The sequence below is a fragment of the Virgibacillus sp. genome (assembly GCF_013393565.1).
In the GTDB taxonomy this organism is placed as follows: domain Bacteria; phylum Bacillota; class Bacilli; order Bacillales; family Amphibacillaceae; genus Virgibacillus; species Virgibacillus dokdonensis.
The window spans coordinates 1-57,671 of the sequence record NZ_JABXHF010000016.1; the positions used below are offsets into that span (position 1 = coordinate 1).

Below are 57,671 nucleotides of genomic sequence, written 5' to 3' on the forward strand. Positions count from 1 at the left end.
AGAAAATGCGCACGATGTCTTTTACATTGGATGACTTTTTAGAGCAAATGGGTCAAGTGAAAAATATGGGTCCATTAGAAGACCTAATGAATATGATTCCAGGTGCAAATAAAATGAAGGGTTTAAAAAATGCCCAATTTGATGAAAAACAACTCTCACATGTAGAAGCGATTATTCAATCTATGACCAAGAAGGAACGTCAAGACCCAAGCATTATGAATGCAAGTAGAAGAAAACGGGTAGCTAAAGGTTCAGGTACAAATGTTTCACAAGTAAATCGCTTGCTGAAGCAATTTGAAGAAATGAAAAAAATGATGAAGCAAATGACAAATATGCAAAAAGGCAAAAAAGGCAAAAAAGGAATGAAGCTGCCGTTTATGTAGAAGCTTGAAGCAGATGCATTCAATTGATATGTTCTGCCTAATTATTTTACTCTGTAATGGGAAAACACTTTACAGACTTAACTTTTTCTGCTAGAATTTAAAAATGTGTTAAGTTTTTAAAGATGGAGGTGCAAGAAAATGGCAGTAAAGATTCGCTTGAAGCGTATGGGATCAAAAAGAAACCCATTCTACCGTATCGTTGTAGCTGATTCAAGAGCGCCACGCGATGGTCGTTCTATCGAGCAAATTGGAACGTATAACCCTGTAGTTAATCCAGTTGAAGTTAAAATAGATGAAGATAAGGCACTTGACTGGATGTCTAAAGGTGCAAAACCTAGTGATACAGTTCGCAATCTATTCTCTAAAGAAGGCATCATGAAGAAATTTCACGAGCAAAAAAATCAAGTTGCAAAGTAGTGTGATAACATGAAAGCTCTTATTGAAACGATTGTTACATCACTTGTAGATCATCCTGAAGATATCGTTATTACAGAGACAGAAGAAGAAACGAAGATTGTATATCATCTTTCTGTTCATCCTGAAGATGTTGGTAAGGTAATCGGAAAAAATGGTCGAATTGCAAAGGCCATTCGAACGGTTGTTTATGCAGCGAAGACAAATAGTAATAAACGTGTGTATTTAGATATTATGTAAAAGGGAAAGGGATTAAAAACCCTTTCCCTTTTTGCCACGTTAATGCTAACATAATAGTGGAGCGGTATGCAGATTGAAGTGGTAAAAGTAATAGAGAAAATAAAGCATTTAGTTGTATGAAAAAGGGTGTTTTAAACAAGAGCATATAATTATTGCTATGCTCTGCTGAGATGTTCTGAGAGTGAGGCGAGCCATATGCAAATAATAAAAAAGGTGCAGATTAAACAAGTATTAACGGAAAATAGTAAACAGAAAATGCAGGCGAATTTCCATGATCATAAAATGCGACTTGAGCAAGAGTGTCAACAGTTGTTGTTTGAACAGCGTAAACTACTAAATAAATCGACTTATTCCAAGCATGAACTCGAACAACGGTTTCAACAGGAAATTAATAATCGCAAAGAAAAAATAAAACTGGTTGAGTTTAAAATGGAACAACTGGATATGCTTGAAATAGGTAGTGAAATTGTTGAAAAAGAAGTTGAAGCTCTTGTTGAGGTTACAGAAGGATCCCATTGGCATGAAGTAATGAAAGAACAAGCGATCATTATAAAAGATGACGTTGTGATACGGATAGATGAATAGCGGGTGATTAAATGACAGAGAAGATGTTCACAGTAGGAAAAATCATAAATACACATGGCATTAAAGGAGAGCTTAAAGTGTTACGTATAACCGACTTTGATGATCGATTTGAAGTTGGTAAGCGCGTTTACGTGGTAAATGATGGACAAGCCCCTTTACAAGTTACTATATCCAGTCATCGCGTACATAAGGGTTTTGATCTGTTGCAATTTGAAGGTTATGAAAACATGAATGATATCATTCACTTTAAAGGCAGTGAGCTAAAAATCCCTGAATCGGACCAGACGGAATTAAATGAGCATGAATACTATTATCATGAAATAATTGGTTGTACCGTTATAACAGAAACAGGAGAAGAAGTAGGAATGATCAAGGAAATTTTATCACCTGGTGCGAATGACGTATGGGTCACTAGAAGAAAAAGCGGCAAAGATATACTCATCCCGTATATTGAAGATGTTGTTTTGGAAGTTGATGTCAAAGCAAAGAAAGTCATCATTTCTCCAATGGAAGGGTTGTTGGAATAAATGATGCATATAGATATATTGACACTCTTTCCGGAAATGTTTACAGGTGTGATGGAATCATCTATATTAAAAAAAGCGCAGGATAAGCATAAGTTTACGTATCAACTAGTTAATTTTCGTGAATATGCTCAAAATAAGCATCAGAAAGTCGATGATTATCCGTATGGTGGAGGAGCGGGAATGGTGCTAACTCCCCAGCCTATTTTTGATGCGGTAGAAGCAGTAAAAAAAGAACGTTCTTCTAAGCCGCGTGTTATTTTAATGTGCCCACAAGGCGAAACATTTACCCAAAAAAAAGCGGAAGAACTTGTACAAGAAGATCATCTTATTTTTATTTGTGGGCACTATGAAGGATTTGATGAACGTATACGTAAACATTTAGTAAATGATGAAATATCCATAGGGGATTACGTTTTAACAGGTGGAGAGTTAGGTGCTATGGTAGTAATGGATAGTGTTATTCGTCTACTCCCTAATGTACTTGGGAATGAAGCTTCAGCACCTCAAGATTCGTTTTCGTCGGGTTTGTTAGAACATCCTCATTATACGAGACCAGCAGAATTTCGTGGAATGAAAGTTCCAGAAGTTTTGTTGTCTGGTGATCACGGTAAAATTGCGGCATGGAGAAAAGAACAGTCGCTCAAGAGAACGTATGAACGGAGAAAAGATCTGTTAAATAATTCAAAGTTGACAATAGATGAAAAAAGCATTGTAAAAGACTAAATACGATATTGGCAAAAGTAGTTGCAGTTCTTTGAAGTATATGGTATATTAAAAGCTGTGTTTAAAGTAATATATGTTTTAAACACTATCAACGATGTTCCGCTGCCATTTAAAAGGCATGAGCATTGGTTTGGAAGGAGTGAAACAGGATGCAAAAATTAATTGAAGATATTACAAAAGATCAATTACGCACAGATCATCCTGAATTTCGCGCTGGGGATACTGTAAAAGTACACGTTAAAGTTGTCGAAGGTTCCCGAGAACGTATTCAGGTATTTGAAGGTGTTGTAATCAAACGTCAAAACGGCGGGATTAGTGAAACATTTACAGTAAGAAAATTATCTTACGGTATCGGTGTGGAACGTACATTCCCATTACATTCTCCACGGATTGATAAAATCGAAGTAAGTCGTCGTGGTATTGTTCGTCGTGCGAAACTTTACTATTTACGTAATTTACGTGGAAAAGCGGCTCGTATTAAAGAGCGTCGTTAAAGAAATACATGACTAAATAAAGTGTTTAAGAAAAGGGGCTTGGCAATTATGCATAAGCTCCTTTTTTATACTAAAGGAAAGTATAAAGTTTAAGGTTTATAGTATAAGCAAGCAAATCTACAGTTTCCGCTGGTCTTAAGCCAAGTTTTCTAATATTATACATAAGTATTGAATTAAAGCCTCTTCTAACCTGAAAGCCTACATAATTGCCCAAGTTACACTTACATATTAATGGCCGTTGTAATTTACATTCTTGCCTCATTTTAAAAAAGTGTATTTTGAAATGGAGGTTTGTCCTTTGACTGAAAAATCAAATAGAAAAAAGTATCGCGAAGAGTGGTTAGGATGGGGAAAAACAATTTTAATTGCTCTTGGCTTGGCATTTATCATTCGTACATTTTTGTTTGCGCCTATTGTGGTGGAAGGTCCATCTATGCTCCCGACATTACATAATGGCGATCAAATGATGGTAAATAAAATCATTTATGACCTGAAAGACCCAAAACACTTTGATATTGTTGTATTTCATGCTTCTAGTGAAAAAGATTTTATTAAACGTGTTATCGGTTTACCTGGAGACCATGTTGAAGTTAGAAATAATATATTGTACATTAATGAAAAAGAAATAGAACAAAACTTTTTGAAGGGTCAAGCAAATAAGACTCAAGTAAAAGTATATACAAACAATTTTACCTTGGAAGATCTTCCGGGCAGTTATCGTAAAATACCTGAAGATTACGTCCTTGTCTTAGGAGATAATCGAGAGAATTCAATGGATAGCCGCTCACTAGGGCTTATACCAATGGATCAGATTGTTGGCAAGACAAGTTTAATTTATTGGCCGTTCGAACGTATGCAACTAATTGGAAAGTAGGGTTAAGTAATGACAATACAATGGTTTCCTGGCCATATGGCCAAAGCAAAGCGTGAAGTAGAGGAAAAACTGAAGCTCGTCGATTTTGTTATCGAACTAGTAGATGCTAGAGCTCCTCTTTCTTCTCAGAACCCCATGTTGCAGCAAGTAATTCAGCAAAAGCCAAAAATGGTTGTAATGATGAAAAAAGACTTAGCTGATCAACAAATTACGGAACAATGGATAAAATACTTTGAACATCATCAGATCTCAGCCATTGCTATTAACGTAAATGAACGACATGATATACAAGCTGTCATACGGTTGGCAAAAGAACATGCTAAGATAAAAATGGAAAAACTACGTTCCAAAGGTATACAGCCTCGAGCTGCTCGTGCTATCATTGTTGGCATACCAAACGTTGGTAAATCGACATTAATTAACCGGTTGGCAAATAAAAAAATAGCTAAAACGGGAAATAAGCCAGGGGTTACAAAACAGCAACAATGGATAAAAGTTAAATCTGATTTTGAACTTTTAGATACACCTGGGATATTATGGCCAAAGTTTGAAGATCAAGAAGTTGGACTTCGGTTAGCTGCAATTGGCACTATTAAAGATCAATTACTTTCATTGCAAGACATCGTTGCATTTGTTATTCAATATATGCAACAACATTACCCAGAAAACATAAAACAACGTTATAATTTGGATAATACGCTAGAAGATATGTGGGATATATTCAACTATATCGGTAAGCAGCGTGGAGCGCTTGAAAGCGGAGGGAAAGTTAATTTTGCAAAAGTGTCTGATATCGTAATACAAGATTTACGTTCAGGTAAACTTGGTAAAATAACTTTGGAGACACCTGAAATATAACCGAATTAAAACAGCGTAAGTAGCTTAAATTTAAAAGTATGATTCGTTTTTAACTGTCATGAAGGCTTACTGGATTAACGTATAGGTCTTGTCAATTGACAAAGAAATATTCATAGCATAATAAGATACAATATTGTAAGACATGCATCTTCGGATGGGTGTCTTGTTATTTCATTTGGGAAATTTTTCACGTAGAATCTATTGTTAGAAAAACTTGTCTTATCGCCAAGTTGTTATGGCGTAAACCTTCGTTTTTCTTATACTATAAACCCAAACAGCTTATGCTTTTCTATAGTATTAAAAAATTTAATAACTAGTCGATTTTTCTAACAATGAATAGAAGAGAAACATTCATTTCATATTTCTATTATTTAGTCGATAGTAAAAAGGTAGGGGTAATATGAAGAAAATATCTATTAGGGAACTGAATCGTTTGTTTCATGCAGAGAAATTGGACGAGAAACAAATTGCATATTTACGATTGGATGAAAGAAAAGGTGTGCAACAATTAATTCATAAATATGATAAACAACAGCTTAAATTTCAAGCGCTACAAGAACGTTATGTGGAAATGACAATATTTGAACGCTCTCACTATAAACGAGGAATAAAATATATAGCTGGAGTTGACGAAGCTGGAAGAGGACCCTTAGCTGGTCCTGTTGTAGCAGCTGCAGTAATCTTACCATCTAATTTTCGGTTATTAGGACTAGATGATTCAAAGCGGCTAACGGAGTCAAAACGAAATGAATTTTTTTATTACATAAAAGAACATGCGATTAGTTATGGAATTTCTATAGTTGATAGTAAAATAATAGATCAAATTAATATATTAGAGGCAACAAAACTTGCTATGGCTGAAGCTATTGAAAAGTTAGACCCTATGCCTGAACGTATATTAATTGATGCAGTAGAATTGCCAAAATTAACAATTTCAAGTGAAGCAATTACAAAAGGTGACGCCAAAAGCATCTCAATTGCAGCAGCTAGTGTACTGGCAAAAGTGACAAGGGATAATTATATGAAGGAATTACATCTTCAATTCCCTATGTATGAATTTGCTTTTAATAAGGGATATGGAACAGAGGAGCATGTGAAAAAAATACATCAATATGGTGTTTGTCCACAGCACCGCTGCTCATTTGCACCGGTTAAAAAAATGATCAATTAGGAAAGAGGGAAGTATTGTGCGTATCCATCAGTTGAAAGAAATATTACAACTAAATAAGTTAAAAATTCCCTCACAACAACAACTTAAAAAAGGTCAAATTATTCAAGGACAGGTTATAAAAATATATCCAGAAAATAAGGTGCAAATACAATTAGGTGGCTTGCGACTGATAGCTCAGTTACAAGCTTCTTTAACAACTGGAAAGGATTATTATTTTCAAGTTATGCAAGCTGATGAATTGTTAAAATTAAAGGTATTAGGTAATGGGGCATTGAATGCGAATCAATTGTTACAGCAACTTTCCTTAAAAATGGCAACGAACCAAGCGGAGCTTGTGCAGCAATTAACGAAGGAACAAATATCTTTTCATAGAGAGCAGTTGCAACAAGCTTTTGAATATATGTCACAATATAAAGATAAGCAAGTTCAAGTTTTTATGCCTATAATGAAAGAGTTAATAGCAAATGAATGGCCAATAACTGAACAAACTACGAAAGCTCTTCACATGCAAAAAAAATATCCTTTCGCTACTCAATTGCAAAAACTTTTGCATATGCTACCGAAGGATTCGAATTTTTCAATGCTGCGAGGACATTTAAGCGATCTTTTACAACCAACTGCTGAAAATATTGCAAATAGTCAAGAACAAATGAGTAAGATACTTTCTTTTCGAAATAAACAAGTGTTTTCCCTCATCCAATCGTTATTAGATGGTCAAGATATTTATTCTTCAAACACAATAAATAATTTAAAGCATTATATAGCTAATAATCAATGGTTTATGCAACATGCTGACCAAATATTAAAAAAATGGGAAAGCAAGCTTCTATTAACTGCGGCTAATCAATATATGTTTTCAGATGCTGAAGTCTCACAGTTAAAACAAGATGTAACAAAAGTCTTTCCGACATTATTCGCTAAAAACGTAGGTAACGGAGGTGATTTTGGCGGTTTACTCGTTCAGTTACGTGCATTGCAAAAGTCACATACATATGAACAATTAGAACAAATTATCACGTTTTCACAAAAATATTTATTGGCAGAGCCAAAAGAGCAATTTCTACAATTGACAAAACGGTTTTTGCAACTTTCAGGTATATCACATGAAAATTTGTTGGTTAAAGGAGAATCACCGCCAACTACCATTAAAAGTCAATTGATTTCCATGTTACAGCAAACAAAAGGCGGCTTGGGGGAACAACTACAGCAAGTGCTTCACCATTTACATGCTGTACAATTATCCTCTGTACAAGATTTCGATAATGGTTTTTTGCAAGCATATCTACAAATACCAGCCTTAAAGTTAGGATTAACAAATGATATGGAAATAAAGTTCGAAGGAAAGAAAACAGAAACAAATAAGTTAGATCCAAATCATTGTCGAATTGTGTTCTATTTGGAATTAACAAATATAAAAGAAACTGTGGTAGATATGCATGTACAAAATCGAAATATTAGCATTCATGTTTTCAATGATCATATCCAATCGCGAACACTTCCGATGCAATTTCAGCCTTTATTAAAGAAAGGGTTAAAGGAAATGAATTATCATCTATCATCTATTTCATTCTTTGCTTTACATCAAGGAAAGAAAGCAAAAACAGCTGTGTTTAATGCTCAGAGTTATCAAGGGGTGGATTATCGAATATGAACTTAAAACAAAGGAAAGTAGCAGCACTACGCTATCATGAAGCACATCACACTGCTCCTGTCGTTACTGCTTCGGGTAGAGGTAAACTGGCAGATGAAATCATTGAAGCAGCAAAGGAAAATAACATTCCAATTTTAGAAGATGCTTCTTTAGTAGAGTTGTTAGGTCAATTAAACATAAATGAAACGATTCCAGAAGAGCTTTATGAAGCGGTGGCTGAAGTATTTGCATTTATCTATCGTACAGATCAGCAAATGTAACATAAAGCATGTTTAAAGGCTACTATACGTGACTATTGTATGAAGTCAATGGTCATTTCATAGTAAAATATATATATATATGTAGAAAAAGTGTGGGGTAGCGAAATATGTTGAGATGTGCGGTATTTCTTGTTAATTGAAGCGTTTTTTTATACAATGGATATGCAGTGAAATTTGATGGGAGGATATAGGATGAACATTCATGAATATCAAGGCAAAGAGATTTTGCGACAATACGGCGTTAAAGTCCCTAATGGAAAAGTTGCCTATGCAGTTGAAGAAGCTGTAGAAGCTGCAAAACAATTAGGAAGCGATGTCACAGTAGTGAAAGCACAAATTCACGCTGGTGGACGTGGTAAAGCCGGCGGGGTAAAAATAGCTAAAAATGTCGATGAAGTGCGTACATATGCCGATGAAATTCTTGGCAAAACGTTAGTAACGCATCAAACAGGGCCACAGGGGCAAGAAGTGAAACGTTTATTGATTGAAGAGGGCTGTGATATTCAAAAAGAATATTACATCGGCTTAGTACTGGATCGCGCTACTTCTCGTGTCGTTATGATGGCATCTGAAGAAGGTGGTACAGAAATTGAGGAAGTAGCTGCTGCTACACCTGAGAAGATATTTAAAGAAGTTATTGATCCTGTTGTTGGTTTAACAGGTTTTCAAGCACGTAGATTAGCTTTCAATATTAATATTCCACATGATTTGTTAGGTAAAGCTGTCAAATTCATGATTGGTTTATATACAGCATTTGTCGAAAAAGACTGTTCCATTGCTGAAATTAATCCGTTAGTAACAACTGGTGATGGGGAAGTCTTAGCCTTAGATGCAAAATTAAATTTTGATGACAACGCTTTATTCCGTCAAAAGGACATTATGGATTTACGTGATTTTGATGAAGAGGATGAGAAAGAAGTTGAAGCGTCCAAGTACGATTTAAGCTATATTTCACTGGACGGGAATATAGGTTGCATGGTAAATGGTGCTGGACTTGCTATGTCTACCATGGATATTATTAAACACTATGGCGGAGAGCCCGCTAATTTCCTTGACGTTGGAGGCGGTGCTACGGCTGAAAAAGTAACGGAAGCTTTCAAAATCATTCTATCTGATAAGAATGTAAAAGGTATTTTCGTTAATATATTTGGTGGCATTATGAAGTGTGATGTAATTGCTGAAGGAGTTGTAGAAGCAACCAAGCAAGTAGGGCTAGAAATTCCGTTGGTTGTTCGCCTAGAAGGAACAAACGTTGCTAGAGGGAAGAAAATTCTGGAAGCTTCAGAATTAAATATTACCTCTGCTAATTCGATGGCTGACGGTGCTCAAAAAATAGTCTCCATGGTAAAGTAAACTTCGTAAAATGACGTTAAAATGTTTGAAAGGACGGACGAAAATGAGTGTATACGTTAATAAAGATACAAAAGTAATTGTCCAAGGGATAACCGGTGGCACAGCTAAATTTCATACGAAACAAATGCTTGAATACGGCACAAAAATTGTTGGTGGAGTCACTCCGAAAAAAGGTGGTACAGAGGTAGAAGGTGTACCTGTTTTTAATACAGTATTAGAGGCTGTAGAAGCAACAGGTGCTACAGCTTCCGTCATCTATGTACCGGCCCCGTTTGCTGCAGATGCTATTCTAGAAGCTGTTGACGCTGAATTAGATTTGGTTATTTGTATAACGGAGCATATTCCGGTAATGGATATGGTGAAAGTAAAACGTTATATGGAAGGAAAGAATACACGGCTCGTAGGACCAAACTGTCCAGGGGTTATTACTGCTGATGAAAGTAAAATTGGAATTATGCCTGGCTATATTCATAAAAAAGGTCATATTGGCGTTGTCTCTCGTTCAGGAACATTAACATATGAAGCGGTTCATCAATTATCAGAAGCTGGATATGGTCAAACTACCGCTGTTGGTATCGGTGGTGATCCTGTTAATGGAACCAATTTCATTGACGTGCTAGAAGCATTTAATAATGATCCAGAAACGTATGCTGTTATGATGATTGGAGAGATAGGCGGTACAGCAGAAGAAGAAGCAGCTGAATGGGTGAAAGCAAACATGAAGAAGCCCGTAGTTGGTTTTATTGGAGGTGCTACAGCTCCTCCAGGAAAAAGAATGGGGCATGCTGGCGCTATTATTTCAGGTGGAAAAGGAACAGCCGAGGAAAAAATTCGCATTATGAATGAGTGTGGAATTAAAGTTGCTGAAACGCCGGCAGTTATGGGTAAAACAATGATAGGTGTGCTTGAAGAAAAAGGCTTAAAAGAGAAGTGTAAAACACAATAAGGTTTCCTAAAAAAATTTGAAGTTCATTTGTATTTTTAGTTTAATAATAAATCTAAAAACGTAGGTTATAAGTTACGATAGAAATATCTGTACGCAATGGAGGAGCCTAGTTAAAAAATCATAGGCTCCTCTTTACTTATCCTCTAATGAAATACTATTTAATTGTTTTATCACTAACGCAGGAAAATAAGCCAACTACAAATATCGATGTGTCATTGTAAGTTCATTTTTTAAACAATCCCTTTGAAAGGAAGTGGAATATGACGAATGAAGTTCGTTTTCGTTTTATTCATTTAAGTCGTTGTAGGGGAGTGACTAGAAGGAGTATTCAAAGAATTATTAAGCTAGATCGTTCTCTTCTACAACTCTACCAAATGACCCCGAGTCAAATCAGCCACACTTTTTCTCTTCCATTAAAAAACGCTACAACCTTATATCAAGATCTTCATAGTCAAGCACGTCTAAAACAGTTGCAATCGGAAATGAAAAATCAGCATATAATTACTATCCTTGACAAACGGTTTCCACCTATGTTAAAAGCTATTCATGACCCACCTCTTGTCTTATATGGGAAAGGTAACGTAGACTTATTAAATGATGCCCCATCTTTAAGTGTAATTGGTTCGAGGGATCCTTCAAGGGAGGCAAAGAGAAAAACAGCTTTTATAATCGAGCCTTTACTCCATAAAAATTGGTTAATTGTAAGTGGACTAGCAAGAGGGGTAGATCAATATGCGCATGAAAAGACACTTATATTAAATGGAAAAACGATAGCTGTATTAGGAAGTGGCTTTGAACATCTCTATCCTAAAGAAAATCAATCATTATATCAAGAAATTGTTCATAAAGGTCTTGTGCTATCTGAATATACGCCAACAACCCCACCTGCTAAACACCATTTTCCTGAACGAAACCGGATTATTAGTGGATTGAGCTTTGGCACATTGGTTATTGAAGCGAAAAAAAGAAGTGGGACTATGATAACGGTAGATCAAGCATTAGAACAAGGGAGAGAAGTGTTTGCGGTTCCTGGTTCTATATTTACAGAGCAAACAGAGGGCTGTCATCAATTGATTCGAGATGGTGCCCAAATGGTTACAAATGCCAAAGACATTCTTGAAGAATGGCAAGTCCACGCGATGGGCGGGAAAGGACTACTAACCAGTATGTATATTTATGAAAAAAATAATTAATGTCAATGAGAATGATAGATTTTAGTACGGTTATTTCAGAACATGTTTGACAAATGCAATGTATATATTTACTATTAGTGAAGATTTGTAAATAGTATTAAAGAATAATTTGTAGGTTTATTTTAGTGAACAAACAATAATGAAAATAAAGAAAGACATGGTTACCAGAAAGGAGTTCTGGTCGGGTGTGAATCTTGTTCTTGAGCACCCTTAATTTGGGAGGAAATCATATGTCGGATTATCTAGTGATCGTTGAGTCGCCTGCGAAGGCGAAGACGATTGAACGTTATTTAGGAAAAAAATATAAAGTAAAGGCCTCGATGGGGCATGTAAGAGATTTACCAAAAAGTCAGATGGGTGTAGATGCAGAAAATAATTTTACTCCAAAGTACATTACTATACGAGGAAAGGGCGATGTGGTTAAGGATTTAAAATCTGCAGCTAAAAAGGCCAAAAAAATATACCTCGCAGCGGACCCTGACAGGGAAGGGGAAGCAATAGCGTGGCATTTAGCTCATATTTTAAACATTGATGAGCAATCAGAATGCAGGGTTGTATTTAATGAAATTACCAAAGACGCCATTAAAGAGTCGTTTAAGCATCCTAGATCTATAAATATGAATTTAGTTGACGCGCAACAAGCAAGAAGGATACTTGACCGATTGGTAGGGTACAATATCAGTCCACTGCTATGGAAAAAAGTCAAAAAAGGTTTAAGTGCTGGGCGCGTGCAATCTGTTGCAGTGAAATTAATCATTGATCGAGAAAAAGAAATTGAAAACTTTATCCCTGAAGAATATTGGTCCATTGATGCGCAGTTTTTAAAAGAAAGTGAATTATTTGAAGGGGCCTTTTACGGGATAAATGGAAAAAAAGTAGCATTAAAAACAGAGGTAGATGTAAAAGAAATTAAACAGATGCTTCAAGGTGATCAGTTTACTGTAGATAAAGTAAACAAAAAAGAACGTAGAAGGAATCCAGCTCAACCATTTACTACTTCTTCCTTACAGCAGGAAGCTGCTAGAAAGCTGAACTTTAAAGCAAAGAAAACAATGATGGTTGCTCAGCAACTTTATGAAGGAATTGACCTCGGTCGTCAAGCAGGTGGTATAACTGGACTAATTACGTATATGCGTACAGATTCAACAAGAATCTCTGAAACGGCAAAAAATGAAGCGAACTCGTATATTCATGAACAATATGGAGAAGAGTACTTAGGGACAAATAAACAAAAGAAACAATCAGAGTCTGCGCAAGATGCCCATGAAGCTATTCGCCCGACTTCTGTGTTAAGAGAGCCTAATTCACTTAAAGCTATCCTATCAAGAGATCAACTTCGATTATATAAATTAATTTGGGAACGATTTTTGGCTAGTCAGATGGCTGCTGCGGTTATGGACACGATGACTGTTCATGTATTAAATAATAATGTTGAGTTCCGAGCTACAGGTTCAAAGATAAAAGTTAAAGGTTTTATGAAAGTGTATGTGGAAGGAAGAGATGATAAGAAAAAAGATGAAAACAAACTCCTTCCTGCATTATCTGAAGGTATGAAAGTTAAGGCACAGGAAATAAAACCGAATCAACATTTTACACAGCCACCACCAAGGTATACGGAGGCGAGATTAGTAAAAACGATGGAGGAACTAGGAATTGGCCGTCCTTCTACTTATGCACCTACTTTGGATACTATTCAAAGACGAGGTTATGTAAGTATTGATAATAAGCGATTTGTACCTACTGAATTAGGTACGATTGTATTAGAATTGGTTGAAGAATTCTTCCCTAAAATTATTGATGTAGATTTTACTGCAAAAATGGAAAACGATTTAGATGCTATTGAAGAAGGAAGCATAGAATGGGTAAAGATCATTGATCAATTCTACCAAGAATTTGAGAAGCGCTTGAAGAAGGCTGAACAGGAAATGGAAAAAGTAGAAATAAAAGATGAACCAGCGGGAATTGATTGTGAAAAATGTGGTCATGAGATGGTTTATAAAATGGGGAGATATGGGAAATTCTTGGCTTGTTCGAACTTTCCAGAATGCCGAAATACGAAACCGATTTTAAAGAAAATTGGTGTTGATTGTCCAAAATGTAAAACAGGGGAAATAGTTGAAAGAAAATCAAAGAAACGCCGTACTTTTTATGGGTGTGACCAATATCCGGAATGTGACTTCGTTTCGTGGGATAAACCTATTTCTAGACCATGTCCTAAATGCGAGGCATTACTAGTGGAGAAAAAAGCGAAAAAGGGAACGCAAATTCAATGTACGAACTGTGAATATAAAGAAGAGCCTCAAACGTAACTGTTCAACTTAGTTGAACAGTTTTCTTTTCGTATTATAGGATAGTATAAAGTTTTAAGGGTTTATCCCGAATATAAGGTGCTAAGCTCCCTACCTCATGAATTGGAAGATGTGAGTTTAATCAATCTAATTCTTAAAATGAAGACCTGCTATTTTTGTCACAATTATTTAACAATGATACTGTTTGAACCTTCTAAAAAAAGGATATATACTATATGAGAGTGATATTGTCAGCTATTTGCATGTTCCTAAATGCTTAGTTATAAAAGATTTGCTGAATTTGTTAAAATATAAACATAATTAATTGACTAATCTCCACAAAACAGATATAATTACGCCTTGGTAAGGCAATGTACTTGACGGCATTGCTCTTACTTTTATGCATTCATTCTGGATCACACAAATGGCTTAGTGGCAATTAGCTAGCGTAATAAACACCTAATGATGGAAGATTGATTTCATGCAAAAATGGCCAGATGAAAAGGCAATTCTAACTATGAGAGTGGTTGTTTCTGAATTTTGTTACAATTTAGTTAAATTTATTGCTTAACATGATTTTCTGTGTTATGCTATATTCGCTGCTTAATGGGGTGAAAATTTGAATAATTTCAGACAATATTGGCAATCCTTTAAAGAGTACTTACAAATAGAGAAAAATGCCTCCCCGTATACGATTAAATATTACATGCAGGATCTGGAAGTGTTTTTTTCTTTTTTGCACACGGAAGGGTTAACGAGATTTTGTGATGTGGACGAACGGATTGTTCGTGTGTTTTTAAATACCCTATATGATCAGCGATTAAGCAGGAAATCTGTTTCCCGGAAGATATCAGCGTTGCGAACGTTTTATAAATATTTAGAACGAGAAGATGTGGTAGATGTAAATCCATTTTCAGCTATTCGTTTACCTAAAACGGAAAGCAAGATTCCGGGGTTTTTGTATGAGAAAGAGTTAGAAAAGCTATTTGAAGTAAGTGATTTAACCCAACCTTTAGGTCAGCGAAACCAAGCCTTAATAGAATTGCTTTATGCTACGGGGATAAGGGTAAGTGAGTGTAGACAGTTGATTTTAGATAACATTGATTTCTATATTGGAACAGTGTTTGTGCAAGGAAAAGGCAGAAAAGAACGTTACATTCCGTATGGAAAATTTGCTGAAATTGCTTTGGAAACATACATACAGGATGGAAGAAAAGCGTTGCTTGCAAAATCCAATCAACAAACAAACGCATTATTTCTCAATAATCGTGGAGTACCCTTAACGGATAGAGGGATTCGTGACATATTGAACAAAATGGTGAAAGATGCAGCTTTAACTGTGCATGTGCATCCACACAAACTGCGACACACATTTGCTACTCATCTCTTGAATGAAGGTGCTGATTTACGCAGCGTACAAGAATTATTAGGTCATGAAAATCTGTCAACAACTCAAATTTATACGCATGTGACGAAAGATCATTTGCGACGTGTTTATATGAGAAGTCACCCGAGAGCAAATGATTAACTTTAAATAAAGAGGTGAGCTTACATGACCAATGAAATGCATGCTACCACTATTTTTGCCATCCACCATAACGGACAATGTGCGATGAGTGGGGACGGTCAAGTAACGATGGGAAATGCAGTAGTTATGAAACATAAAGCAAAGAAAGTTCGTACACTATTTAAAGGACAGGTATTAGCTGGATTTGCCGGTTCCGTAGCTGACGCGTTTACGCTCTTTGAAAAGTTTGAAGCGAAATTAGAAACATATAATGGCAACTTGCCTAGAGCGGCAGTTGAGCTTGCAAAGGAATGGCGAAGCGACAGAGTGCTAAGAAAACTGGAAGCTTTGTTAATTGTCATGGATAAGGAGCATATGTTTTTAGTTTCTGGTACTGGAGAAGTCATAGAGCCTGATGACGGAATTTTAGCTATCGGATCTGGTGGAAATTATGCTCTTAGCGCTGGTAGAGCTCTAGCGAGATATTCTAAAGAACTATCTGCCAAAGAGATTGCGAAAGCATCCTTAGAAATTGCTGGAGAATTATGTGTGTATACGAATAACCATATCACACTTGAGGTATTGGAGTAAAAGGAGGCCTTTAGGAAATGGGTATGAGCTACACTCCTAAACAGATTGTTGGACAATTAGATAAATATATTATTGGCCAGAAAAGTGCAAAGCGATCTGTAGCTGTTGCATTGCGTAACAGATATAGGCGCATGCAGCTAGATGAAGGTTTAAAAGAAGAAGTGGTTCCGAAAAATATTTTAATGATTGGACCAACCGGAGTAGGGAAAACAGAAATAGCTAGAAGGCTAGCTAAGCTGGAAGGTGCACCATTTGTAAAAGTGGAGGCGACGAAGTTTACGGAAGTAGGCTATGTAGGTCGTGATGTTGAATCCATGATTCGCGATTTAGTTGAAATGGCATTGCGGACTGTGAAAGAGGAAAAAATGAAACAAGTTAAAGAGAAAGCGGAAGAAGAAGCAAATAAATTACTTGTCAAACTTTTAGTTCCTCAGTCTAAAGCAACCAACGAAACAAAAAACCCTTTTGAAATGTTATTTTCTTCACAGGCTAATAGTGAAGAAGGTGCTGAAGAATCTGCGAAAAATGATGAGATTCGAAATAAACGAAAGCGTGTAGAACAACAGTTAGCATCTGGTGAGTTAGAAGATAAAGTAGTAACTGTTGAAATAGAAGAGCAAACGCCATCTATGTTTGACATGTTACAAGGTTCTGGAATGGAACATATGGGCATGAATATGCAAGATGCGCTTGGACAATTTATGCCAAAGAAAAAGAAAAAGCGAAAATTGTCAGTGTCTGAAGCAAGGAAAGTGTTAACGCAGCAAGAAGCGAGTAAACTTGTAGATATGGAAGAGGCGGCACAAGAAGCCATTTTACGAGCAGAGCAATCGGGGATTGTGTTTATTGATGAAATAGATAAAGTAGCTGGTAAAGATGAACAAAGTGCTAACGTATCTCGCGAAGGTGTTCAACGCGATATATTGCCAATTATTGAAGGGTCTACAGTTGTTACAAAGCATGGACCAGTAAAAACAGACCATATGTTATTTATTGCCGCTGGCGCATTTCATATGTCAAAACCATCTGATCTAATTCCTGAATTACAAGGAAGATTTCCAATTAGGGTAGAATTAGAGAAACTATCAACAGATGATTTTAAACGAATATTAAAAGAGCCATCTAATGCCTTATTAAAGCAATATGAAGCTTTATTAAAAACAGAAGGTATAAATATAGTATTTACAGACGAAGCTGTAAATAGAATTGCTGAAATTGCTTATGAAGTGAATCAGGAAATGGATAACATTGGAGCTAGAAGACTTCATACGATTTTAGAAAAGTTGCTGGAGGATCTGTCCTTTGAAGCACCAGAGATTAATATGGATACTGTTGAAATCACTCCAGCTTATGTAGATGAAAAACTTTCTGCTATCGCTAAAAATAAGGATTTAAGTCAATATATCTTATAACATATAGAGATCGAATGGAGGATCATAATGGAACTATTAAATCGTGCAAGAAAAATTAATGCAATGCTACAAAAATTCGGCGGGAAATCTGTGGACTTTAATGATATGTCTGCTTCGTTACGTGATGTAATTAAAGGAAATGTATATATTCTAAGCCGTCGTGGGAAATTACTTGGATTTGCTATTAATCAAGAGATTGAAAACGAAAGAATGAAAGCTATGCTGGAAGAACGTCAGTTTCCGCAAGAATATACAGAAGGATTACACAATATTCATGAAACAACAGCGAATATTGGTATAGATAGTCCACATACTGTATTCCCAGTAGAAAACCGCGACTTATTCCAAACAGCTTTAACCACCATTGTTCCAATCATTGGCGGTGGAGATCGTATAGGAACCCTTATTATTGGTCGTTTATCAGAAGAATTTAATGAAGACGATCTTTTATTAGCTGAGTATGGGGCTACAGTTGTAGGTATGGAAATTCTTCATGAAAAGTCTCAAGAAATTGAGCTAGAAGCAAGAAGTAAAGCTGTTGTTCAAATGGCAATTAGTTCACTTTCTTATAGTGAATTAGAAGCAATTGACCATATTTTTGAAGAACTGGACGGTAGTGAAGGGCTTCTTGTAGCAAGCAAAATCGCTGATCGTGTTGGCATTACCCGTTCTGTCATTGTAAATGCTCTAAGAAAACTAGAAAGTGCTGGGGTAATCGAATCTCGTTCACTGGGTATGAAGGGGACATATATTAAAGTCTTAAATCACAATTTCCTTGTTGAATTAGAAAATTTACGCTCTAGATAAAAAATATAAAATAATTGCTCGTAGAAAGAAAACTAAACATCCGCAACGCGTTTAACCGTGTTGCGGATGTTTTATATTATGACTTTAGTCCGTTGATCTCGCGAAAGCGTGCGAAACAGAAAACCACCTGCTATGCGGGTGAGGAACCAATGGTTATACCAAACAAAAAACTCACTTTCTTCTATAATAGAGATTGTTATAGAAAGGAAAGTGATTAAATTGGCAAAAAAAGGAAATAGTTTGGTGCATACAAAATGGTTATGTAAATACAAAGCAGAGGTCATCTTATGCCTATTCATGTGCACATGTTAGTAAGTATCCCACCAAAAGTAGCGGTATCCTTTATGGGTTATTAAAAAAGGAAGAAGCGCTCTTATAATTTTAGATAAGCATGCAAACTTGAAATATAAATTCGGTAATAGGCACTTTTGAGCGCGAGGTTATTATGTAAGTACAGTGGGGCTGAATGAAGCAAAGGTAAAAAATATATACAAGGGCAAGAGAAGCATGATATAGCATTAGATAAGTTAAGCGTAAGAGAGTACGAAGACCCTTTTAAGGGTGGCAAGAAACACTAACACTCCTTTAGGGGAAAGCAAAAGAGGCAAAGACAATGAGGTTTGAATGCTAAATGAGAGCCATTGCTTATAGACGCTGGTAGGTAGTTTTGGCTTATAGCCATTGTGTAAAACACCCGTTGGACAGGTTGGTCATGATTTTATCCCCAATATAAGGTGCTGCAAGACTCCTGCTTGAAGATGTGAGCTGAACAAGTCTAAGCGGAGATAACAGTACCTACACCTCCTATTTCGTAAGCGTCTTTAGGTAATACCCTTTAGCTACTAACAATCAGTGGGTGGTGAAGGAAAACCTCGGCTAAAGGAAGATTCACTTTATGACAAAGTATAAAATTTATTGCTTAAGCAAAAAAAACGGTTTTTGCCATAAAGAATTGGCAATGAGTCAAGTTTTTCTAGTATACACTACTATGACATGTAGTTACTTATCGAGTTGAATACATCGATCCTGTATGATTTTTAATCTATCATTATTATTTCACCCCAAGCATTCCTGTTGAAGTTATTCATATTTTGTCGATTTTTGAAAGTCCTTAATTGAAAGAAAAGTCAATCATACAAAACATAAATATAGTATAATTGACCTAGTAAAAAATAACCAACTTGTAATGTATTATATAAAAATGTCTAAAAACCATAGACTTTAGTTTGATTATGACTTAAACTATTCGTAGATAAACATTACTTTTCGACTGCTTTTTGAAATATAACTAGTACTTTTTTAGGGGTGAAACAATGAGTTTGTTTAATGGAACAATTCAAGCTTTAGAACATTCATTAGGCTATTCTTCCGCCAAAAATCGAGCAATTTCATCAAATTTAGCAAATCTAGATACACCTAATTATAAAGCGAAAGATGTTACATTTAAGAATTATTTGGCACATGAACTTTCGCGACCTATACAGGCCAAAACAACAAACAGCCGTCATATAGGATTTCAAGGAGATACGCAACCAGCTGGCTATAAAACTATTATAAATCAAGCATCATCATATCAGCATAATGGTAACAATGTAGATGTAGATAAGGAAATGGCAGACTTGGCTGAAAATCAAATTTACTACCAAGCGCTAGTGGATCGCATTAGTGGGAAATTTGGAAGTTTGCAAACAGCTTTAAAAGGAGGCAGGTAAATAATGTCCATGTTTCATTCGTTACACTCTAGTGCTAGTGCTTTGACAGCACAAAGATTAAGAATGGATGTGATATCATCTAATATTGCTAATGCACAATCAACGAGGGCTACCGTCAATCAGAACGGAGAGGTAGAACCATACCGTAGAAAAATGGTTGCATTGCAGCCAGAGGGAGCTTCTTTTCAATCTTTTTTACATAAAGCAGCTAATGCTCCAGCTTCTAGTGGTGTGCGTGTCAGATCGATAGAAGAAGATGAAACTCCGTTCAAGCAAGTATATAATCCTAGTCATCCGGATGCTAATGGAGATGGATATGTTCAATTACCGAACGTTGACCCCTTGAAGGAAATGGTTGATCTAATGAGCGCCACTCGCTCTTATGAGGCGAATATAACGTCTGTAAATGCTACGAAATCTATGTTGATGAAAGCTTTAGAAATTGGTAAATAAGTATATTTTTACGATATAGGTGCCAATATTTTAAGGGTAATTGCACATGGGAAAAGGTAAGTGAGAATTTACAAAGACCTAAATTTCAGAAAGGAATCGGCTTATACTTTAAAAGACGAATAATCAGTAAGTTCATTGACAAAGCAATTTATTAGAGAGTAGCTACAAAAGCATTAAATAGGAGGGTTTTTATGATTCAAAGAATTAGCAATTCAATAACAGAACTATCTCCAAATGCAACTGTTCAAAGTAAACCAAAAATATCTCCTGGTGAAGCACAAGCAAAATTTGCTTCCGCATTAAAAAATGCCATTAATAATGTAAATGAAGTACAAGCCATTTCTGATGAAAAAACGGAAGCAATGGCGAAAGGTGATATTACAAATTTGCATGATGTTATGATTGCCTCTCAAAAATCTAGTATCGCTTTAGAAGCAACTGTACAAGTTCAGAGTAAAGCAGTTGAAGCCTATAAAGAAATGATGAGTATGCAAGTGTAGATGAAAAGGATCTAGCAGTTATAAAACATTTCTACAAGTGTTATTGCAATTGTAATTTTAAATAGCATTTCGTTATCTACTGTCTGATTGGTTAAAGATTTTCAGGCTCATTTATTACATAACTAGGAATAATTTTATAGCATCTCTGCACGAGGTGATGCTTTATCCTCTTTACGTACAGTACATATAGAAAGATATTTTACTAGAGCATGTTGGTGGGGGAACTTATGAAAGAGAAGATGATAAATTGGAAAGATCGAACAACGAATTTTTGGAGGAATCGTACAAAAGTTCAAAAAATAACATTTTTCGGTTCCATTTTTGTTGGTCTCCTTTTAATAGTAAGCATTGTCCTTTTTACAACGCATTCAAACTATGTTCCATTATATAATAATTTATCTATGGAAGAAGTGGGACAAATTAAAGGAGAGTTGGACGCTAAAGGTGTTCCCTATGAATTAACAGATGGTGGTAAGGTAATTGAAGTACCAGAAGAGCAAGTGGATAGTCTTTTGGTTGACCTTGCTGCTCAAGGATTACCAAACAGCGGCAATATTGATTACTCCTTTTTTAGTGAAAATGCTTCATGGGGAGTTACTGAAAACGAATTTAATGTTATGAAGCTTGACGCGATGCAAACAGAATTGGCAAATTTAATCAAAGGAATTGATGGCATTCAAGACGCTAAAGTGATGATTAATATGCCAGAAGAGCCTGTATTCGTAAATGATGCCAAACAAGAAGCAAGCGCTTCGATTGTTATTCATACAGAAGCAGGCTATAACTTTGAACCAAGTGAGATAAACGGACTGTATCACATTGTTTCCAAGGCTGTGCCGAATTTACCTACAGAGAATATTGCTATTACAAATCAATATTTTGAGAGTTTTGACCTAGAGAGCTCTGGAAACAACACATCAAAAGACTCGTACACGTATCAACAAACTGTTAAACAAGATATTGAAAAAGACGTACAAAAACGATTGCAGCAAATGCTAGGAGCCATGGTAGGACCTGGAAATGTTATCGTGTCCGTAACATCAGATATTGATTTCACACAAGAAAATCGAACAGAAGAGCTTGTCGAACCAGTTGACTTAGAAAGTATGGAAGGATTACCTGTTAGTATAGAAACGATACAGGAAACGTATGAAGGGAATGGCGCGGCTGCAGGTGGAATCAGCGGTACTGGCGAGGAAGACGTGGCCAATTATCAGGCTACAGATGATGATGGTGATGGCGAATATGAAATGACAAAAGAAACCATCAACAATGAATTTAATCGAATAAGAAAAAATATTGTAGAAAGCCCATATAAGATTCGTGATTTAGGCATTCAAATTGCGGTTAACCGTGCGAAAACTACAGAAGAAAATGAAGTAGAATATTTATCACAGCAAGAAGAGACTGCTGTCGAAGAAGGAATTAGTTCTATTGTCAATTCCATTGTTACGACATCCATTGATGCAGCATACGAAGAAGATGTTACGCCAGAAGAAAATGTATCCATTGTTTTTCAAGAGTTTACGGGTGCAGATACTCAACCTGATACAACGGCGTCAACTATACCAACTTGGGTTTATGCAGTTGGGGGCGGGTTGCTTCTAGCTATTATTGTCTTACTAATTATTTTCTTGCGTCGTAGAAAAGCAGAAAGTGAAGAAGAAGAGCTGTTACAAGAATCAACAGCACCAATGGAAGTACCTGACCTTCCAGAACAGGAAGATTCAGAAGCTACGATTCGTAAAAAACAGTTAGAAAAGATTGCTAAAGAAAAACCAGAAGATTTCGCGAAATTACTACGCAGTTGGATTGGAGAGGAATAGGGGGTATGAATATTGGCACGTCATAAAGGATTAACTGGTAAGCAAAAAGCTGCAATTCTATTAATCTCCTTAGGCCCTGATGTATCTGCAGAAGTATATAAACATTTAACGGAAGAAGAAATTGAACGGTTAAGTTTAGAAATTTCTTCAGTTAAAAAAGTAGATAACCAAAAGAAAGAGGAGATTATAGAGCAATTTCATCAAATAGCTCAAGCTCAAGACTTTATTGCTCAAGGTGGAATTGGCTATGCAAAGACAGTGTTAGAAAAAGCTTTCGGCAAACAAGAGGCAACGAACATTATTAACCGCCTAACCTCTTCATTACAGGTGCGACCATTTGATTTTGCTAGAAGAGCGGATCCACAACAGGTTTTTAATTTTATACAAGGAGAGCATCCGCAAACGATCGCTTTAGTCCTGTCCTATTTGGATTCGGAACAGGCTGGGCAAATATTATCAGCATTACCACAAGAAATGCAAGCAGATGTCGCAAAGCGAATCGCGACAATGGACTCTACATCACCGGAAATTATTTCTCAAGTGGAGCAAGTGCTGGAAAAAAACATCTCTGCTTCATTTACAGAGGACTATACGCAAACTGGTGGAATACAAGCAGTAGTAGAAGTATTAAATGGAGTTGATAGAAGTACAGAAAGGACAATTTTAGATGCATTAGAAATTCAAGATCCAGAGCTTGCAGATGAAATCAAAAAACGGATGTTTGTGTTTGAAGATATTGTTATTTTAGATAATCGTGCTATTCAACGTATAATTCGTGAAGTAGATAACGAAGATCTTCGTCTATCATTGAAAGTGAGTAGCGATGAAGTGAAGGACATCATATTTAAAAACATGTCTCAGCGAATGGCAGAGACATTTAAAGAAGAAATGGAATATATGGGACCCGTACGTCTGCGTGATGTTGAAGAGGCTCAAACACGTATTGTTTCAACCATACGGAGACTTGAGGATGTAGGTGAGATCGTTATTGCTAGAGGTGGGGGAGATGATATCATTGTCTAATCCTTCACGGATAACTGAAAGAAAACAAATTCGTATAAAGCCAGTTAGCGTCTTTCAGCCAAGTAATACGCATGTAAAAGAAGCTCATGATAAATCGGAACTTGATCAGGAACTGTTGCAAGCTGAACAAGCATTAGAGCAACTTCGAGAACAGCGCCAACAATTGATAAAACAAACAAAACGAGAGATTGAAGCTGAAAAGGGTGCTTGGCAAGAAGAAAGACAAAAATACGTCGAAGCTGCAAAGGAAGAAGGGTTCCAAGCTGGTTTTTCGGAAGGGAAATCAGAAGCGCTAACTACGTATAAGGCTTATGTAGATCATGCAAATCATTTGGTTGAAAGTGCCAAGCACGAATATTATTCACTGATTGAAGAACATGAAGAAACAATTATGGAAATCGCTATTCATACAGCAGAAAAAATTATCAAACAAGAAATAGTAGCAGACCATAAATCATTTTTACCTATTATTCAAGCAGCTATTAAAGAATTAAAAGATCAATCTGAAATTGCTTTATATTTACATCCAAACCAATATGCATTTGTCGTGCAACATAAAGAAGAGTTATCTTCTTTAATTGAACCAAATGCAAAGCTTATGTGTTATGTATCAGATGAAATAGAAGAAAACGGCTGTATGATTAAATACCCATACGGACAAGTTGACGTGGGGGTTGATACGCAGCTTGAAGAGATTGGCAAGGCTCTAATTGAATTAGCAGGAGAGGGAAAATGATGAATGCAACTGCTTATTTAAATGCTATTTCTAAATTAGATACGTACAAACGTTACGGGAAAGTATTGCGTGTTGTAGGTATTATGATCGAGTCTAAAGGTCCTGCTGCAAACATCGGTGAAGTGTGCTACATTCATCCAGCTTCTCAAAGAGAAACTCCAATCATTGCAGAAGTAGTAGGATTTCATGAGGAACGAATTATTTTAATGCCTTATGAGGAAGTAATAGAAATTGGTTCTGGTTGTTTAGTAGAAGCTACTGGAAAACCACTTAGTATTAAAATTGGTAGAGGGTTAATTGGTAATGTTATTAATGCTTTAGGAAAGCCTTTGAATGGTAAAGCGTTGCAAAAAGGCCTTATGAGCTATCTTACCGATCAATCTCCGCCAAATCCAATGCAAAGACCGCCAATCACAAATGCTTTACAGGTTGGTATTAAAATTATTGATGGGTTACTAACTGTTGGCGAAGGGCAAAGAATTGGTATTTTTGCTGGCAGTGGTGTAGGAAAAAGTACTTTACTTGGAATGATTGCAAGGAACAGTGAAGCAGATATCAATGTTATTGCATTGATTGGTGAGCGTGGACGCGAAGTTAGAGAGTTTATCGAAAAAGATTTGGGCGAAGAAGGGCTAAAAAAGTCCATTGTCGTCGTAGCAACATCTGATCAACCAGCTTTAATGAGAATTAAGGGTGCGGATACAGCTACCGCTATTAGCGAATATTTTCGTGATCAAGGTTACCGCGTTAATTTATTGATGGATTCCGTAACACGAGTTGCTATGGCAAGAAGAGAAGTTGGATTGGCCACTGGGGAACCACCGACGACTAAAGGTTATACACCGTCTGTATTTGCGACACTACCTAAGCTTTTAGAGAGAACTGGAACCAATTCTAATGGGACCATTACGGCTTTTTATACGGTGCTCGTTGATGGGGATGATATGAATGAGCCAATTGCTGATACTGTTCGAGGTATTTTGGATGGCCATTTCATTATGGATCGTAAATTAGCAGAAAGAGGTCAATATCCTGCGATTAACATATTGCAATCTATCAGTCGGGTAATGCAGCAAGTTACAGGCGAAAATCACCAGCAGGCAGCTAAACAAATTCGGAATTTACTCGCAACGTTTGAAGAGAATAGAGAATTGATTCAAATAGGGGCTTATAAACGTGGGACAGACCAAGAAATTGATCGAGCAATGGATTATTATCCTAAAATTGTATCTTTTCTTAAACAAGGGATTAGTGATTATTACTCGTTAGAAGAATCTATTCATTTAATGAAAAATCTGCTTCACGGAGGTGCTCGGAAATGAGTGGAACGGTAGTCTTAACTAAACTACTGCATGTTCGAGAAACGGAAAAAGTACAAGCTCAAAAAGCTTATCAGCAGGCTATCGATTGCTTTGAAAATTCTGCCACCCAATTATACCAATTGTTAAAAAAGAAAGAAGTAGCAGAAGAAACCTATGAAGAATGTATGCAACAAACTACAACGTTAGAAAAATTAAGGGAACAGGTTGACTATTTAGAAAAATTAAATGCTATGATTGTCCATTTACAAGAGGAAGTACAAAGAGCGAGAGCAGATATGGAAGCAAAACAATCTGACTTAACAGAGGCACATGTAGAAACAAAAAAATTTGAGAAAATGATTGCACATCGTAAGCAAAGAGAAATGGAAGCACAGGAAAAATTAGAAAAATCGATGATGGATGAAATATCCATGCAGCAATTTTTAAAATATAAAAATAGGTGAAGCGAATGGTTAAGAAAAAACAAGCAGATACAAAAAAAATGAATCCTTTTCTTTGGTTCTTGTTCGCAATTGTTGTCCCTATAGGCTTCACTATTACGCTTGTCACCATTATTTTGTTAGCTACAGGTGTGGATGTAGGAGGTTGGGTGAAAGGGAAAGCAGCAGAGATTCCTGGTGTTTCATCATTTGTAGATGAAGAAGATGGTAAGAAGGCAAAAGATGCAGCGGATACGCAGTTGAAATCACAAATTGAAAATAAGGATTCAGAGATTAAACAATTACAAGAAGAACTAAAAGAGAAAGAGACAACGATCCAAATGCTCGAACAAGACGTTATTAAACTTCAAGATCGAGAGCAAAATCAGACGGAAGAACAACAGAAGAAGGATAAAAATCAAACAAAAAAGAATTCCTTTAAATCAATGTCTACTTCGTTTAAAGAAATGGATGAAGAAAAAGCAGCTCAAATTTTACAAGATTTAAAGAGAAAAACAGCATTAGCCATTTTAGAAGAGTTGGATGACAAGGAACGCGGCAAGATATTAGAAGTAATGGATGCAACTACTGCTGCGCAATTAACAGAGCAATTTTTAGATAAGGCAGAGGAAGAGTAGTCCTTTATTAAGCAGCTAGATAATATGTCAAAAATCTCATCATTTCCAATACGGAGTAGGTTGTTAAGTAGTAGTTCTGACGAAAAAATGCTAATTATATGTGGATAGCATTTAAAGATGCAAGTCATAGCCTACGCTCACTTAAAAAGTGGATTTTCTTTGACATCAATTCTATAATTTTTAGTTTTAAAGTGTTGACGTCCTGTTTCCCGTGAAGATAAGCTGCTGTACGATTCCCCACTACAAAATCGGAGGATATGTAAAGGGGAAGTGAAAAGATTCATTATATATGGAATTACGCGCAATAAAATGCTCAAGGAAGGTGGTGTTAAAATGATTAACGTTGCGATGTTATTGCAGCAGTTACCATCAACAGTTGATAAAAAAGGTTCTATGCCATTGACAGTAAAAGAGCAACAAACGGAACATGCTTTTCATGAATTGCTAGCCTCTAAGCAAGAACTAGGAAAGATGATGGATCAAATTTGTGAAAAATTACCTGATGATAAAACTAACTGGTTGTCTGAGGAGATGTCTCCTTTCATGCAACAGTGGGTAAGTAAATGGTTTGAAACACAAGGAAATGAAAGAGTACAACCGGAAGAATCCTTAAATAAAGAGATAGCCATACAAATAGAAAAACAACTTCCAAGTGAGCAACTATTGTTAGGTAACGAAAGTATATCAATTACAGATGAGCAGTCAGCAAATTTATTGATACAGAAAGAATTAACTGCGATTTTCTCTAAGGTAAGCACTTTACTATCCCAGCTAAACAATCAACAAAATAATCAACCAAATATACAACAAGCAGCGTCAAAGTTAGTTCATTTATTACAGCAATGGTCTGAGTTAAGTAAACAAGTAAGTACCGCAGGGAATACGGAAAAGGCAATAATCCGTTTAAACGAAGGAGGGAATACAAAAGAAGCAACCATTTGGAAACAGTTAGTGGCTACATTTGAAAAAAGAAGTGCGTTTGTTCAGAAACAGCATTACAATAATGAAGCTAAAATATCAAGTGGTGATGTCGCTAAGTGGCTTACAAAAGTAATGGAGGAAATGTCGAAAACTAAGCAGACAACAACCTATGCTAAAGAGCCAATAACAACTATGAATAATATAAACCCAACTTCGGTACCTATGGCAAAACTTGAACAGCATGTCATATATCTTCAACCAGAGCAGCAAACGCAACGAAATACTGGTCAAGAGCTAGTTCAACAACTACAGCGAATTATGCAATCAAGTAAATTTATGAAAATGCCAAATGGTGTCAACCAGCTTCATTTAACGTTGCGTCCAGAACACTTGGGTGATATGACAGTCCGATTTACGCAAACAGATGGAGTGATGGCAGTTCGTATTCTAGTACAGTCGCAAGCTGCAAAGGAAATGTTAGAGTCTAATATACATAAGCTCCGTAATATGTTTTCTCCGCAGCAAGTAACCATTGAAAAACAAGAAGGCATATTGCAGCAAAGCCAACAAATGCAAAAGGGAACTGGATCTGAATCGCAGCAGTATTCTGATTCACAAGAGCAGAAACAACAAGAATTTCACGATGACTCTGCTGCAGATAATAACGAAGAATTTATGACTACTTTCCATGAACTATTAATGAATGAGCAAGTATAAAAGGGGTGTATGATAATGGCAAAAATTGATCCTTCGCTTTATTTACATAATCAAAAAGAGCGAACACCCAGCCCAAATCTAGGAAAAGATGAATTTTTGAAAATTTTAATGACCCAATTAAAAAATCAAGATCCTACTAATCCGATGGATGATCGTCAATTTGTATCACAGATGGCAGAATTTAGTTCTTTAGAGCAGATGATGAACATGTCAAATTCTATTAATACATTAGTAGAAAGTCAACTTGTTTCTCCTGTGATCAAATATAGTCACATGTTAGGAAAAGAGGTAACTTACCAAAGTTATGATGAAGAAACGGGTAAGGAAACGGAAATAAAAACAAGTAGGGTCGTCGCTGTTAGTCAGAATGAGGGTTGGGCAATTCTAGAATTAGAAAATGGAGAGAAGATTTACGCGGATGCAGCTTTGCAAGTAAATGATCCGGCGTTTGAAGAAACAGAGGACAAGTAAAAGTAGCCACTGGTGAAAATAAGCATTTAGCTTTTATCGGTTACGTACGCAGTTGGAATCTAATATACCTCAAACGCTCAAAATATATTTAATTTTAATATAAAGGGGAAATGACAATGTTACGTTCTATGTATGCAGGAATTTCTGGTATGAAAGGATTTCAAACAAAGTTAGATGTTATTGGGAACAATATTGCAAACGTAAGTACAGTAGGTTTTAAAAAAGGAAGAGTCACATTTCAAGATATGATGAGCCAAACAACTTCTGGAGCTCAAGGACCTACGGCTACGCGTGGTGGAATAAACCCTTCTCAAGTAGGTTTAGGTTCGCAGCTTGGATCAATCGATAATATTCACACTCAAGGGTTTAGGCAAACAACTGGAAATCCGTTAGATTTGATGCTAGAAGGCGATGGCATGTTTATTGTGGAAGGAAATGGCACTACCTATTACACACGGGCCGGAAACTTTTATTTAGATGATGATGATCGCATTGTCGATGCAAATGGATTCTATTTGCAAAGTGTTGGCGGAGAGGACTTGACCATTCCTGAAGACGCTGAAAGTTTTAGTATTGGAACCGATGGTACAGTTACGTATATTAATGCTGATGGAGACCCAGTTGATGGTGGGCAAATTGCCCTCGCTAGTTTTTCTAACCCAGCAGGTTTAGAAAAAGCCGGTAACAATTTATTTCTTAATAGTGAAAATGCGGGTTATAACGGAATTGTTGCTCCAGAAACAGAAGGCGCTGCTAAAATTGTACCAAGTGCACTTGAAATGTCTAACGTTGATTTATCGGAAGAATTTACAGAAATGATTACCGCGCAACGCGGGTTCCAAGCAAACACAAGAATTATTACGACTTCCGATGAAATTCTTCAAGAACTTGTAAATTTAAAACGATAAATTAAGGAGGAAAGGGAGCGTTTCTTCGCTCCCACCTACACATGATTTCATTAACAAGATTAAACGGTGACGAATTTACATTAAACGCAGTTATGATTGAACAGGTTCAAAATTTTCCAGATACAACGATTACGTTAATGAATGGAAAGAAATTTGTTGTAAAGGAAACTCGTTCAGAAGTTCTCCAGCGAACTTTAGCGTATTATCAGCAAATTGGTGTTCAAGTTGTCACCAAGAAGGAGGTATGCAACGGCGATGAATAAACTAGTAAAAACGATGCTAACGTCATTAACTGTCATACTGATTATAGGGATTTCCGCTTTCGTCGTTGTCCAATATGTTAACTCAGATGAGCAAAGTGGAAAAACATCATCCATTGATAAAATGGAGGAATATTCATACGAAACACCTGAAATTACAACAGATCTCAAAGATGGTAGTTTTGTAAGAATACAATTTCAAATTATTACCGATGGAAAAGATGCAAAAGAGGAAATCGAGAAACGAGACTTTCAAATAAAAAATATTCTTATCAAAGAATTAGCTACTTTAGAAGAAAAAGATTTCCAATCGGGGCTTAATGATTTAGAAAAACACGTAAAAACAAAACTAAATGAAGTCATGACTACAGGGAAGATAACGGATGTTTATACAATTAGTAAGATTTTACAATAAGAAAGTTTTCGACTCCGATTTGGAGGTGATGGTCGTTGGTAGAAGAAGTTCTTTCACAGAATGAAATTGATGCATTATTATCCGCTATATCTTCAGGTGAAATGGATGCGGACGAATTAAAAAAAGAAGATCAAGAAAAAAAAGTGCGTGTCTATGATTTTAAACGTGCATTGCGATTTTCTAAGGATCAAATTCGTAGTATTTCACGGATACATGAAAATTATGCCCGGTTATTGACCACTTTTTTCTCAGCTAAACTACGAACATATGTAAACATCTCGGTTGCATCTGTGGATCAAATACCTTATGAAGAGTTTATTCGTTCTGTACCTAAGATGACGATTTTAAATACATATAGTCTTAAGCCGCTGGAAGGTAGAATTGTAATGGAAATTAATCCAAACATTGCTTATGCGATGCTTGATAGAACCTTAGGTGGGCAAGGCGTTAGTTTTAATAAAGTCGAAAATTTAACCGAAATTGAAACACTTCTAATGTCACAGTTGTTTGAAAAGGCGAGTACGAAGCTCCAAGAAGCTTGGGCTTCCATTGTAGACATTGATCCTGTTATGGAAGACTTTGAAGTAAATCCACAATTTTTACAAATGGTTTCACCCAATGAAACTGTCGTGGTTGTATCGCTTAATACTGCGATAGGAGAAGCAAGCGGCATGATTAATATTTGTATTCCGCATATTGTATTAGAACCAATTATATCTAAGTTGTCTGTTCATTACTGGATGCAAACGGCTGGAAAAAAACGTAATGATGAAGCATATGAAAAAATAACTAGAAATATCCAGCAAGCAACTGTTGAGGTGAAACCAATCTTAGGTGAATCAACGATCACCATTGAACAGTTTTTGAAATTAGGCAAAAAAGATATTATTAGACTCGATCAATCCATTGAAAGTCCACTAATATTAGAGGTAAACGATGAGCCGAAATTTCTTGTACAACCAGGTACATATAAAAATAGAATGTCCGTCCAAATATTAGATACTTTTAAAGGGGGGAATGAAGATGGGGAATGACGGTAAGCTATCTCAAGATGAAATTGATGCACTATTAGATGTAAGTTCTACAGAAGATGATGATAACTCTAGCTCCATTACGAATGATTTCTTATCTACAATGGAAATTGACACATTAGGAGAGATCGGTAACATATCCTTTGGTAGCTCTGCTACAACTTTATCTACATTATTAAAAGAAAAAGTTGAAATTACGACACCTGAAGTTTCTGTTATAGCTCAGGAGGAGTTGAAAAATTTCACCTTTGAACCAGTAAGTGTCCAAGTAAACTATTTAGAAGGTTTTTCTGGGAAGAATGTATTTGTTATAAAAGCCGAAGATGCAGCTATTATATCTGATATTATGCTAGGAGGAGATGGCAGAAACCCATCAGAAGAATTAAATGAAATTCATTTAAGTGCTGTGCAGGAAGCAATGAATCAGATGATGGGCGCTGCTGCTACAAGCATGTCTACGGTATTCAATAAACGTGTAGACATTTCTCCGCCGACGATCCATTTAGAAGATCCGGAAAAAGAATCTGAAAAGACTTTAGGAGACGATCCTTTTGTTAAAGTAACTTTCCAATTAAAAGTTGGTGATCTTATTGATTCTACACTCTTTCAATTAATGCCAATTCATTTTGCAAAAGAATTAGTAGACCAATTAGTTTCTAGCGAACCAAGCGAAGAAGAGGTAGCATCGACAGTTATGGAAGAACCAGCGAGTCATAAAGAATATAATGATAATTACTTGGAACCCGAAAAGAATCACTCTCATGCTAAGGATACAAAACAATTTATAGGGAATCATCACCCAGCAACGGAGCAATCTAATGTGCAACAAGCAGAATTTTCTTCATTTGAGCCCGTGACTTTAAACCGAACAGAACAACGTAATTTAGATATGCTTTTGGATGTTCCTTTAAAAGTAACGGTGGAGCTTGGTAGAACGAAGCGTACGATTAAAGATATCTTAGATTTATCACAAGGTTCTATTGTAGAGTTAGATAAATTAGCAGGTGAACCGGTAGATATTTTAGTAAATGAAAAACGGATTGCAACTGGAGAAGTAGTTGTCATTGATGAAAATTTTGGTGTTCGTGTAACGGACATTTTGAGTCAATCCGATCGATTAAACAAACTGAAGTAAGTGAACAAAATATAGTGGGAGGTTTTGCTTTATGGGCAATCGTATTTTAATAGTAGATGACGCAGCGTTTATGCGAATGATGATTAAGGATATTCTAACGAAAAATGGATATGAAGTTGTTGGTGAAGCACAAGATGGCGTACAAGCTGTTGAAAAATATAATGAATTAAACCCTGATTTAATAACAATGGATATTACAATGCCAGAAAAAGATGGGATTACGGCATTAAACGAAATATTAGCCGTTGATCCACAAGCAAAAATCATTATGTGTTCCGCGATGGGACAGCAAGCAATGGTTATTGACGCCATTCAAGCAGGAGCAAAGGATTTTATTGTAAAACCGTTCCAAGCGGATCGCGTTATTGAAGCAATTCAGAAAGCTTTAAGCTAAAAGTGAGTGAATGTGTGTGAAGAAATTAACGGTTATATTTAGTTTGTTAAGCTTGTTCCTATTTCTGTTTGTAACGGAATTAGATGTAGCGGCTGCTCCTAAATCTGTTAATGATTGTATCAATGACGAAGCAGACTGCGAATCTACAGAAACAAATGCAGCAGAGAAGGAAAATAATGAAGATAAGACGGCATTATTGAATAAAGACACAGATGCAGATCCACTATGGCTAAGCTTTGTGAAGTTAATCATTGCTTTATTGCTTATTCTCGGTTTGATCTATCTCTTGCTTTTGTTTTTGAAACGAAAAAATGCGTTATTTAACCAAGCGAAAGCATTAGAGAACATTGCAGGTATATCTGTAGGACAGAATAAATCATTGCAAATTGTTCGCCTAGGGAAAAAGTATTATTTAATCGGTGTAGGAGATAATGTTGAGCTGCTTCAGGAAATAACGGATGAGTCTGTTATTGATGACTTACGAAAGGAGGGTGTAGCTTATGAAACAGCTACTCTTCCAAAGTTTTTGCAAAAATTTAATCATGGATCAAAAAATATGAAAACAAATGATCAAACGAATTTCAAACGGCAATTTACAAGGGAATTGGACAAGTTAAAGCAAAATCGCAACCAATTAATACAGCAGTTTGCACAGAAGGAAGATCGTAATGAATGAATTTATTGATATGTTCTCGAGTTCTGATCCTGAAAATGTGTCCACTTCCATAAAGTTAGTTTTATTATTAACAGTTCTAACATTGGCGCCAAGTATTTTAATTTTAATGACGAGTTTTACAAGAATTGTTATTGTACTGTCGTTTGTTCGAACATCATTAGCGACACAGCAAATGCCACCAAATCAAGTACTCATTGGTCTTGCACTGTTTCTTACTTTTTTCATTATGGCACCTGTATTTAATGACGTGTATGATAATGCATTGCAGCCATTGTTCGATGAGGAAATGACATTAGATGAAGCATACGATGAAGCAAGTACACCAATTAAGCAATTTATGGCTGAACATACGCGGCAAAAAGATTTAGCCTTATTTATGAATTACGCTGAACTAGAGCGCCCAAATGCTGTCGAGGAAATACCGTTAACAACCTTAGTTCCCGCATTTGCTATAAGCGAATTAAAAACAGCATTTCAAATGGGGTTTATGATTTTTGTTCCCTTTCTTATTATAGATATGGCTGTTGCCAGTGTATTGATGTCTATGGGGATGATGATGCTTCCTCCCGTTATGATTTCATTGCCATTTAAAATATTACTATTTGTGCTGGTAGACGGTTGGTATTTAATTACTCATTCATTACTGGACAGCTTTTAAATAGGAGGTGCAGGGCGTTAGCCGTCCTGTATTCCTTAAACCAGATAGGGGGCACAAAAATGAGCAGTGAATTCGTTTTAACGCTAGCAGAAAAAGGCGTGTTTACCATCTTACTAGTAACTGGCCCACTGCTTTTACTTGCGCTAGTTGTAGGACTGCTTGTCAGTATTTTTCAAGCAACAACACAAATACAGGAGCAAACGTTAGCATTTATTCCTAAGATTGTTGCTGTATTGGTAGGATTAGTTTTCTTTGGGCCTTGGATGTTAACACAAATGATTGAGTTCACTTCTAATCTATTTCAAAATATGAATCAGTTTGTAGGATAAAAAATGTTAGATGTTATTGATATAAATCGTTTACCTGTATTTTTACTAATTTTAGTACGTGTAGTAGCGTTTTTTGCTACGATGCCATTATTTTCTTATCGAACAATTCCAAGGCCGTTTAAATTAGGATTAAGCTTTTTTCTTGCTTTCTTAATGTTTTATGCGGTTGATGCTCCTGCGATAGCGATAGATGGACATTATTTTTTACTTCTCTTAAAGGAAACTATAGTTGGTTTGCTTATAGGTTTGATCGCATATATCATTTTGTCAGCAGTGCAAATCGCTGGTGGTTTTATTGATTTTCAAATGGGTTTTGCCATTGCCAATGTTATTGATCCACAAACGGGAGCACAAAGCCCGCTAACTGGTCAATATTTTTATATTTTTGCTTTACTATTTCTACTATCGGTAAATGGACACCATATCTTAATAGATGGAATGGTAAATAGCTATCAATTTATCCCATTAGAGCAATATGTCCCATTTCAAAATGAATCGATCGTTCACTATGTTATCGAAAGTTTTAACGCGATGTTTCTTATTGCTTTTCAAATTGCCATTCCAATTGTAGGCTGCCTTTTCCTAGTTGATGTAGCGTTAGGAATTATTGCTCGAACCGTTCCACAATTAAATGTGTTTGTTGTTGGCTTACCATTAAAAATACTAGTTAGTTTTATCGTATTATTGGTTTTTATGAGTTTATATGTAGTGTTAGCAAAAGATCTTTTTGAAATTTTATTTGCTACGATACGCAGTTTGCTATATTTATTCGGGGGTGGATAAGTTGTCATTAAAGCTGGACTTACAATATTTTGCTGGTGAAAAGACGGAAAAAGCTACCCCGAAAAAACGTCAAGATGAAAGAAAAAAAGGAAAAGTTGCTAAGAGTCAAGATGTTAATACAGCCATATTGTTGTTATTTGCGCTCATCGTTCTTTATGTTTTCGGAAGTTCCATGAAGAATCAAATGACATCTTTATATGAACATACATTTACGGAGTTTATTCATTGGCAAGTAACGGAAACTACTGTGGCACAAGTTTTCAATGGAGCTACACTGGAAGTAGCAAAAATGTTAGCGCCAATTATGATCATTGTGATTATCGGCGCACTGGCTGCAAGTTTTTTGCAAATTGGCTTTTTATTTACAACGGAGCCACTGAAGTTTGATTTAAAAAAGATTGACCCTATTCAAGGGGCAAAGCGAATTTTTTCTTTGCGAGCGATTGTGGAATTACTTAAATCACTATTAAAAATCGTTAGTATTGGTACAGTAACTTTTACTGTGATTTGGATTTATAAAGATGAAATGATGATGATGGCGTTTAAAAATGCTGATACAGCACTTGGTTTCTTTGGGAAAGTCACGATCGTTATGGGAATTATCGCTGTTATTATTCTAGTGTTTTTAGCTGTATTCGATTATGCATATCAACGCTACGACTATGAAAAAAATATGAAAATGTCAAAACAAGATGTAAAAGATGAATTTAAAAACGTGGAAGGCGACCCACTTATTAAATCAAAGATAAAAGAGCGTCAAAGGCAAATGGCTACAAGAAGAATGATGAGTGAAGTTCCAAACGCAGATGTCATTATTACAAATCCAACGCATGTAGCCATTGCCATTAAATACGATGAAGAAAAAGCTGCTGCCCCGTACATTTTGGCTAAAGGTGTGGATGAGGTAGCGCTAAGAATTAAACAGGTAGCTAAGGAAAATAGCGTGATGACTGTTGAAAATAAGCCGCTTGCTCGTTCATTATATCGTGTTGTAGATATCGGCGACGTTATACCAGAATCGTTTTTTCAGGCGGTTGCAGAAATATTGGCGTACGTATATAAATTAGAGAGAAAAGTTTAAGCAATAAGGAGAGTCCCCCATGAAAGCAAGAGATCTATCTGTTCTTTTAGGCGTTATTTTAATTATTATTATGCTCATTGTACCACTACCAGGATGGTTGTTAAGTATTTTGATACTTTGCAATATCTCCCTTGCGTTAATTGTTATTTTAGTATCTATGAATACGCAGGAAGCGTTGCAATTTTCCGTATTTCCAACTCTGTTATTACTATTGACGCTGTTTCGTCTTGGATTAAACGTTTCAACAACTAGATCCATATTATCCGAAGCGGATGCAGGTGGTGTTGTAGCCACATTCGGATCATTTGTTATTGGGGGGAATCCGTTAGTTGGATTTGTCGTCTTTGTCATTTTAGTTATCATTCAATTCCTCGTTATTACGAAAGGGTCTGAACGTGTATCGGAAGTAGCTGCGCGCTTTACATTAGATGCGATGCCTGGAAAACAGATGAGTATAGATGCTGATTTAAATGCTGGCTTAATTTCAGAACAACAAGCAAAAGAGCGGCGAGAAAAAATTGAAAAAGAAGCCGATTTTCACGGCTCCATGGATGGTGCAAGTAAATTTGTTAAAGGTGATGCCATTGCAGGTATTATTATCGTTTTAATTAATATTATTTTTGGTTTAATTATTGGCATGGTGCAAATGGATTTGTCTTTTCAAGAAGCGATTAATACGTTTATGCGCTTAACAGTAGGAGATGGGTTAGTCAGTCAAATTCCAGCTTTGCTTATTTCTACAGCTACTGGAATCGTTGTAACCAGAACAGCAGGGAATGGAAATTTGGGTACAGATGTATCCGGTCAATTATTGCAATATCCAAAGCTATTATTTATTGCTAGTGGTACTGTGTTTTTACTTGGTTTCACACCGATAAACTTTTTCTTGACGACGATTTTGGCGGCATTATTAGCGTTAAGTGGTTATCTATTACTTAAACAAACCGAAGATATCACAGAACCAAGCGATGAAGAGGTTGATGAAACAGAGAGTGACGTAATGAAAGCTCCTGAAAATGTTGTGCAATTAATTAATATGGATCCAATAGAATTTGAGTTTGGTTATTCGCTTATTCCTATAGCTGATACGAATCAGGGGGGAGATTTACTAGATCGGATTGTTATGATTCGTAGGCAACTGGCAGTTGAACTCGGTATTGTTATTCCAGTTGTTCGCATTCGTGACAACATACAGCTACAGCCTAATGAGTACCGTTTAAAAATAAAAGGTGAAGAGGTTGCCTCTGGAGAGTTATTACTCGACCATTACTTGGCGATGGCACCAGATATGGATGAAGATGATATTGAAGGTGTGGAAACGACAGAACCAGCTTTCGGATTACCAGCAAAATGGGTTAGTGAGGAATGGAAAGATGAAGCTGAGCTCTCTGGATATACAGTAGTGGACCCCCCTTCTGTTGTATCCACTCATTTAACAGAAGTAATTAAACGTCATGCACATATGCTGCTAGGCAGAGAAGAAACAAAACAATTAGTTGATCATCTCAAAGAAAGCTACCCTACATTAGTTGAAGAAGTCACTCCTGAGCCATTAGCTGTGGGAGATATACAAAAAGTGCTAGCTAAATTATTGAGGGAAAAGGTATCTATTCGTAATTTACCAATCATATTTGAAACGTTAGCAGATTTTGGAAAATTAACTAACGATACGGATTTGCTAACGGAGTACGTTCGTCAAGCGCTATCCAACCAAATTACAAAGCAATATACGGATAAAGATCGTTCATTGAAAGTTGTGACACTTTCAGCTAGAGCAGAACATGCAATTGCCGAAAGCATTCAACAAACAGAGCATGGAAGCTTCTTATCAATGGAGCCTGAGCTGCAGCAACAATTACTAGAGCATATGAAAGAAGAAGTGGAAAAGTTAACACTCCAAGAAGAAACAGCGATATTACTATGCTCACCGGCTGTAAGGATGTATGTAAAACAATTATTGGATCGTTTTTTACCACAAGTTGTTGTCTTATCTTATAACGAGTTAGAGCCAGACGTACAAGTACAAAGTGTTGGGGTGGTGAATATTGCTTGAAAGTAAAAAAATATACGGCAGGATCAATGCCTGAGGCCATGAAACAAATACGAAAAGAACTGGGAGCAGAAGCTGTTATCCTTCAATCGAGACAAGTGAATAAGCGCAAATTTTTAGGTTTGTTTAAAAAACCACAGATAGAAGTGGTAGCTGTTAAAGACCCACAGCCAATAGCTCCTAAAAAACAGGTATCACCGAAGCAAGAAATGAGGATAAAAGAAAGAAAGGATAATACAAATACAGATGTTGTTTCTCCTGAACTACAGGAACTAAGGCAAGTTAAAAAGTTATTGCACCAATCCGCTATTCATACATTGACTTATCCTTTTGATTATCAATCTGCTTATCATTATTTATTAGAGCAAGAAGTAAACCAACCACTTGCTAAAAGTTTAATAGAATCAGTGATGGGAAAATATAGCGCTAAGTCACAGCCAACCTATCAAGAAATAGTAAAAAAGGTGGAAGAGGAAATAACGCAACGACTGCAAGCAGTTCCATTTCAAGGCTTAACCTATAATCAAAAGCTTGTCTATTTTGTTGGACCAACAGGAGTGGGAAAAACCACTACAATTGCTAAACTGGCAGCTGAAAGCAAATTAAAAGATGGAAAAAATGTTGCCTTTATAACAGCAGATACGTATCGAATTGCAGCTGTTGAACAATTAAAAACATATGCTGATATCTTATCTGTTCCTATTGAAGTTGTCTATTCCAACGATGATATGGTAAAAGCCATTCACAAATTGTCAACATATGATACTATATTCATCGATACAGCAGGAAGAAATTTTCGAGAAGATGCTTATATTAAACAACTTCAAGAAGATGTATTGATAAATAAAGAAGCTACTATGTTTTTAGTTTTATCGTTAACAGCTAAATCTCAAGACTTATTGAACATTTATGATCAATTTGAGCCCTTACCTATTTCTCGAGTGATTTTTACAAAAATAGATGAGACAAGACAAGTTGGCGGCATGTTAAATATAATCTTTAAAAAATCAATCGGCGTCGGTTACATAACAAATGGGCAAGATGTTCCGGATGACTTAGTACACCCAACACCTGAGTTTTTGTCATCTAGCATAATGGAGCATGCTTATGAAAACTGATCAAGCAACAGGACTTAGAAACAAATTAGAAACGATGCGAGAGAGCAAACAAGCGAAAACAATTGCGGTTATTAGTGGCAAGGGAGGAGTAGGAAAGTCTAATATCACTTTAAATTTTGCTTTAGGTTTACTGCGGCATGGAAAAAAGATTCTAATCATGGATATGGATATAGGTATGGGAAACATTGATATATTGCTTGGTAGACAGATTGAAAGAACAATTGTTGACATGTTTCAGCGTAGACTTCCTATTCAGTCAATTATTGAACAAGGTCCAGAAAACTTAGATTATATTGCTGCAGGGTCAGGGTTTTCAGATATTTATGCGATAGATACGCAGACGAAGGAGTTTTTCTTTCAGCAATATCAATCTTTGCTTATTCATTATGATTATATATTTTTTGATATGGGGGCAGGAATCACCAATGACAGCTTATCATTTATTTTAGCTGCAGAAGAGTGCATTCTTGTGACTACTCCTGAGCCCACGGCTATAACAGATGGGTATAGCATGATAAAGCATATCGCAAGTCACAATAATATGTTACCTATTCGAGTCATTATGAATCGTGCGCAATCCAATATGCAAGGCCATAACATGCTTGTGCGTTTTCAAAAGGTTATACAACAATTCTTACAAATAAATATACATGTATTAGGTTCTTTACCTGAAGATCAAACTGTCAGAGCCGCTGTTATTCACCAAACACCGTTTATTATTTTTCAAGAAAAGTCAGCAATTAGTAAAGCAACCAAGAGATTAGTACGAACTTACTTGACAGAAGTAGATGAATATAAAGCGGAAAAAGGAAATAGTTCTAGTTTTCTACAAAAATTAAAACGATTATGGACGGAGAGGTAATCGATTATGAATATAATTCGAGTCCTTGTCATTGATGATTCAGCTTTTATGCGTAAAATTCTTACAGATATGCTATCGAGTGACCCACAGATAGAGGTTGTTGCTACAGCTCGAAATGGTGAAGATGGACTACATAAAATAAACAAATTTTCACCTGATGTTATCACACTAGACGTACAAATGCCAGTAATGGATGGAATAACGACTTTGAAAAACATCATGCAAACAAATCCAATACCTGTTGTTATGTTGTCCAGTGTAACAGAAGATGCAACGATTAAAACCATTCAAGCTATTTCTAGTGGAGCGGTAGATTTTATTGCTAAGCCTTCTGGTGCTATTTCAATTGATATTGAGACTATGAAACAAGAAATCATTCGTAAAGTGATTACTGCTGCCTCGGTTAAATTGCCAAGTCAGCAAGAAGAGGGGGTTAGGCAAAATATAGTAGAGAATCCTGTAAATGAGTTAGGAACGTATAAGCAGACAATCGTAGTCATTGGGGCTTCAACAGGTGGTCCTAGAGCACTTCAGCATATTATTGAACAATTACCAAAGGATTTGGCAGCTGCTGTGTTGATTGTTCAGCATATGCCAGCCGGATTTACAAAATCGCTAGCTGAGCGACTGAACTATAAATCTGACATAGTGGTGAAGGAAGCGGCACATGGTGAGAGATTACGACGGGGTGTTGTATATATTGCGCCAGGTGGATGGCATATGAAAGTAAAACAGATGGGTTCTTCCGTTTTTATCGATCTAACAGATGAAGAACCATTACGTGGCCATAGACCATCTGTAGATATGCTTTTTACATCCCTCGCGCCACTTAAAGAAGTTAACAAGATGGCGGTGATTTTAACAGGGATGGGAAATGACGGGGCAAATGGGATTAAAAGCTTAAAAAAATATGATAAACACACATACATTATTGCAGAATCGGAGGAAACTGCAATTGTATATGGAATGCCAAAAGCGGCAATGGCTACCAATTTGGTTAATAAGCAAGTCCCATTGCATGCAGTAAGTAGGTTAATAACTCAATTAATTTAGTTGGAGGGATAGAGTTGGATACTTCTGGATATTTAACTGTCTTTATAGATGAGAGCAACGAACATTTGGAAGTTTTGTACAACCAGTTACTAGCGCTAGAGAAAAACCCGCAGGAAAGGGCAATCATTGAAGAAATTTTCCGAGCAGCCCATACGCTAAAAGGAATGTCAGCGACGATGGGGTACCAAGATTTAGCTAATCTCACGCATAAGTTAGAAAATGTTTTTGATGCCATTAAAGAAGGACGGCTAAACGTTCAATCAGAAATGATTGATATTTTGTTTTCTGCAGTTGATTATTTACATGAAATGGTAGAGGATATTGCTTCTGGTGGTAGTGGGAGCAAAGACGTAACGGATATTGTCGAACAATTGAAATGTTTAGAGCAAGGAGACTCATTGGCTCAAGATAGTGCACCACTAAATACCTTAAAGCAAGCCAAATCAAATGGCATGCAAATGAAAAATGTAGACGAATTTGCGCTTACTATTTTACAAGAGTCAAAAGAGCGTGGATATACAAACTATGAAATTACTATTGCTCTAAGCCAAAATTGTTTATTAAAAGGCGCTCGTGTATTTATGGTGTTTGAAGTTTTGGAAAAGCTTGGTGAAATTGTTAAATCTGAGCCGTCTGTAACGGAATTGGAAGAAGAACAATTTGATCAGACGTTTACAGTATTATTTATCTCTGAGTATAAAAAAGAAACGATACAAACGAATATTGAAAAGGTTTCTGAAATTGAAACAGTTCACATTGTTCCTTTTAACGTTGATCAGATTCAGGAAACAGAGAAAAGTGTAGAAAAATCTGAAGAGCAGCCGCAACCTAAGGGGCAACAAAGCAAACAACGACATGCGAATGGGGTAGCAAATAAAACCATTCGCGTAAATATTGATCGTTTAGACGTACTAATGAATTTATTTGAAGAATTAGTTGTTGACCGTGGGAGATTAGAGCAATTAGCTGCAGACTTAGATAATAAAGATTTGCAAGATACAGTTGAACATATGTCGCGTGTTTCTAATGATCTTCAGTCCATCATTTTGACGATGCGCATGGTGCCAATTGAACAAGTGTTTAATCGGTTTCCGCGGATGATACGACAAGTTGCTCGGGAGTTAAATAAACAAGTTGAAGTGGAAGTTATTGGCGCTGATACAGAATTAGATCGAACGGTAATTGATGAAATTGGTGACCCATTAGTTCATCTCATTCGTAATGCAATTGATCACGGTATTGAATCAAAAGAAGAAAGAATAAATAAAGGGAAACCTGAATATGGCACATTAAAGCTTGAAGCTTACCATAGTGGTAACCATGTGTTTATCGAAATTGTGGACGATGGTGCAGGCATTCACAAGGATAAAGTGATAAAGAAAGCAATTTCAAAAGGAGTTTTATCTGAATCACAAGCGGAACTTTTATCCGATCAGCAAGTATTTGAATTAATTATGTCCAGTGGTTTTTCAACTGCTGATCAAGTATCAGATATTTCTGGCCGAGGTGTTGGTTTAGATGTTGTTAAAAATACAATTGAATCTTTAGGTGGAAAAATAGCAATTGATTCTAAAGAGGGGCAAGGAACAGTCTTTTCTATTCAATTGCCGCTTACATTATCCATTATTTCTGTCCTTCTAATTGAGCTACAGAAAGAAAAATATGCCATCCCACTATCATCGATTATAGAAACAGCAATTGTCCATAAAGATGATGTCATGCATGCACATCATACAAAAGTAATTGATTTTCGTGGCAAAGTGGTGCCATTAGCATTTTTAAATGACATATTTAACGTGAAGCAAACGATAGAAGCAAATAAAGATTCATACTTATCCATTGTCATTGTCAAGAAAGGTAATAAAATGGTAGGACTTGTCGTAGATTCATTTATTGGTCAACAGGAAGTCGTCTTAAAATCGCTAGGCAATTATTTAACGAACACTTTCGCTATTTCTGGGGCTACCATCCTCGGTGATGGAGAAGTAGCCTTGATTATTGATAGTAATGCGCTAGTAAAATAAAAATGGAGGGATAGTAGATGGAAAACAATATGTCTGGAAATAGAAAGGTCATTGTATTTCAACTTGGTGAGGAAGAATATGCAGTTTCTGTACAGCAGGTAAGCTCAATTGAAAGGCTAATGCCAATTACAAGAGTTCCTCAAACAGCTGATTTTGTAAAAGGGGTCATTAATTTAAGAGGAGTTGTAACTCCGGTTATTGATCTACGATTACGTTTTGGTATGGAAGAAACACCTTACAGCGATTCAAATCGTATTATTATTGTTATTTTGGAAAATATGGAAGTTGGCTTAGTGGTAGACGCTGCTAATGATGTTATTGATATCCCAGAATCTGAAATAGAGCCTACTCCTGAAGTGATAGGAACTGTTGATACGAAATATATTGAAGGGGTAGCAAAGCTCGAAAACCGCTTACTTATTCTATTAAATATGCAAAAAGTATTAACAGAAGAAGAGATAGAAGAATTAAAGTCAGTGGAAGGGTAAGGCCAAGCTCATGGATCTAACAAAGTTAACGCAAATGCAAAAAGATGCGCTACGGGAAATAGGAAATATTGGTGCTGGAAATGCTGCAACATCCATGTCTAAATTAGTAAATCGAAAAATAGACATGGATGTGCCTACTGTGAACATTGTTAGTTTTGACGAGATGATGGAACGCATTGGTGGCCCAGAGTCTGTTGTTGTCGCCTTGTTATTTCGCATTCAAGGAGATGCCCCTGGTACTGTATATTTCATCTTTTCTATAGAAGAGGCAGAAGCTTTAATTAAGGAAATTACGAATAACGATGCATTACGTTTAGATGTTAATGATGAGCTAGCCATTTCCGTCATTCAAGAAGCAGGTAATATCGTAACAGGTGCTTATTTATCAGCCTTAGGTGACTTTACCAATATTACTATGCAGCCTTCTGTACCTTATTTAAGTATTGATATGGCTGGTGCAATATTGACCGTGGGACTGCTTGAAGTATCGCAAGTAGCAGACTATGCCTTAATTATTGATGCAAAAATCAGTTCATCTTATCAAGTAAGCCAAATTAAAGGAAATTTTTTATTTATTCCTGACCCTGATTCATTTTCAAAACTGTTTAAAGCATTAGGAGTTACGAACGATGTCTAAACTAATTTCTTCCTCTCATGTTGTAAAAGTCGGGATAGCAGATTTGAAGGTAACCAAAGCTCCTAATAAGATTCGAACATCTGGTCTAGGATCCTGTGTAGGTGTTGTTATCTATGATGAAAGAAAAAAAGTAGCTGGGCTAGCACATGTTCTATTACCAGATTCGAAATTAGCTAGACAAAACAAATTTAATCACTATAAATATGCCGATACAGCAATACCACTTTTGGTGGAGCAATTATCTAGTCTTGGAGCAAGAAGTAATCTATTAAAAGCTAAAGTAGCTGGAGGGGCACAAATGTTTCAATTTTCATCGGGATCGGATATGATGCGAATTGGTCCAAGAAATGTAGAATCTGTTTTGGAGAAACTGAAGCATCTTTCCATCCCTGTTCTTGCATCTGACACAGGTGGTAACGCTGGACGGACAATAGAATTTGATATACAGACAAGTCTCTTGAAAGTGCGAACGGTAAATAAAGGTGAAACATTTATTTAAATTTAGAACCATTGAAAAATAATGGACTGAATAAATTATAGAAATGATACTAGCTAACCAAAGTAGAAACGCTGTGTCGCAAAAACGAACTTCTTATTTTAAGAAACTTGAGCTTATATTTAAGGAGAGTGTAGCTTGTTCAATAAAAGTTACTAAAAAGCAAAAAGCCATCTTGATGGATGGACTTTTAACTTAAGGCAATAGGAGTGTCCGTTTATTATCGCATAGTAACAGGACGGATGAAGCTATGGTAAGAAGGAGTGATAAAGATGAAAGCAACTTCATCTCCGCATGAGCAGAAGCTTTGGGATGATTGGCTTAATAACCATTGCATGGAGGCAGCAAATGAACTAATCGAAAATTATATGTATTTGGTTAACTTTCATGTGGAGAGAATCGCCAGCCATTTGCCAAATAATGTAATGAAAGATGATGTGAAAAGTTTTGGACTAATGGGTCTTTACGATGCATTAAAAAAGTTTGACCGCACTCGTCAACTAAAATTCGATACGTACGCTTCGTTTCGTATTAAAGGAGCGATTATTGATGGGCTTCGAAAAGAAGATTGGCTTCCCCGTTCTTTACGAGAAAAAACAAAAAAGATTGAGCACGTAACAAATCAATTAGAACAACAATATCAAAGAATACCAAGTACGGAAGAAATTGCAAAGCATACTGGTATGACGGTTAAAGAAGTGGAAACTGCGATGTACGATTCTTTATTCGCTAATATTCTTTCCATTGAAGAAAAGCCTACTGATCCGAAACTAAAGCTTAAAGAAGGAATAGGTTATTCCATTCCGGATACTAAATCGGTCTCTCCAGAAAATCAAGTTGTAAAAAACGAACTAAAACAAGAATTAAAAGCTAGTATGAAAAATTTAAATGAGAATGAGCAATTAGTAATCAGTTTATTTTATCAAGAGGAATTAACATTAACTGAAATAGGAGAAGTGTTAGGGTTGACGACGTCTCGAATATCACAAATTCATAAGAAATCGATTACTAAGTTGCACACGATCTTAAAGAAACTGCAAGCTATATCTTAGTTTGTTTGCATGAAGTATAACTTTTTAACTACTTTTCTTTATAAAATAAAATGGAGTCTGACATGCGCATACACTAACAAGGCGAGATACAAAAAGAAAGTGACGGATGTGCATAACCTTTTTCTATAATTTAAAAATTATTTACTAGGGAGGGTGCGGGAATGAAATTATTAGAAAATATATTTAAAGTTAACGTCTCCCAAAATAAAATGTTAGCAGAAATAGACGTAAGCGAACAGGAAGAAGATTTTACAACACTACAAATGACGAAATCAGATGTGATTGCATTTCTACAAAAAAATAACGTTACGAATGGAATTTTGGAAGAAGCGATTTTTTCGATCGTCAACGATACATCAAATGTTACTTATCCAATTACAATTGCTAAAGGAAAAAAACCAGTCCATGGCAAAGATGGTCAAATACAATATATCTCTGACTTTAATCCTGATAATGCTTGGGAAAAAAAGCAGGATTTTCGAGACATTATGCAAATACCATCGGTGAAAAAAGGGGAAAAAATCGCAACCCTTATTGCACCGACCGATGGTGAAGCGGGTTTTGACGTATGCGGAGCGATTATTCCATCATACCCTGGCAAAAAAGTTCTTGTAAAAGCAGGCAAGAACGTTGTTTATCGGGAAGCTGACCAAAGTTTTTATGCTACTACAGATGGGCAGTTGAGCTGGCGCGGAAAGTATATTCAAGTCCAACCGGTATATGAAGTAAATCAAACATTATCTATGAAAACGGGCAATATAGATTTTATCGGCACTATTATTATTCGTGGTGATGTTCCTGCTGGTTATACAGTTACAGCAAAAGGAGATGTCAAAATATTTGGGATGGTGGAAGCTGCTACAGTACTTGCTGGTGGTTCGATCTATGTAGCAGAAGGAGTCGCAGGGCAAGGGGCAGGAACGATTCAAGCAGACGAAAATATACATGTTGGTTATGTGAACCAAGGCAATATTATTGCTGGGAAGGACTTATTTGTAGAAAATTCTATTTTTCATAGCCAGTGTAAAGTACGTGAGCGTGTTATCTGTCATAGAGGAAATATTATTGGTGGTACATTATCAGTTGGAAAGAGGATAGAAGCAAAAGATGTAGGAAATCGTGTAGGTGTGAAAACAGAAGTTATGTTTGGGCTAGATCAAAAAACGGAGAAGGAAAAGAGAGATTTATTAGACGAAAAGAAAAAACTGGAGGCCACGCTTTCTAAGCTAGCTCTACTAGAAAAAAAATTAAATGGACAGCAAATAGAAAGTGATTCTAAACTAAAAATTACGCTGCTTCGATATAAGCACTCGTTACAAAAAACAAAAGAACGTTTAGCAGAGGTAAACCGCTTATTAAATCAATTGACAACAAATCTTGGAAACGTGGAAGATGCGACATTGGTAGTCCGCAATTATCTACATGCAAATGTCGTTGTGGCATTTGGAAAATATTACCGCATTAGTAATGGGAATTATCAAGGTGTTAAAGTGCAGCTAGTAGACAATGAAATTGTTACTTCTCCTTTAACCTGACTCTCAGCGCTTCACCTAGAAATGCACCATATTCAAATGGATACATGGTTGGTTATTAAAAGTTGAGGCACAAATGGGGCTTCTATGGATATATGTATATATGACGTGGAGTGATATAACATGGGATGGAAATCCATTGAATTGCAAGTAGCTATTCCTCGTTCTCTAGATGCAAGTAAAATGCAACAACAACTTCTTCACCAAAGCCAACTTTATCAAGCTTCTCTTTCGCGGCAGCAATTAATGGAAGAACAGCGAAAAAGGAAACAGGTACGTCGCACGGATCAATCAGACTCAGTAAAGAGCGATCAACAAACGACAACTATGAAGGAACGGAAGGTAAATAAAAAGGAACAACAGGTCAGCATAAATGAACATCCTTTTTTGGGAACAGAAATTGATGTGAACGGATAGAATGGAGGTAAACAATTGGTGACATCTATATTAATTTTGGTCAGTTTTCTATTACATATGGTTGCCTTCACAGTTATTTTTCAATTGTATAAACGAATGAATACAAATCAACAATTGGAGACTTCTGAAATTGACGCTTTGCTAGCAGCATATATTGATGAAATAAAACAGGAGAACATACGTTTACAACAGCAGTTGATTACATTAAACAAACGAGAAAATGTGGAAACGGATCAAATACAACTAGTGAAAAAAGAGGAAAAAGACGTTCCATACAATAATGAACAGCAAGACGAGATGACAACTTCGCTACAAGCGAAAATATTACAATTACATAGTCAAGGGCACACAGCTTCAGAAATCGCTCAACAATTAAATTGTGGAAAAACAGAAGTAGCATTAACGATTAAGTTTCAGCAGAATTCAAAGATTAATTCATCGAAATAGCTTTCAACTCGATTGTTTTATTTATCCAATATAGCATCATGTTGAGGTTTAATGTAGAGGAGTGCATCGAATAAGCATTCCTCTGTTGGTAATAATCCCGCAATACTCATGAAATCTTCCATATTTGGTAGCATGGTTTGCACATACATTTTTTCGTTTTCCTACTCTGTAAAAAGAAGAATAAACTCATTGAATCATTTATTCAGTATAAGCATTCCTACTTTGTGGATTAAGCTCATACCTGTACCGCACTAGTCTGTAAAGAGTGTAATAATACTGCTTATTTTAATATCATAAATATAGAACTGTTAAAACCATTTTCTTATGCACGATAAAAATACTTGAATCCTCTTCCTTCTTATGATATATTATCTTGTGGTGTGAAGATAATGTTGTGCACTAAAAAGTGCTAGTATGTCGATTACACACGTGTAGGGATTTGTAAATAAGGTGCCAAAATAATTGGTCTATTTACAAAAAGGATCTATTACGGAGGAAAAAACCAATTAGGAGGAATTTTTAATGTCAGCTATTTCAATGAAACAGCTACTCGAAGCTGGTGTACATTTTGGTCACCAAACTCGTCGCTGGAACCCAAAGATGAAAAAATACATCTTTACAGAACGTAACGGTATTTACATCATCGATCTACAAAAAACGGTGAAAAAGGTTGATGAAGCGTATAATTATGTCAAGCAACTTGTTGCCGACGGAGGAACCGTTTTATTCGTTGGTACGAAAAAACAAGCTCAGGAATCTGTACGTGACGAAGCCATTCGTTCAGGTATGTACTATGTTAACCAACGTTGGTTAGGTGGAACACTTACTAATTTTCAAACCATTCGTAAACGCATTAACCGTTTGAAAGACATTGAACGCATGGAAGAAGATGGAACTTTTGAAGTGCTACCAAAGAAAGAAGTTGTTGATCTTCTAAAAGAAAAAGATCGCTTAGTGAAGTTCCTTGGTGGAATTAAAGAAATGGATAAACTTCCAGATGCGTTGTTTGTAATTGACCCACGTAAAGAGCGAATTGCTATTGCTGAAGCTCATAAATTAAATATTCCGATTATCGGAATTGTGGACACAAACTGTGATCCAGATGAAATTGATTATGTAATCCCTGCTAATGATGATGCGATTCGTGCCGTGAAACTTTTGACTTCCAAAATGGCAGATGCTATTTTAGAAGTGAAACAAGGCGAAGAAATGAATGAAGCTCCAGAATCAGAGCAAGCGTCTGAAGAAGCAAAGGAAACAGAACAAGAGTAAAGAAGGAAAAGGTGAGGGTGATAAGAGGATGTGAGCCTTTTATCACCTTTTTTAAAAGAAAATATGAATTAGTCGATGATTTTAAGGAGGATTTCAAATGGCAATCACTGCAAAAATGGTTAAAGAATTACGTGAAAAAACTGGTGCAGGAATGATGGATTGTAAAAAAGCACTTCAGGAAACAGATGGCAATTTAGAGGCTGCTGTTGATTTCTTACGTGAGAAAGGTCTGTCTAAAGCTGCAAAGAAAGCTGACCGTATTGCTGCTGAAGGGTCTGCGTACATTCAAGTAGATGGTAATACAGCTGTTTTACTAGAAGTAAACTGTGAAACAGATTTCGTAACAAAAAATGACCAGTTTAAAGACCTATTATCTACATTAGCAACTCATTTGTTAAAACACCAGCCAGAGACAGTAGAGGAAGCACTACAGCAAACGATGGAAGCGACTGGAGAAACAGTTGAAAACCATATTAAAGCTGCTGTTGCAAAAATTGGTGAAAAATTATCCCTTCGTCGTTTTACAATTGTAACGAAAACGGATAACGATGCGTTTGGTGAGTATTTGCACATGGGTGGACGTATCGGTGTGCTTACCTTGTTAGAAGGAACTACAGATAAAGATGTTGCTAAAGATGTAGCGATGCATATTGCAGCTGTAAATCCACGTTATATTTCTCGTGATGATGTTGCAGAAGAAGAAGTAAACCATGAGCGTGAAGTATTAAAAGCCCAAGCTTTAAATGAAGGTAAACCAGAACATATTGTTGAAAAAATGGTAGAAGGTCGTCTTGGCAAGTTTTTTGAAGAAATTTGTTTGTTAGAGCAAAGTTTTGTAAAAGACCCAGACCAAAAAGTGAAAAAGTTCGTTGCGGATAAAGGAGCAACTGTGAAAACTTTTGCACGTTATGAAGTAGGCGAAGGAATGGAAAAACGTGAAGAGAACTTTGCAGACGAAGTGATGAGTCAAATCAAAAAATAACTTGGTTGATAGGGAGCAAGCAATTGTTCCCTATTTCTCCATATAACTTAAGAATGCTTATTACAACAAACTATTTTATTTTCTATGGAGGTTATTATGACAACAGCTCGTTACCGTAGAATCGTGCTTAAACTAAGTGGAGAAGCATTAAGTGGCGAACTTGGATATGGCATTGAGCCTAAAATTATTCAGTCTATCGCTGATCAAGTAAAAGAAGTTGCTGAATTAGATGTAGAAATTGCTATTGTCGTTGGCGGAGGAAATATATGGCGCGGCAAAGTAGGCAGTGAAATGGGTATGGATCGTGCCAATGCTGACTATATGGGGATGCTAGCAACCATTATGAATGCTTTAGCACTTCAAGATGGACTGGAAAACATCGGTATACCTACAAGAGTACAAACATCAATAGAAATGAGACAAGTGGCTGAGCCGTACATAAGAAGGAAAGCAATTCGCCATTTGGAGAAAAAGCGTGTTGTCATTTTTGCTGCTGGTACAGGAAATCCTTTCTTCTCAACGGATACAACTGCAGCATTACGCGCAGCTGAAATTGAAGCAGAAGTCATTTTGATGGCAAAAAATAATGTGGATGGCGTTTATACAGCGGATCCTAAATTGAATGAAAATGCAGAGAAGTATGAGAACCTTTCTTATATGGAAATGCTCAATGCAGGACTTGGAGTTATGGACTCAACAGCTTCAACTTTATGTATGGATAACGATATTCCTTTAGTTGTGTTTTCTATAATGGAAGAAGGCAATATTAAACGGGTCGTTCAAGGTGAAGTAATTGGAACTACAATAAGGGGGAAATAACATGTCTGATGGTATATTGAAACAAACGAATGAAAAAATGGAACAAGCTGTACAAGCTTTCTCTAAAAATCTGGCTACTGTTAGAGCTGGAAGGGCAAATCCAAGTTTATTAGACAGTGTTTTTGTGGAATACTATGGAATGAGTACGCCATTAAACCAAATTGCTTCGGTCTCCGCACCAGAAGCAAGACTACTTGTTGTTACACCATATGATAAATCAGCTATTTCTGACGTGGAAAAAGGGATTCAAAAAGCAGATCTAGGTCTTTCACCTTCTAGTGATGGTAATGTAATTCGGATTAATATCCCAGCATTAACAGAAGAACGTCGTAAAGATTTAGTTAAAGTAGTAGGTAAATATGCCGAAGAATCACGTGTTCAAGTAAGAAACATACGACGTGAAGCAAATGATCAATTGAAAAAAGAAGACAGTATTTCAGAAGACGATGTACGGGCTTTACAAGACGATGTACAAAAAGTAACAGATAAATATATAGCGAAAATTGACCAACTAGCGAAAGAAAAAGAAAAAGAAATTATGGAAGTTTAATGCTATTCCAAGTAAAATAAGCAGAAAATCGCCCTCTTTTTTAAAGGGGGCTTTTGTATTTTAGAAAAAATCGGTATAATAAAACTTGGTTTACATGATATAATGATGATTCATATATCATATAATCTATTTGCACGTCATAAAATAGGTGCAGATAGAGAACTAGAAACGTTGACACATATTCGGAGGACAAACTATGTCAATTAGACTTCCCTTTACAAAAAAGAAAACAAAAGAAATAGAACCATTAAAGAATACAGAGAATATCCCAAACCATGTTGCAATTATTATGGACGGAAATGGAAGATGGGCTAAAAAAAGGTCATTACCACGTATTGCGGGTCATAAAGAAGGGGTGGACTCCGTAGTAAAGACCGTTCGTGCAGCGCATAAGAGTAATGTTAACATTTTAACTTTATATGCATTTTCAACAGAAAATTGGAAACGACCGCAAAAAGAAATTGACTTTTTAATGAAGCTTCCTAAGGAATTTTTACATATTCACTTACCTGAATTAATGGAAAGAAATGTTCGAATTCAAACCATTGGGGAATTTGAAGCTTTACCAGAGCATACAAAAGAAGCGGTTCAGTATGCGATGGATAAAACAAAGAATAATGATGGATTATTATTAAATTTTGCTTTAAACTATGGTAGTAGGTATGAAATTATACAAGCAATGAAACACGTAGTGACAGATGTGCAAAATGAAAAGCTTCATCTGGAAGCTATAAGCGAAGAAGTCTTCGATAAATATTTATATACAAAAGAACTTAGCGATCCAGATTTACTAATACGAACAAGTGGCGAGCAACGGTTAAGTAATTTTTTATTATGGCAACTTGCTTACACTGAATTTTGGTTTACAGAAGTTCTTTGGCCTGATTTTGATGAAGCAGTATTTAAACAAGCAATTGAAGAATATCAGCAACGCCAGCGTCGTTATGGCGGTATTTAAGGTGAGGTAGTATATGAAGCAACGGATTATTACAGCCATCATTGCATTAATCATATTTGTTCCCTTTGTTATCATTGGTGGCCTTCCATTTGAGATTTTAGTGTATGCAATGGCAACAATTGGTTTTTTAGAATTATTAAGGATGGGGAATATAGCTAAATACTCCATCCCCTCCATTTTAGGTATTGGGCTGTTATGGGTACTTTTGCAGGCAGAACATATGGATGCTATCCCGTTTATGTGGCTGACGAAATCAGAAATTTTAATGCTTATTGTCCTGTTACTATTGTCCTATACTGTATTAGTTAAAAATAAATTTACCTTTGACCATGCGGGCGTTGTTCTTATTTCAGCGATTTATGTCGGGATGGGGTTCTATTATTTGCTTTTAGCTAGGGGGGGAGAAGGTGGAGGCGGATTAGCAACGATCCTCTACATATTTCTTCTTATTTGGTCCACAGATACAGGAGCCTATTTTGTAGGGCGAGCTTTTGGGAAGCATAAACTATGGCCTAAAATCAGCCCAAATAAGACAATAGAAGGTGCTTTAGGCGGTATTTTGTTAGCGATTATTGTAAGTATTATCTTTCAAATTGTTCATCCTATTGGAGATAGCTTAGTTGGCATGATTGGGGTAGCAATTATTGCATCTGTATTTGGACAAATTGGCGATTTGGTTGAATCTGCGTTCAAACGTCACTTTGGGGTGAAAGATTCAGGAAATGTACTTCCAGGTCATGGCGGTATTCTAGATCGCTTTGACAGCTTATTATTTGTTTTACCAATATTACATCTTGTTGGTTTTTTTAATTAATAGACTTCATAGGGAAGATAAGGATTACATCCATTCATTGAAACCAATTTTACTTATCAATGATGCATTGAATGATTAACCGATACTTTTAAAGGAAGGTGCTTTTATTTGAATACAGTCATTGCGTTTATTCTAATGTTTGGTCTCCTTGTATTCATTCATGAATGGGGGCATTTAATTTTTGCTAAACGAGCTGGCATGTTAGCGCGTGAGTTTGCCATTGGTTTTGGCCCAAAAGTGTTTGCATTTACAAGGAACGAAACTGTTTATACCATCCGGCTCCTTCCAATTGGTGGCTACGTGCGAGTTGCCGGAGAAGACCCAGAGATCATTGATTTAAAACCTGGTCATCATGTAGGGTTAGAATTTAATGAGTTTGGAAAAGTAAATAAAATTATTGTAAATCACAAAACCAAACATCCAAATGCCCGTATTATTGAAATTGAAGAAGCGGATTTAGATCATGCATTGCAAATAAAAGGATATGAAGTCGGTGAAGAGGAAAAACTTGTTTTTGATGTTGACCCGAAAGCTTTCTTCGTTATGGACGAAAGAGAAACACAAATTGCTCCTTATGATAGGCAGTTCGCTTCCAAAACAGTAACACAGCGAGCCATGCAATTATTTGCAGGGCCAATGATGAACTTTGTGTTGGCTATTTTTATCTTCTTAATCCTTGGGATTATCCAAGGTGTGCCTGTAGAAGAAGCACAAATGGGAGAAGTTATAGCTGATAGCCCGGCAGCTGAAGCAGGTATAAAAGAGGGGGATGAAATAATCCAAATTGAGAAAGACTCTATTTCTACCTGGGAAGAATTTCACACGATCGTAAGAAGTAGCCCGAGTGAAGAGCTCAATGTGACCGTGTTGCGCGATGGAGAAGAAATTGCTTTAACGGTAGTTCCAAATGAAGCAGAAGGTGTTGAAGGGGAAGAATCATTTGGCCAAATTGGTGTATATCAAGCGTTTGAAAAATCAATTTTAGGTACTATTCCATATGGCATTTCACAGACGTATGAAACATCGAAGCTCATTTTAACAAACTTAGGGATGTTAATTACGGGACAATTGTCCATTGATGCTTTATCAGGACCAGTCGGAATATATGATGCCACAGACCAAATTGTACAAACTGGTTTTACAAACTTCCTGTTATGGACGGCCATGTTAAGTATTAACTTGGGGATTGTCAATCTTGTCCCACTTCCAGCATTGGATGGAGGAAGATTGTTGTTTGTTGGGATTGAAGCGATACGTGGAAAACCGGTTTCTCCAGAAAAAGAAGGTTTGTTCCACTTTATAGGTTTCGCACTGCTCATGTTACTCATGATTGTTGTGACATGGAACGATATTCAACGTTTATTTCTTTAATTGGAAAGAGATGTATTTACAAAAACCCTTGTCCATAAGAGTGACAGGGGTTTTACAGCTTTCTATTTAGAAATGGGACAGGAGGATAGCAATGGATATATCGAAAAAGAAGAAAATGGATGTACTGTTAAAGCAACTGGAAATTTCCGAAGAACAATTGCCTTATTTTGCTGATAGTTATTTAAAAAAGCTAGAAATTTTTAAGCAATCGAAGACGTGGCATTTTCATATTTATACGAATCAAATATTGCCTTGCGAAGTATATCAAGTATTTAAATACCGACTACAAACAAGTTTTGCGCAAATTGCTACGATCGAATTAACCATTGAGACGGCAAACAAAGCTTGCGATGAGCAAATGACGTTAAAATATTGGCGAAATTTTATTCAGTCTCTTTCACAATTGTCACCTGCCTATAAAGATATGGTGCAATCACAAACACCGAAGATTAACGGTAATAATATTATGTTAACCGCTAGAAATGAAGCAGAAAGCAAAGCTGTGAAAAAAAGACTCGAGGAGCCATTTAAAGCTTTCTGTTTACAATCAGGTTTACCGGTTTTTCAGTTGCAAATAGAAGTGAAAGCTGAATTAGAAGCTATTCAGCAGTTTAAAGAACAAAAAGCTGCAGAAGATCAGCAACTTGTTCAACGTACCGTGCAAGAGAAAACCAAACGTGATCACGCAAAACTGCAGCCTGAAAATAAACCTGTGATGCTCGGTTATAAGATTCAAGATGATCCTGTTCATATGGAAGAAATTTTAGAAGAAGAGCGTCGAATAACGGTTCAAGGTTATATTTTCGCTGTAGATATTCGTAAACTGCGTTCCGGTCGCAGTTTGCTTATCATTAAAGCAACGGATTATACGGATTCATTACAAATTAAAATGTTTTCAAAAGGCGATGAAGACGCTGAAAAATTTCAGTCAGTAAAAGAGGGTATGTGGATTAAAGCTCGGGGAAGTATTCAAACAGATATGTATACAAATGAACTGGCAATGATGGCTAATGATATACACGAAATAAAAGTAGAGCCTAGGAAAGATGCGGCACCGGATGAAGATAAAAGGGTTGAATTACATGCCCATACGACAATGAGTCAAATGGATGCAGTAGTCTCACCAGCAAATTTAGTTGCTCAAGCAGCAAAATGGGGACATAAAGCTATTGCTATTACTGATCATGCAGGCGTACAAGGTTTTCCTGATGCCTATAACGCAGGAAAAAAGCATGGTATAAAAGTGCTTTATGGTGTAGAGGCGAATTTAGTCGATGACGGTGTTCCTATTGCTTATAATGAACAAGATGTAGATTTAGCTACAGCTACATACGTTGTATTTGATGTGGAGACTACAGGCTTATCAGCTGTATACGACACCATTATTGAATTAGCTGCTGTGAAAATTCATCAAGGAGAAATTGTGGATCGGTTTGAATCTTTTGCAAATCCTCACCATCCTTTATCGCAGACAACCATTGATCTTACAGGTATTACGGATGAAATGGTAGAGCATGCACCAGAAGTTGACGAAGTATTAGCAGATTTTCGCAAGTGGATGGCAGATGATATTTTAGTAGCCCATAATGCGAGTTTTGATATGGGATTTTTAAATCAAGGTTTTAAGAAAATTGATTTTCCAAAAGCTACAAATGCTGTTATTGATACGTTGGAATTAGCAAGATTTTTATTCCCACATTTAAAAAATCACCGATTGAATACATTGTGTAAATTTCTGGATATTGAATTAACGCAGCATCACAGGGCGATTTATGACGCGGAAGCAACCGGCTATTTATTATGGAAACTCGTTCAAGCTCTATTAGAGAAAGACATAATCAACCATAACCAGCTGAATAAACATATGGGAGAAGGTAATGCATATCAACGTTCAAGACCTTTTCATTGTACGTTAATTGCGCAGACAGAAGAAGGATTAAAGAACTTATATAAACTTGTTTCTCATGCCCATATTGATTATTTTTATCGTGTTCCAAGATTGCCACGTTCCTTATTACAGAAATACCGTCAAGGCATTTTAATA

Annotated in this window: 62 protein-coding genes and 2 pseudogenes (1 of these 64 running past the window's edge); 63 read left to right on the plus strand and 1 reads right to left on the minus strand. The window is 36.3% G+C overall.

What is annotated here, in order from left to right; genetic code table 11:
* From HLX49_RS04845 to HLX49_RS05115, 55 genes and pseudogenes are all read left to right on the plus strand, one after another.
* Window positions 1-383: pseudogene (locus HLX49_RS04845) on the plus strand (signal recognition particle protein); the annotation flags it as partial.
* 138 nt (window positions 384-521) lie between these two features.
* Complete coding sequence (gene rpsP / locus HLX49_RS04850) at window positions 522-800, plus strand: 30S ribosomal protein S16 (protein ID WP_073005144.1); 279 nt, start codon at window positions 522-524, stop codon at window positions 798-800.
* A 9-nt stretch (window positions 801-809) separates the two neighbouring features.
* Complete coding sequence (locus HLX49_RS04855; protein ID WP_077704175.1) at window positions 810-1,037, plus strand: KH domain-containing protein; 228 nt, start codon at window positions 810-812, stop codon at window positions 1,035-1,037.
* Window positions 1,038-1,232: 195 nt separating this feature from the next.
* Window positions 1,233-1,622 carry a YlqD family protein gene (locus tag HLX49_RS04860; protein ID WP_101934012.1) on the plus strand — a complete coding sequence of 130 codons (390 nt, stop codon included), beginning with the start codon at window positions 1,233-1,235 and terminating at the stop codon, window positions 1,620-1,622.
* A gap of 11 nt (window positions 1,623-1,633) precedes the next feature.
* Window positions 1,634-2,149, plus strand: a complete 516-nt coding sequence (gene rimM / locus HLX49_RS04865) for a ribosome maturation factor RimM (protein WP_296360938.1) — start codon at window positions 1,634-1,636, stop codon at window positions 2,147-2,149.
* A gap of 3 nt (window positions 2,150-2,152) precedes the next feature.
* A complete protein-coding gene (trmD, locus tag HLX49_RS04870; RefSeq protein ID WP_077706901.1) occupies window positions 2,153-2,872 on the plus strand; it encodes a tRNA (guanosine(37)-N1)-methyltransferase TrmD in 720 nt (239 codons plus the stop codon).
* Window positions 2,873-3,021: 149 nt separating this feature from the next.
* The gene (rplS, locus tag HLX49_RS04875) at window positions 3,022-3,366 is read left to right on the plus strand and encodes a 50S ribosomal protein L19 (protein WP_073005137.1); all 345 of its coding nucleotides are present in this window, start codon (window positions 3,022-3,024) and stop codon (window positions 3,364-3,366) included.
* A 298-nt stretch (window positions 3,367-3,664) separates the two neighbouring features.
* Window positions 3,665-4,240, plus strand: a complete 576-nt coding sequence (gene lepB, locus HLX49_RS04880; RefSeq protein WP_237342740.1) for a signal peptidase I — start codon at window positions 3,665-3,667, stop codon at window positions 4,238-4,240.
* Between the two features lie 9 nt (window positions 4,241-4,249).
* On the plus strand, window positions 4,250-5,098 hold the full coding sequence (gene ylqF / locus HLX49_RS04885; protein WP_101934011.1) for a ribosome biogenesis GTPase YlqF: 849 nt from the start codon (window positions 4,250-4,252) through the stop codon (window positions 5,096-5,098).
* A gap of 400 nt (window positions 5,099-5,498) precedes the next feature.
* Window positions 5,499-6,269, plus strand: a complete 771-nt coding sequence (locus HLX49_RS04890; RefSeq protein WP_077704160.1) for a ribonuclease HII — start codon at window positions 5,499-5,501, stop codon at window positions 6,267-6,269.
* A gap of 16 nt (window positions 6,270-6,285) precedes the next feature.
* Window positions 6,286-7,920 (plus strand): hypothetical protein, encoded by a 1,635-nt coding sequence (locus HLX49_RS04895; protein ID WP_077704158.1) that lies wholly within the window; start codon window positions 6,286-6,288, stop codon window positions 7,918-7,920.
* A complete protein-coding gene (locus tag HLX49_RS04900; RefSeq protein ID WP_077704155.1) occupies window positions 7,917-8,180 on the plus strand; it encodes an EscU/YscU/HrcU family type III secretion system export apparatus switch protein in 264 nt (87 codons plus the stop codon). Before HLX49_RS04895 ends, HLX49_RS04900 begins: the two co-directional genes overlap by 4 nt.
* A 192-nt stretch (window positions 8,181-8,372) precedes the next feature.
* On the plus strand, window positions 8,373-9,533 hold the full coding sequence (gene sucC / locus HLX49_RS04905) for an ADP-forming succinate--CoA ligase subunit beta (protein ID WP_296360939.1): 1,161 nt from the start codon (window positions 8,373-8,375) through the stop codon (window positions 9,531-9,533).
* A gap of 43 nt (window positions 9,534-9,576) precedes the next feature.
* The gene (gene sucD, locus HLX49_RS04910; RefSeq protein WP_296360940.1) at window positions 9,577-10,479 is read left to right on the plus strand and encodes a succinate--CoA ligase subunit alpha; all 903 of its coding nucleotides are present in this window, start codon (window positions 9,577-9,579) and stop codon (window positions 10,477-10,479) included.
* Window positions 10,480-10,739: 260 nt separating this feature from the next.
* Window positions 10,740-11,672 carry a DNA-processing protein DprA gene (dprA, locus tag HLX49_RS04915; protein ID WP_077704146.1) on the plus strand — a complete coding sequence of 311 codons (933 nt, stop codon included), beginning with the start codon at window positions 10,740-10,742 and terminating at the stop codon, window positions 11,670-11,672.
* A 230-nt stretch (window positions 11,673-11,902) separates the two neighbouring features.
* Entirely contained in the window at window positions 11,903-13,981 is a 2,079-nt protein-coding gene (gene topA, locus HLX49_RS04920) for a type I DNA topoisomerase (RefSeq protein ID WP_296360941.1), read from the plus strand.
* Window positions 13,982-14,579: 598 nt separating this feature from the next.
* Window positions 14,580-15,488: a tyrosine recombinase XerC gene (xerC, locus tag HLX49_RS04925; protein WP_077704140.1), complete on the plus strand. Its 909-nt coding sequence runs from the start codon at window positions 14,580-14,582 to the stop codon at window positions 15,486-15,488.
* A gap of 24 nt (window positions 15,489-15,512) precedes the next feature.
* Window positions 15,513-16,058, plus strand: a complete 546-nt coding sequence (gene hslV, locus HLX49_RS04930; RefSeq protein ID WP_077704137.1) for an ATP-dependent protease subunit HslV — start codon at window positions 15,513-15,515, stop codon at window positions 16,056-16,058.
* A 17-nt stretch (window positions 16,059-16,075) separates the two neighbouring features.
* Window positions 16,076-17,470, plus strand: coding sequence for an ATP-dependent protease ATPase subunit HslU (hslU, locus tag HLX49_RS04935; protein WP_077704135.1), 1,395 nt, complete (start codon window positions 16,076-16,078; stop codon window positions 17,468-17,470).
* A gap of 27 nt (window positions 17,471-17,497) precedes the next feature.
* Complete coding sequence (codY, locus tag HLX49_RS04940) at window positions 17,498-18,277, plus strand: GTP-sensing pleiotropic transcriptional regulator CodY (RefSeq protein ID WP_077704132.1); 780 nt, start codon at window positions 17,498-17,500, stop codon at window positions 18,275-18,277.
* A gap of 240 nt (window positions 18,278-18,517) precedes the next feature.
* Window positions 18,518-18,855 (plus strand): annotated as a pseudogene (gene tnpA / locus HLX49_RS04945) (IS200/IS605 family transposase).
* Between the two features lie 735 nt (window positions 18,856-19,590).
* A complete protein-coding gene (flgB, locus tag HLX49_RS04950) occupies window positions 19,591-19,989 on the plus strand; it encodes a flagellar basal body rod protein FlgB (protein WP_077704129.1) in 399 nt (132 codons plus the stop codon).
* A 3-nt stretch (window positions 19,990-19,992) separates the two neighbouring features.
* Complete coding sequence (gene flgC, locus HLX49_RS04955; protein ID WP_077704126.1) at window positions 19,993-20,442, plus strand: flagellar basal body rod protein FlgC; 450 nt, start codon at window positions 19,993-19,995, stop codon at window positions 20,440-20,442.
* A 191-nt stretch (window positions 20,443-20,633) separates the two neighbouring features.
* On the plus strand, window positions 20,634-20,942 hold the full coding sequence (gene fliE / locus HLX49_RS04960) for a flagellar hook-basal body complex protein FliE (protein ID WP_101934008.1): 309 nt from the start codon (window positions 20,634-20,636) through the stop codon (window positions 20,940-20,942).
* 227 nt (window positions 20,943-21,169) lie between these two features.
* A complete protein-coding gene (gene fliF / locus HLX49_RS04965) occupies window positions 21,170-22,768 on the plus strand; it encodes a flagellar basal-body MS-ring/collar protein FliF (RefSeq protein ID WP_101934007.1) in 1,599 nt (532 codons plus the stop codon).
* Between the two features lie 12 nt (window positions 22,769-22,780).
* Window positions 22,781-23,791, plus strand: a complete 1,011-nt coding sequence (fliG, locus tag HLX49_RS04970) for a flagellar motor switch protein FliG (RefSeq protein ID WP_077704118.1) — start codon at window positions 22,781-22,783, stop codon at window positions 23,789-23,791.
* Entirely contained in the window at window positions 23,784-24,527 is a 744-nt protein-coding gene (gene fliH / locus HLX49_RS04975; protein WP_164085537.1) for a flagellar assembly protein FliH, read from the plus strand. Before fliG ends, fliH begins: the two co-directional genes overlap by 8 nt.
* Window positions 24,527-25,849: a flagellar protein export ATPase FliI gene (fliI, locus tag HLX49_RS04980; RefSeq protein WP_077706900.1), complete on the plus strand. Its 1,323-nt coding sequence runs from the start codon at window positions 24,527-24,529 to the stop codon at window positions 25,847-25,849. Before fliH ends, fliI begins: the two co-directional genes overlap by 1 nt.
* Complete coding sequence (gene fliJ, locus HLX49_RS04985; RefSeq protein ID WP_077704112.1) at window positions 25,846-26,292, plus strand: flagellar export protein FliJ; 447 nt, start codon at window positions 25,846-25,848, stop codon at window positions 26,290-26,292. Before fliI ends, fliJ begins: the two co-directional genes overlap by 4 nt.
* A gap of 5 nt (window positions 26,293-26,297) precedes the next feature.
* Window positions 26,298-26,906: a MotE family protein gene (locus HLX49_RS04990; protein ID WP_077704109.1), complete on the plus strand. Its 609-nt coding sequence runs from the start codon at window positions 26,298-26,300 to the stop codon at window positions 26,904-26,906.
* A 333-nt stretch (window positions 26,907-27,239) separates the two neighbouring features.
* The gene (locus HLX49_RS04995) at window positions 27,240-28,544 is read left to right on the plus strand and encodes a flagellar hook-length control protein FliK (RefSeq protein ID WP_164085536.1); all 1,305 of its coding nucleotides are present in this window, start codon (window positions 27,240-27,242) and stop codon (window positions 28,542-28,544) included.
* 15 nt (window positions 28,545-28,559) lie between these two features.
* Window positions 28,560-29,015 (plus strand): flagellar hook assembly protein FlgD, encoded by a 456-nt coding sequence (gene flgD / locus HLX49_RS05000; protein WP_077704103.1) that lies wholly within the window; start codon window positions 28,560-28,562, stop codon window positions 29,013-29,015.
* A gap of 116 nt (window positions 29,016-29,131) precedes the next feature.
* The gene (gene flgG, locus HLX49_RS05005; RefSeq protein WP_077704100.1) at window positions 29,132-29,923 is read left to right on the plus strand and encodes a flagellar basal body rod protein FlgG; all 792 of its coding nucleotides are present in this window, start codon (window positions 29,132-29,134) and stop codon (window positions 29,921-29,923) included.
* Window positions 29,924-29,964: 41 nt separating this feature from the next.
* Window positions 29,965-30,186 carry a flagellar FlbD family protein gene (locus HLX49_RS05010; RefSeq protein ID WP_077704098.1) on the plus strand — a complete coding sequence of 74 codons (222 nt, stop codon included), beginning with the start codon at window positions 29,965-29,967 and terminating at the stop codon, window positions 30,184-30,186.
* A complete protein-coding gene (gene fliL, locus HLX49_RS05015) occupies window positions 30,179-30,598 on the plus strand; it encodes a flagellar basal body-associated protein FliL (RefSeq protein WP_077704095.1) in 420 nt (139 codons plus the stop codon). Before HLX49_RS05010 ends, fliL begins: the two co-directional genes overlap by 8 nt.
* A gap of 35 nt (window positions 30,599-30,633) precedes the next feature.
* On the plus strand, window positions 30,634-31,632 hold the full coding sequence (gene fliM / locus HLX49_RS05020; protein ID WP_101934005.1) for a flagellar motor switch protein FliM: 999 nt from the start codon (window positions 30,634-30,636) through the stop codon (window positions 31,630-31,632).
* On the plus strand, window positions 31,622-32,764 hold the full coding sequence (fliY, locus tag HLX49_RS05025; protein WP_176087322.1) for a flagellar motor switch phosphatase FliY: 1,143 nt from the start codon (window positions 31,622-31,624) through the stop codon (window positions 32,762-32,764). The genes fliM and fliY overlap by 11 nt, the downstream gene beginning before the upstream one ends.
* 31 nt (window positions 32,765-32,795) lie before the next feature.
* A complete protein-coding gene (locus tag HLX49_RS05030) occupies window positions 32,796-33,158 on the plus strand; it encodes a response regulator (RefSeq protein WP_077704087.1) in 363 nt (120 codons plus the stop codon).
* Between the two features lie 16 nt (window positions 33,159-33,174).
* Window positions 33,175-33,834 carry a flagellar biosynthetic protein FliO gene (locus HLX49_RS05035; RefSeq protein WP_296360942.1) on the plus strand — a complete coding sequence of 220 codons (660 nt, stop codon included), beginning with the start codon at window positions 33,175-33,177 and terminating at the stop codon, window positions 33,832-33,834.
* Window positions 33,827-34,492, plus strand: a complete 666-nt coding sequence (gene fliP, locus HLX49_RS05040; RefSeq protein ID WP_077704081.1) for a flagellar type III secretion system pore protein FliP — start codon at window positions 33,827-33,829, stop codon at window positions 34,490-34,492. Before HLX49_RS05035 ends, fliP begins: the two co-directional genes overlap by 8 nt.
* 59 nt (window positions 34,493-34,551) lie before the next feature.
* Entirely contained in the window at window positions 34,552-34,821 is a 270-nt protein-coding gene (gene fliQ / locus HLX49_RS05045; protein WP_073005061.1) for a flagellar biosynthesis protein FliQ, read from the plus strand.
* Window positions 34,822-34,824: 3 nt separating this feature from the next.
* A complete protein-coding gene (gene fliR / locus HLX49_RS05050) occupies window positions 34,825-35,604 on the plus strand; it encodes a flagellar biosynthetic protein FliR (protein WP_296360943.1) in 780 nt (259 codons plus the stop codon).
* Window position 35,605: 1 nt separating this feature from the next.
* Entirely contained in the window at window positions 35,606-36,685 is a 1,080-nt protein-coding gene (gene flhB, locus HLX49_RS05055) for a flagellar biosynthesis protein FlhB (RefSeq protein ID WP_296360944.1), read from the plus strand.
* 19 nt (window positions 36,686-36,704) lie between these two features.
* The gene (flhA, locus tag HLX49_RS05060) at window positions 36,705-38,738 is read left to right on the plus strand and encodes a flagellar biosynthesis protein FlhA (RefSeq protein ID WP_077704072.1); all 2,034 of its coding nucleotides are present in this window, start codon (window positions 36,705-36,707) and stop codon (window positions 38,736-38,738) included.
* A complete protein-coding gene (gene flhF / locus HLX49_RS05065) occupies window positions 38,735-39,853 on the plus strand; it encodes a flagellar biosynthesis GTPase FlhF (protein ID WP_077704069.1) in 1,119 nt (372 codons plus the stop codon). Before flhA ends, flhF begins: the two co-directional genes overlap by 4 nt.
* Complete coding sequence (locus HLX49_RS05070; RefSeq protein ID WP_101934003.1) at window positions 39,843-40,715, plus strand: MinD/ParA family protein; 873 nt, start codon at window positions 39,843-39,845, stop codon at window positions 40,713-40,715. The genes flhF and HLX49_RS05070 overlap by 11 nt, the downstream gene beginning before the upstream one ends.
* A gap of 6 nt (window positions 40,716-40,721) precedes the next feature.
* The gene (locus HLX49_RS05075) at window positions 40,722-41,768 is read left to right on the plus strand and encodes a protein-glutamate methylesterase/protein-glutamine glutaminase (protein ID WP_077704063.1); all 1,047 of its coding nucleotides are present in this window, start codon (window positions 40,722-40,724) and stop codon (window positions 41,766-41,768) included.
* Between the two features lie 14 nt (window positions 41,769-41,782).
* Window positions 41,783-43,792, plus strand: coding sequence for a chemotaxis protein CheA (locus HLX49_RS05080; RefSeq protein WP_101934002.1), 2,010 nt, complete (start codon window positions 41,783-41,785; stop codon window positions 43,790-43,792).
* Between the two features lie 17 nt (window positions 43,793-43,809).
* Complete coding sequence (locus HLX49_RS05085) at window positions 43,810-44,280, plus strand: chemotaxis protein CheW (RefSeq protein ID WP_073005038.1); 471 nt, start codon at window positions 43,810-43,812, stop codon at window positions 44,278-44,280.
* A gap of 10 nt (window positions 44,281-44,290) precedes the next feature.
* Window positions 44,291-44,917, plus strand: a complete 627-nt coding sequence (locus HLX49_RS05090; protein WP_077704057.1) for a chemotaxis protein CheC — start codon at window positions 44,291-44,293, stop codon at window positions 44,915-44,917.
* Window positions 44,910-45,416, plus strand: a complete 507-nt coding sequence (locus tag HLX49_RS05095; RefSeq protein WP_077704054.1) for a chemotaxis protein CheD — start codon at window positions 44,910-44,912, stop codon at window positions 45,414-45,416. The genes HLX49_RS05090 and HLX49_RS05095 overlap by 8 nt, the downstream gene beginning before the upstream one ends.
* 269 nt (window positions 45,417-45,685) lie before the next feature.
* Entirely contained in the window at window positions 45,686-46,465 is a 780-nt protein-coding gene (locus HLX49_RS05100) for a FliA/WhiG family RNA polymerase sigma factor (RefSeq protein WP_077704051.1), read from the plus strand.
* Window positions 46,466-46,626: 161 nt separating this feature from the next.
* Window positions 46,627-48,000 carry a flagellar assembly protein A gene (locus HLX49_RS05105; protein ID WP_296360945.1) on the plus strand — a complete coding sequence of 458 codons (1,374 nt, stop codon included), beginning with the start codon at window positions 46,627-46,629 and terminating at the stop codon, window positions 47,998-48,000.
* Window positions 48,001-48,120: 120 nt separating this feature from the next.
* A complete protein-coding gene (locus HLX49_RS05110; protein ID WP_077704046.1) occupies window positions 48,121-48,414 on the plus strand; it encodes a hypothetical protein in 294 nt (97 codons plus the stop codon).
* An 18-nt stretch (window positions 48,415-48,432) separates the two neighbouring features.
* The gene (locus HLX49_RS05115) at window positions 48,433-48,861 is read left to right on the plus strand and encodes a DUF6115 domain-containing protein (protein ID WP_414930298.1); all 429 of its coding nucleotides are present in this window, start codon (window positions 48,433-48,435) and stop codon (window positions 48,859-48,861) included.
* Window positions 48,862-48,878: 17 nt separating this feature from the next.
* On the opposite strand, the gene HLX49_RS05120 is transcribed toward HLX49_RS05115, so the two are convergent.
* The gene (locus HLX49_RS05120; protein ID WP_257790349.1) at window positions 48,879-49,010 is read right to left on the minus strand and encodes a hypothetical protein; all 132 of its coding nucleotides are present in this window, start codon (window positions 49,008-49,010) and stop codon (window positions 48,879-48,881) included.
* Window positions 49,011-49,383: 373 nt separating this feature from the next.
* On the opposite strand from HLX49_RS05120, the gene rpsB reads away from it, so the two are divergent.
* The 8 genes from rpsB to HLX49_RS05160 all read left to right on the plus strand — a co-directional run.
* Window positions 49,384-50,133 carry a 30S ribosomal protein S2 gene (gene rpsB, locus HLX49_RS05125; RefSeq protein ID WP_077704040.1) on the plus strand — a complete coding sequence of 250 codons (750 nt, stop codon included), beginning with the start codon at window positions 49,384-49,386 and terminating at the stop codon, window positions 50,131-50,133.
* A 97-nt stretch (window positions 50,134-50,230) separates the two neighbouring features.
* Entirely contained in the window at window positions 50,231-51,115 is an 885-nt protein-coding gene (gene tsf, locus HLX49_RS05130; RefSeq protein ID WP_077704037.1) for a translation elongation factor Ts, read from the plus strand.
* A 96-nt stretch (window positions 51,116-51,211) separates the two neighbouring features.
* On the plus strand, window positions 51,212-51,934 hold the full coding sequence (gene pyrH / locus HLX49_RS05135; protein ID WP_073005022.1) for a UMP kinase: 723 nt from the start codon (window positions 51,212-51,214) through the stop codon (window positions 51,932-51,934).
* A 1-nt stretch (window position 51,935) separates the two neighbouring features.
* Window positions 51,936-52,484, plus strand: a complete 549-nt coding sequence (gene frr / locus HLX49_RS05140; protein ID WP_077704035.1) for a ribosome recycling factor — start codon at window positions 51,936-51,938, stop codon at window positions 52,482-52,484.
* A 196-nt stretch (window positions 52,485-52,680) separates the two neighbouring features.
* Window positions 52,681-53,442 (plus strand): undecaprenyl pyrophosphate synthase, encoded by a 762-nt coding sequence (locus HLX49_RS05145; protein ID WP_077704027.1) that lies wholly within the window; start codon window positions 52,681-52,683, stop codon window positions 53,440-53,442.
* 13 nt (window positions 53,443-53,455) lie between these two features.
* The gene (locus HLX49_RS05150) at window positions 53,456-54,256 is read left to right on the plus strand and encodes a phosphatidate cytidylyltransferase (RefSeq protein ID WP_077704024.1); all 801 of its coding nucleotides are present in this window, start codon (window positions 53,456-53,458) and stop codon (window positions 54,254-54,256) included.
* A 108-nt stretch (window positions 54,257-54,364) separates the two neighbouring features.
* Window positions 54,365-55,627: an RIP metalloprotease RseP gene (gene rseP / locus HLX49_RS05155; RefSeq protein WP_077704021.1), complete on the plus strand. Its 1,263-nt coding sequence runs from the start codon at window positions 54,365-54,367 to the stop codon at window positions 55,625-55,627.
* 91 nt (window positions 55,628-55,718) lie between these two features.
* On the plus strand, window positions 55,719-57,671 hold the beginning of the coding sequence (locus HLX49_RS05160; protein ID WP_296360946.1) for a PolC-type DNA polymerase III. Its footprint extends 2,334 nt past the window's final position; only the first 1,953 of its 4,287 coding nucleotides appear in the window; the start codon lies at window positions 55,719-55,721; its stop codon lies beyond the right edge, outside the window.

Excerpts from the sequence above, each read along its gene's own strand:
- hslV (WP_077704137.1), top strand. The coding sequence starts at position 15,513 with ATGACCAATGAAATGCATGCTACCACTATTTTTGCCATCCACCATAAC.
- sucC (WP_296360939.1), top strand. The coding sequence starts at position 8,373 with ATGAACATTCATGAATATCAAGGCAAAGAGATTTTGCGACAATACGGC.
- HLX49_RS05105 (WP_296360945.1), top strand. The coding sequence starts at position 46,627 with ATGAAATTATTAGAAAATATATTTAAAGTTAACGTCTCCCAAAATAAA.
- HLX49_RS05120 (WP_257790349.1), bottom strand. The coding sequence starts at position 49,010 with ATGTATGTGCAAACCATGCTACCAAATATGGAAGATTTCATGAGTATT.
- fliP (WP_077704081.1), top strand. The coding sequence starts at position 33,827 with ATGAATGAATTTATTGATATGTTCTCGAGTTCTGATCCTGAAAATGTG.
- hslU (WP_077704135.1), top strand. The coding sequence starts at position 16,076 with ATGGGTATGAGCTACACTCCTAAACAGATTGTTGGACAATTAGATAAA.
- HLX49_RS05090 (WP_077704057.1), top strand. The coding sequence starts at position 44,291 with ATGGATCTAACAAAGTTAACGCAAATGCAAAAAGATGCGCTACGGGAA.
- HLX49_RS05030 (WP_077704087.1), top strand. The coding sequence starts at position 32,796 with ATGGGCAATCGTATTTTAATAGTAGATGACGCAGCGTTTATGCGAATG.
- HLX49_RS04860 (WP_101934012.1), top strand. The coding sequence starts at position 1,233 with ATGCAAATAATAAAAAAGGTGCAGATTAAACAAGTATTAACGGAAAAT.
- flgD (WP_077704103.1), top strand. The coding sequence starts at position 28,560 with ATGGCAAAAATTGATCCTTCGCTTTATTTACATAATCAAAAAGAGCGA.
- codY (WP_077704132.1), top strand. The coding sequence starts at position 17,498 with ATGGAACTATTAAATCGTGCAAGAAAAATTAATGCAATGCTACAAAAA.
- flgC (WP_077704126.1), top strand. The coding sequence starts at position 19,993 with ATGTCCATGTTTCATTCGTTACACTCTAGTGCTAGTGCTTTGACAGCA.
- frr (WP_077704035.1), top strand. The coding sequence starts at position 51,936 with ATGTCTGATGGTATATTGAAACAAACGAATGAAAAAATGGAACAAGCT.
- HLX49_RS05110 (WP_077704046.1), top strand. The coding sequence starts at position 48,121 with ATGGGATGGAAATCCATTGAATTGCAAGTAGCTATTCCTCGTTCTCTA.
- rpsB (WP_077704040.1), top strand. The coding sequence starts at position 49,384 with ATGTCAGCTATTTCAATGAAACAGCTACTCGAAGCTGGTGTACATTTT.
- fliF (WP_101934007.1), top strand. The coding sequence starts at position 21,170 with ATGAAAGAGAAGATGATAAATTGGAAAGATCGAACAACGAATTTTTGG.
- HLX49_RS05085 (WP_073005038.1), top strand. The coding sequence starts at position 43,810 with ATGGAAAACAATATGTCTGGAAATAGAAAGGTCATTGTATTTCAACTT.
- HLX49_RS05150 (WP_077704024.1), top strand. The coding sequence starts at position 53,456 with ATGAAGCAACGGATTATTACAGCCATCATTGCATTAATCATATTTGTT.
- fliQ (WP_073005061.1), top strand. The coding sequence starts at position 34,552 with ATGAGCAGTGAATTCGTTTTAACGCTAGCAGAAAAAGGCGTGTTTACC.
- HLX49_RS05070 (WP_101934003.1), top strand. The coding sequence starts at position 39,843 with ATGAAAACTGATCAAGCAACAGGACTTAGAAACAAATTAGAAACGATG.
- HLX49_RS04900 (WP_077704155.1), top strand. The coding sequence starts at position 7,917 with ATGAACTTAAAACAAAGGAAAGTAGCAGCACTACGCTATCATGAAGCA.
- tsf (WP_077704037.1), top strand. The coding sequence starts at position 50,231 with ATGGCAATCACTGCAAAAATGGTTAAAGAATTACGTGAAAAAACTGGT.
- sucD (WP_296360940.1), top strand. The coding sequence starts at position 9,577 with ATGAGTGTATACGTTAATAAAGATACAAAAGTAATTGTCCAAGGGATA.
- HLX49_RS05010 (WP_077704098.1), top strand. The coding sequence starts at position 29,965 with ATGATTTCATTAACAAGATTAAACGGTGACGAATTTACATTAAACGCA.
- fliJ (WP_077704112.1), top strand. The coding sequence starts at position 25,846 with ATGAGTGGAACGGTAGTCTTAACTAAACTACTGCATGTTCGAGAAACG.
- HLX49_RS04890 (WP_077704160.1), top strand. The coding sequence starts at position 5,499 with ATGAAGAAAATATCTATTAGGGAACTGAATCGTTTGTTTCATGCAGAG.
- HLX49_RS05075 (WP_077704063.1), top strand. The coding sequence starts at position 40,722 with ATGAATATAATTCGAGTCCTTGTCATTGATGATTCAGCTTTTATGCGT.
- pyrH (WP_073005022.1), top strand. The coding sequence starts at position 51,212 with ATGACAACAGCTCGTTACCGTAGAATCGTGCTTAAACTAAGTGGAGAA.
- HLX49_RS05095 (WP_077704054.1), top strand. The coding sequence starts at position 44,910 with ATGTCTAAACTAATTTCTTCCTCTCATGTTGTAAAAGTCGGGATAGCA.
- flgG (WP_077704100.1), top strand. The coding sequence starts at position 29,132 with ATGTTACGTTCTATGTATGCAGGAATTTCTGGTATGAAAGGATTTCAA.
- trmD (WP_077706901.1), top strand. The coding sequence starts at position 2,153 with ATGCATATAGATATATTGACACTCTTTCCGGAAATGTTTACAGGTGTG.
- HLX49_RS05145 (WP_077704027.1), top strand. The coding sequence starts at position 52,681 with ATGTCAATTAGACTTCCCTTTACAAAAAAGAAAACAAAAGAAATAGAA.
- HLX49_RS04995 (WP_164085536.1), top strand. The coding sequence starts at position 27,240 with ATGATTAACGTTGCGATGTTATTGCAGCAGTTACCATCAACAGTTGAT.
- fliE (WP_101934008.1), top strand. The coding sequence starts at position 20,634 with ATGATTCAAAGAATTAGCAATTCAATAACAGAACTATCTCCAAATGCA.
- flgB (WP_077704129.1), top strand. The coding sequence starts at position 19,591 with ATGAGTTTGTTTAATGGAACAATTCAAGCTTTAGAACATTCATTAGGC.
- rimM (WP_296360938.1), top strand. The coding sequence starts at position 1,634 with ATGACAGAGAAGATGTTCACAGTAGGAAAAATCATAAATACACATGGC.
- rplS (WP_073005137.1), top strand. The coding sequence starts at position 3,022 with ATGCAAAAATTAATTGAAGATATTACAAAAGATCAATTACGCACAGAT.
- HLX49_RS04855 (WP_077704175.1), top strand. The coding sequence starts at position 810 with ATGAAAGCTCTTATTGAAACGATTGTTACATCACTTGTAGATCATCCT.
- rpsP (WP_073005144.1), top strand. The coding sequence starts at position 522 with ATGGCAGTAAAGATTCGCTTGAAGCGTATGGGATCAAAAAGAAACCCA.
- fliY (WP_176087322.1), top strand. The coding sequence starts at position 31,622 with ATGGGGAATGACGGTAAGCTATCTCAAGATGAAATTGATGCACTATTA.
- flhA (WP_077704072.1), top strand. The coding sequence starts at position 36,705 with ATGAAAGCAAGAGATCTATCTGTTCTTTTAGGCGTTATTTTAATTATT.
- HLX49_RS05100 (WP_077704051.1), top strand. The coding sequence starts at position 45,686 with ATGAAAGCAACTTCATCTCCGCATGAGCAGAAGCTTTGGGATGATTGG.
- ylqF (WP_101934011.1), top strand. The coding sequence starts at position 4,250 with ATGACAATACAATGGTTTCCTGGCCATATGGCCAAAGCAAAGCGTGAA.
- topA (WP_296360941.1), top strand. The coding sequence starts at position 11,903 with ATGTCGGATTATCTAGTGATCGTTGAGTCGCCTGCGAAGGCGAAGACG.
- fliR (WP_296360943.1), top strand. The coding sequence starts at position 34,825 with ATGTTAGATGTTATTGATATAAATCGTTTACCTGTATTTTTACTAATT.
- HLX49_RS04990 (WP_077704109.1), top strand. The coding sequence starts at position 26,298 with ATGGTTAAGAAAAAACAAGCAGATACAAAAAAAATGAATCCTTTTCTT.
- fliI (WP_077706900.1), top strand. The coding sequence starts at position 24,527 with ATGAATGCAACTGCTTATTTAAATGCTATTTCTAAATTAGATACGTAC.
- fliL (WP_077704095.1), top strand. The coding sequence starts at position 30,179 with ATGAATAAACTAGTAAAAACGATGCTAACGTCATTAACTGTCATACTG.
- dprA (WP_077704146.1), top strand. The coding sequence starts at position 10,740 with ATGACGAATGAAGTTCGTTTTCGTTTTATTCATTTAAGTCGTTGTAGG.